General features: G+C 66.9%; 47 protein-coding genes, 1 tRNA gene and 2 riboswitches (2 of these 50 cut by a window edge). Of the genes, 30 read left to right on the top strand and 18 right to left on the bottom strand.

Annotation, left to right across the window (positions count from 1 at the left end; translation table 11 throughout):
* Together J2728_RS06550 and J2728_RS06555 are read left to right on the top strand one after the other, a co-directional pair.
* Positions 1–624 carry the 3' portion of an acetyl-CoA C-acyltransferase gene (locus J2728_RS06550; RefSeq protein WP_309997672.1) on the top strand. The gene continues 549 nt to the left of window position 1, outside the view, so the window shows 624 of its 1,173 coding nt (coding positions 550–1,173); the start codon falls outside the window, past its left edge; the stop codon is at positions 622–624.
* Between the two features lie 59 nt (positions 625–683).
* Positions 684–1,883, top strand: a complete 1,200-nt coding sequence (locus tag J2728_RS06555; protein WP_309997673.1) for a DUF3089 domain-containing protein — start codon at positions 684–686, stop codon at positions 1,881–1,883.
* Between the two features lie 143 nt (positions 1,884–2,026).
* Here J2728_RS06555 and J2728_RS06560 read toward each other — a convergent pair whose 3' ends face one another.
* From J2728_RS06560 to J2728_RS06575, 4 genes are read right to left on the bottom strand one after another with little or no spacing between them, the layout of a single operon-like run.
* The gene (locus J2728_RS06560) at positions 2,027–2,359 is read right to left on the bottom strand and encodes an ArsR/SmtB family transcription factor (protein WP_309997676.1); all 333 of its coding nucleotides are present in this window, start codon (positions 2,357–2,359) and stop codon (positions 2,027–2,029) included.
* 31 nt (positions 2,360–2,390) lie between these two features.
* On the bottom strand, positions 2,391–5,603 hold the full coding sequence (locus J2728_RS06565; RefSeq protein WP_309997678.1) for an efflux RND transporter permease subunit: 3,213 nt from the start codon (positions 5,601–5,603) through the stop codon (positions 2,391–2,393).
* Positions 5,600–6,634, bottom strand: a complete 1,035-nt coding sequence (locus tag J2728_RS06570; RefSeq protein ID WP_309997679.1) for an efflux RND transporter periplasmic adaptor subunit — start codon at positions 6,632–6,634, stop codon at positions 5,600–5,602. The genes J2728_RS06565 and J2728_RS06570 overlap by 4 nt, the downstream gene beginning before the upstream one ends.
* 30 nt (positions 6,635–6,664) lie before the next feature.
* Complete coding sequence (locus J2728_RS06575) at positions 6,665–7,024, bottom strand: rhodanese-like domain-containing protein (protein ID WP_309997681.1); 360 nt, start codon at positions 7,022–7,024, stop codon at positions 6,665–6,667.
* Positions 7,025–7,181: 157 nt separating this feature from the next.
* On the opposite strand from J2728_RS06575, the gene J2728_RS06580 reads away from it, so the two are divergent.
* The 5 genes from J2728_RS06580 to J2728_RS06600 all read left to right on the top strand — a co-directional run bounded on the left by J2728_RS06580 (position 7,182) and on the right by J2728_RS06600 (position 11,549).
* Positions 7,182–8,465 carry an NAD(P)/FAD-dependent oxidoreductase gene (locus J2728_RS06580; protein WP_309997683.1) on the top strand — a complete coding sequence of 428 codons (1,284 nt, stop codon included), beginning with the start codon at positions 7,182–7,184 and terminating at the stop codon, positions 8,463–8,465.
* Between the two features lie 2 nt (positions 8,466–8,467).
* Complete coding sequence (locus J2728_RS06585) at positions 8,468–8,911, top strand: thioredoxin domain-containing protein (protein ID WP_309997684.1); 444 nt, start codon at positions 8,468–8,470, stop codon at positions 8,909–8,911.
* Positions 8,912–8,930: 19 nt separating this feature from the next.
* Complete coding sequence (locus tag J2728_RS06590; RefSeq protein ID WP_309997685.1) at positions 8,931–9,134, top strand: YgaP family membrane protein; 204 nt, start codon at positions 8,931–8,933, stop codon at positions 9,132–9,134.
* Positions 9,134–10,402 carry a TolC family outer membrane protein gene (locus tag J2728_RS06595; protein ID WP_309997686.1) on the top strand — a complete coding sequence of 423 codons (1,269 nt, stop codon included), beginning with the start codon at positions 9,134–9,136 and terminating at the stop codon, positions 10,400–10,402. The genes J2728_RS06590 and J2728_RS06595 overlap by 1 nt, the downstream gene beginning before the upstream one ends.
* A 262-nt stretch (positions 10,403–10,664) precedes the next feature.
* Positions 10,665–11,549: a hypothetical protein gene (locus J2728_RS06600; RefSeq protein ID WP_309997687.1), complete on the top strand. Its 885-nt coding sequence runs from the start codon at positions 10,665–10,667 to the stop codon at positions 11,547–11,549.
* A gap of 103 nt (positions 11,550–11,652) precedes the next feature.
* Here the strand turns inward: J2728_RS06600 and J2728_RS06605 are convergent, their stop codons facing one another.
* Both J2728_RS06605 and J2728_RS06610 read right to left on the bottom strand, forming a co-directional pair.
* The gene (locus J2728_RS06605; protein WP_309997689.1) at positions 11,653–13,056 is read right to left on the bottom strand and encodes a sensor histidine kinase; all 1,404 of its coding nucleotides are present in this window, start codon (positions 13,054–13,056) and stop codon (positions 11,653–11,655) included.
* Positions 13,053–13,721: a response regulator transcription factor gene (locus tag J2728_RS06610; RefSeq protein ID WP_309997690.1), complete on the bottom strand. Its 669-nt coding sequence runs from the start codon at positions 13,719–13,721 to the stop codon at positions 13,053–13,055. Before J2728_RS06610 ends, J2728_RS06605 begins: the two co-directional genes overlap by 4 nt.
* A 51-nt stretch (positions 13,722–13,772) precedes the next feature.
* Between J2728_RS06610 and J2728_RS06615 the strand changes: the two genes are divergently transcribed.
* The 4 genes from J2728_RS06615 to J2728_RS06630 all read left to right on the top strand — a co-directional run bounded on the left by J2728_RS06615 (position 13,773) and on the right by J2728_RS06630 (position 21,948).
* Complete coding sequence (locus J2728_RS06615) at positions 13,773–14,846, top strand: ABC transporter substrate-binding protein (protein ID WP_309997692.1); 1,074 nt, start codon at positions 13,773–13,775, stop codon at positions 14,844–14,846.
* A gap of 263 nt (positions 14,847–15,109) precedes the next feature.
* Positions 15,110–15,200: riboswitch (glycine riboswitch) on the top strand.
* A gap of 3 nt (positions 15,201–15,203) precedes the next feature.
* Positions 15,204–15,294, top strand: a riboswitch (glycine riboswitch).
* 130 nt (positions 15,295–15,424) lie between these two features.
* The gene (locus tag J2728_RS06620; RefSeq protein WP_309997694.1) at positions 15,425–18,130 is read left to right on the top strand and encodes a TonB-dependent receptor domain-containing protein; all 2,706 of its coding nucleotides are present in this window, start codon (positions 15,425–15,427) and stop codon (positions 18,128–18,130) included.
* 86 nt (positions 18,131–18,216) lie between these two features.
* Positions 18,217–20,163 (top strand): S9 family peptidase, encoded by a 1,947-nt coding sequence (locus J2728_RS06625; RefSeq protein ID WP_309997697.1) that lies wholly within the window; start codon positions 18,217–18,219, stop codon positions 20,161–20,163.
* A gap of 237 nt (positions 20,164–20,400) precedes the next feature.
* On the top strand, positions 20,401–21,948 hold the full coding sequence (locus J2728_RS06630; RefSeq protein WP_309997698.1) for a N,N-dimethylformamidase beta subunit family domain-containing protein: 1,548 nt from the start codon (positions 20,401–20,403) through the stop codon (positions 21,946–21,948).
* 150 nt (positions 21,949–22,098) lie between these two features.
* Here the strand turns inward: J2728_RS06630 and J2728_RS06635 are convergent, their stop codons facing one another.
* Positions 22,099–23,373, bottom strand: coding sequence for an aminotransferase class III-fold pyridoxal phosphate-dependent enzyme (locus tag J2728_RS06635; protein WP_309997699.1), 1,275 nt, complete (start codon positions 23,371–23,373; stop codon positions 22,099–22,101).
* A gap of 79 nt (positions 23,374–23,452) precedes the next feature.
* On the opposite strand from J2728_RS06635, the gene J2728_RS06640 reads away from it, so the two are divergent.
* On the top strand, positions 23,453–24,397 hold the full coding sequence (locus J2728_RS06640) for a carbohydrate kinase family protein (protein ID WP_309997700.1): 945 nt from the start codon (positions 23,453–23,455) through the stop codon (positions 24,395–24,397).
* Positions 24,397–25,047, top strand: coding sequence for a class II aldolase/adducin family protein (locus J2728_RS06645; RefSeq protein WP_309997701.1), 651 nt, complete (start codon positions 24,397–24,399; stop codon positions 25,045–25,047). Before J2728_RS06640 ends, J2728_RS06645 begins: the two co-directional genes overlap by 1 nt.
* A 123-nt stretch (positions 25,048–25,170) precedes the next feature.
* Here the strand turns inward: J2728_RS06645 and J2728_RS06650 are convergent, their stop codons facing one another.
* Together J2728_RS06650 and J2728_RS06655 are read right to left on the bottom strand one after the other, a co-directional pair.
* Positions 25,171–27,414, bottom strand: coding sequence for a TonB-dependent receptor (locus J2728_RS06650; protein WP_309997702.1), 2,244 nt, complete (start codon positions 27,412–27,414; stop codon positions 25,171–25,173).
* A gap of 416 nt (positions 27,415–27,830) precedes the next feature.
* Positions 27,831–28,484 (bottom strand): TetR/AcrR family transcriptional regulator, encoded by a 654-nt coding sequence (locus J2728_RS06655; protein WP_309997703.1) that lies wholly within the window; start codon positions 28,482–28,484, stop codon positions 27,831–27,833.
* A 349-nt stretch (positions 28,485–28,833) separates the two neighbouring features.
* On the opposite strand from J2728_RS06655, the gene J2728_RS06660 reads away from it, so the two are divergent.
* Both J2728_RS06660 and J2728_RS06665 read left to right on the top strand, forming a co-directional pair.
* The gene (locus J2728_RS06660; RefSeq protein WP_309997704.1) at positions 28,834–30,066 is read left to right on the top strand and encodes an MFS transporter; all 1,233 of its coding nucleotides are present in this window, start codon (positions 28,834–28,836) and stop codon (positions 30,064–30,066) included.
* Between the two features lie 48 nt (positions 30,067–30,114).
* Positions 30,115–31,446 carry a cytochrome P450 gene (locus J2728_RS06665; protein ID WP_309997705.1) on the top strand — a complete coding sequence of 444 codons (1,332 nt, stop codon included), beginning with the start codon at positions 30,115–30,117 and terminating at the stop codon, positions 31,444–31,446.
* A 190-nt stretch (positions 31,447–31,636) separates the two neighbouring features.
* On the opposite strand, the gene J2728_RS06670 is transcribed toward J2728_RS06665, so the two are convergent.
* From J2728_RS06670 to J2728_RS06680, 3 genes are all read right to left on the bottom strand, one after another.
* Positions 31,637–34,075, bottom strand: a complete 2,439-nt coding sequence (locus J2728_RS06670) for a TonB-dependent receptor (RefSeq protein ID WP_309997706.1) — start codon at positions 34,073–34,075, stop codon at positions 31,637–31,639.
* Between the two features lie 2 nt (positions 34,076–34,077).
* The gene (locus J2728_RS06675) at positions 34,078–35,055 is read right to left on the bottom strand and encodes a FecR family protein (protein ID WP_309997707.1); all 978 of its coding nucleotides are present in this window, start codon (positions 35,053–35,055) and stop codon (positions 34,078–34,080) included.
* Positions 35,056–35,167: 112 nt separating this feature from the next.
* Entirely contained in the window at positions 35,168–35,734 is a 567-nt protein-coding gene (locus J2728_RS06680; RefSeq protein WP_309997708.1) for an RNA polymerase sigma factor, read from the bottom strand.
* A gap of 584 nt (positions 35,735–36,318) precedes the next feature.
* On the opposite strand from J2728_RS06680, the gene J2728_RS06685 reads away from it, so the two are divergent.
* Positions 36,319–36,816 (top strand): helix-turn-helix domain-containing protein, encoded by a 498-nt coding sequence (locus tag J2728_RS06685; RefSeq protein WP_309997709.1) that lies wholly within the window; start codon positions 36,319–36,321, stop codon positions 36,814–36,816.
* Between the two features lie 309 nt (positions 36,817–37,125).
* Here J2728_RS06685 and J2728_RS06690 read toward each other — a convergent pair whose 3' ends face one another.
* Complete coding sequence (locus tag J2728_RS06690) at positions 37,126–37,743, bottom strand: hypothetical protein (protein WP_309997711.1); 618 nt, start codon at positions 37,741–37,743, stop codon at positions 37,126–37,128.
* 517 nt (positions 37,744–38,260) lie between these two features.
* Positions 38,261–38,554 (bottom strand): hypothetical protein, encoded by a 294-nt coding sequence (locus J2728_RS06695; RefSeq protein ID WP_309997713.1) that lies wholly within the window; start codon positions 38,552–38,554, stop codon positions 38,261–38,263.
* A gap of 239 nt (positions 38,555–38,793) precedes the next feature.
* On the opposite strand from J2728_RS06695, the gene J2728_RS22255 reads away from it, so the two are divergent.
* Positions 38,794–39,132, top strand: coding sequence for a plasmid mobilization protein (locus J2728_RS22255; RefSeq protein ID WP_404979718.1), 339 nt, complete (start codon positions 38,794–38,796; stop codon positions 39,130–39,132).
* Here the strand turns inward: J2728_RS22255 and J2728_RS06700 are convergent.
* Complete coding sequence (locus tag J2728_RS06700; RefSeq protein ID WP_309997714.1) at positions 39,129–39,437, bottom strand: hypothetical protein; 309 nt, start codon at positions 39,435–39,437, stop codon at positions 39,129–39,131. The genes J2728_RS22255 and J2728_RS06700 overlap by 4 nt on opposite strands.
* A gap of 396 nt (positions 39,438–39,833) precedes the next feature.
* Between J2728_RS06700 and J2728_RS06705 the strand changes: the two genes are divergently transcribed.
* Positions 39,834–40,868 carry a tyrosine-type recombinase/integrase gene (locus J2728_RS06705; protein ID WP_309997716.1) on the top strand — a complete coding sequence of 345 codons (1,035 nt, stop codon included), beginning with the start codon at positions 39,834–39,836 and terminating at the stop codon, positions 40,866–40,868.
* A gap of 72 nt (positions 40,869–40,940) precedes the next feature.
* On the opposite strand, the gene J2728_RS06710 is transcribed toward J2728_RS06705, so the two are convergent.
* Together J2728_RS06710 and J2728_RS06715 are read right to left on the bottom strand one after the other, a co-directional pair.
* Positions 40,941–41,014: transfer RNA gene (locus J2728_RS06710), tRNA-Cys, on the bottom strand.
* A 250-nt stretch (positions 41,015–41,264) separates the two neighbouring features.
* Complete coding sequence (locus tag J2728_RS06715) at positions 41,265–42,599, bottom strand: MFS transporter (protein ID WP_309997718.1); 1,335 nt, start codon at positions 42,597–42,599, stop codon at positions 41,265–41,267.
* Positions 42,600–42,829: 230 nt separating this feature from the next.
* Between J2728_RS06715 and cyoA the strand changes: the two genes are divergently transcribed.
* From cyoA to J2728_RS06770, 11 genes are all read left to right on the top strand, one after another.
* A complete protein-coding gene (cyoA, locus tag J2728_RS06720) occupies positions 42,830–43,891 on the top strand; it encodes a ubiquinol oxidase subunit II (RefSeq protein ID WP_309997720.1) in 1,062 nt (353 codons plus the stop codon).
* An 18-nt stretch (positions 43,892–43,909) separates the two neighbouring features.
* Entirely contained in the window at positions 43,910–45,907 is a 1,998-nt protein-coding gene (gene cyoB / locus J2728_RS06725) for a cytochrome o ubiquinol oxidase subunit I (protein ID WP_309997721.1), read from the top strand.
* Positions 45,908–45,909: 2 nt separating this feature from the next.
* On the top strand, positions 45,910–46,536 hold the full coding sequence (cyoC, locus tag J2728_RS06730; protein ID WP_309997723.1) for a cytochrome o ubiquinol oxidase subunit III: 627 nt from the start codon (positions 45,910–45,912) through the stop codon (positions 46,534–46,536).
* Positions 46,533–46,916, top strand: coding sequence for a cytochrome o ubiquinol oxidase subunit IV (gene cyoD / locus J2728_RS06735; RefSeq protein WP_309997725.1), 384 nt, complete (start codon positions 46,533–46,535; stop codon positions 46,914–46,916). Before cyoC ends, cyoD begins: the two co-directional genes overlap by 4 nt.
* 50 nt (positions 46,917–46,966) lie before the next feature.
* Positions 46,967–47,647: an SURF1 family protein gene (locus J2728_RS06740; protein WP_404979740.1), complete on the top strand. Its 681-nt coding sequence runs from the start codon at positions 46,967–46,969 to the stop codon at positions 47,645–47,647.
* The gene (locus J2728_RS06745) at positions 47,644–48,993 is read left to right on the top strand and encodes an ATP-binding protein (protein ID WP_309997728.1); all 1,350 of its coding nucleotides are present in this window, start codon (positions 47,644–47,646) and stop codon (positions 48,991–48,993) included. Before J2728_RS06740 ends, J2728_RS06745 begins: the two co-directional genes overlap by 4 nt.
* On the top strand, positions 48,986–49,516 hold the full coding sequence (locus J2728_RS06750) for a response regulator transcription factor (RefSeq protein ID WP_309997730.1): 531 nt from the start codon (positions 48,986–48,988) through the stop codon (positions 49,514–49,516). The genes J2728_RS06745 and J2728_RS06750 overlap by 8 nt, the downstream gene beginning before the upstream one ends.
* A 129-nt stretch (positions 49,517–49,645) precedes the next feature.
* On the top strand, positions 49,646–50,227 hold the full coding sequence (locus J2728_RS06755; protein ID WP_309997732.1) for an RNA polymerase sigma factor: 582 nt from the start codon (positions 49,646–49,648) through the stop codon (positions 50,225–50,227).
* Positions 50,191–51,138: a FecR family protein gene (locus J2728_RS06760; RefSeq protein WP_309997733.1), complete on the top strand. Its 948-nt coding sequence runs from the start codon at positions 50,191–50,193 to the stop codon at positions 51,136–51,138. The genes J2728_RS06755 and J2728_RS06760 overlap by 37 nt, the downstream gene beginning before the upstream one ends.
* A 71-nt stretch (positions 51,139–51,209) precedes the next feature.
* Positions 51,210–54,029, top strand: a complete 2,820-nt coding sequence (locus tag J2728_RS06765; protein WP_309997734.1) for a TonB-dependent receptor — start codon at positions 51,210–51,212, stop codon at positions 54,027–54,029.
* 76 nt (positions 54,030–54,105) lie between these two features.
* The gene (locus J2728_RS06770) at positions 54,106–55,569 is read left to right on the top strand and encodes a CehA/McbA family metallohydrolase (protein WP_309997735.1); all 1,464 of its coding nucleotides are present in this window, start codon (positions 54,106–54,108) and stop codon (positions 55,567–55,569) included.
* A gap of 42 nt (positions 55,570–55,611) precedes the next feature.
* On the opposite strand, the gene J2728_RS06775 is transcribed toward J2728_RS06770, so the two are convergent.
* Positions 55,612–55,857: a hypothetical protein gene (locus J2728_RS06775; protein ID WP_309997736.1), complete on the bottom strand. Its 246-nt coding sequence runs from the start codon at positions 55,855–55,857 to the stop codon at positions 55,612–55,614.
* 189 nt (positions 55,858–56,046) lie between these two features.
* On the opposite strand from J2728_RS06775, the gene J2728_RS06780 reads away from it, so the two are divergent.
* Positions 56,047–57,671 carry the 5' portion of a TonB-dependent receptor gene (locus J2728_RS06780; RefSeq protein ID WP_309997737.1) on the top strand. Its footprint extends 544 nt past the window's final position, so only the first 1,625 of its 2,169 coding nucleotides appear in the window; the start codon lies at positions 56,047–56,049; the stop codon falls past the right edge of the window.

Raw genomic sequence — 57,671 nt, forward strand, 5'->3', positions numbered from 1 at the left:
TTCGACGCCGAGCTGGTCCCGCTGACCGCCACCATGAAGGTGGCCGACAAGACGACCGGAGAGGTCTCCACGCGGGAGGTCACGCTCGATCGCGACGAGGGCGTTCGCCCCGACACCACGTTCGAGGGCCTGTCGGCGCTGAAGGCGGTGCGGCCCGGCGGGGTGGTCACCGCCGGCAACGCCAGCCAGCTTTCGGACGGGGCGTCCGCCTGCGTGGTCATGGAGGCGGGCCTCGCCGAAAGGCGCGGCCTTGCGCCGCTGGGCCGCTATGTCGGCATGGCCGTCGCCGGGACCAAGCCGGACGAGATGGGGATAGGACCCGTCTTCGCGATCCCCAAGCTGCTGAAGCGCTTCGGTCTATCGATCGGCGACATTGGCCTTTGGGAGCTGAACGAGGCCTTCGCCTGCCAGGTGCTCTATTGCCGCGACGCCCTCGGGCTTCCAGACGAACTGCTGAACGTCAACGGCGGCGCCATCGCCATGGGGCATCCCTACGGCATGTCGGGCGCGCGCATGACCGGGCACGCCCTGATCGAGGGCAAGCGGCGCGGCGCGAAATACGTCGTGGTCACCATGTGTGTCGGCGGCGGCATGGGCGCGGCGGGACTGTTCGAGGTGTTGTGAGCGGGGCGGCGGCCTTGTCCGCTAGGCGAGGCGCGACGCTAGTCCGAGGGAGGCGTTCCATGAGGTGGCGTGCGGTTCTGGCGTGGTTCGCCTTAATGTCGGCAGGGTCCGGGACGGCGATGGCGGCGCCGGATCCCCCCGTCGCGCGCGCCGACTACGCCGACCCGGCGCTCTGGCTGTGTCGGCCTGACTTGGCGGATGACCGCTGCGAGGTCGATCTCGACGCCACGGTCGTGCCGGCCAGCGGCCAGCTCAGCGTCGAGCGGTTCGTCCCGGCCAAGACGCCGGACATGGACTGCTTCTATGTCTATCCGACCGTTTCCAACGACCCGGGCTGGATCTCCGACTTCGAGGCGAACAAGGACGAGTGGGACGCCGTCAGGCTTCAGTTCGCCCGCTTCGGCGCGGTCTGCCGACAGTTCGCCCCCCTCTATCGCCAGGGCACCCTGCGCCGGCTGCGCTATCCCGCCGGCGGTCCCAAGCCGATCGGCGAGCAGCCCCCATCCACCCTGGGCGGCTATGCCGACGTTCTGGATGCTTGGCGCTGGTACATGGCGAACGAGAACAAGGGCCGCGGCGTCGTCCTCGTCGGGCATAGCCAGGGCGCGGTCATGCTGACCAGGCTGCTGGCCGAGGAGATCGAGGGCCGGCCCGCGCGGAAGCAACTCGTCTCGGCCCTCCTGCTCGGCGGGCTCGTCATGGTCCCGCCTGGGAAGGATGTCGGCGGCTCGTTCCGCTCCGTCCCGCTGTGCGGGAGCGACCGGCGGTTTGGCTGCGTGATCAGCTATGTCACCTTCCGGGACCGCCTTCCGCCGCCACCGACCTCGCGGTTTGGCCGGGCGCGCGATGGTCTGCGGGCGGCGTGCGTCAACCCCGCCAACCTGTCCGGCGGCCCGGGCCAACCCGTCTCCTATTTCGCCGCCAAGGGCTTTCTGAACGGCTCCGGCGGCGACATCCCGCCAGAGTGGACCCGTCCCGCGAAGCCGATCACGACCTTTTTCGTCACGACGCCTGGTCTGATCACGACCGAATGCGTCCAGCGAGGCGAATACGACTATCTGGCGCTGCGCGTGAACGCGGTTCCGTCGGACCCGCGCACGGACGAGCTGGGCGGCCAGATCATCCGCCACACGGGCGTGGACCTTTCGTGGGGTCTTCATCTGATCGACGTCGACCATTCGATGGGCACGCTCATCCAGATAGTCCGGCGACAGGGCGAGGCCTACCGAACGGCGAGCGTCAAAAGAGCGGCGCGGTGAACGATCGCCCTTGAGAGGGCGGCGACGGACGAGGCCTGCGGGGAGGCTTCGTCGCCCCGCCCATCGCGCCGCTCCGCCTCCACGCTTCAGGGTGTCGGTAATGGTTGGACGAACGCCCCCCGCGATGGGTGGGCTCCGAAACCTCAGCCCGTGGTGCGATAGATGTCCGACAGCGTGCCCAGCACGCGCGCCGCGTTCGGGTCGCTGAGGCTGTAATAGATCGTCTGGGCTTCTCGACGCGTCGCCACGAGGCCCTCGGCGCGCATCTTGGCCAGGTGCTGGGAGGTCGCCGACTGGGCCAGGCCCGCGTGCTCCGAGAGATCGCCGACCGACGCCTCCCCATCCGCCAAGCGGCAGAGCAGAAGCAGGCGCTGCTCGCTGGCCAGCAGTTTCAGCAGGCGCGCGGCGTCGCTAGCGCAGGCGCGCAAGTCGGCGACGTCGGTCGGCGAATGGCAGGAAACGGCGGGAGCGGTCATTGGAGCCAATGTAGAAACATGGGTTTCAGGATCAAGCGGTCTTGGTCTTCACCGGGGCGTCGGGATCACGCAGGACGACATAGATCGCCGGAATGACCAGGACCGTCAGGACGGTGGAGGAGGCGAGGCCAAACAGCAGCGAGATGGCCAGGCCCTGGAAGATCGGGTCTGTCAGAATAACCGCCGCCCCGATCATCGCCGCCAGGGCGGTCAGCAGGATCGGCTTGAAGCGGATCGCGCCCGCCGTCAGCAGCACTTCGCGCAGCGGCTTTCCATCCTCGGCGCTGTGGCGGATGAAATCCACCAGCAGGATCGAGTTACGCACGATGATGCCGGCCAGGGCGATGAAGCCGATCATCGAGGTGGCGGTGAACGGCGCCCGGAACAGGATGTGACCCAACACGATGCCCACCAGCGTCAGCGGGATCGGGGTCAGGATCACGAGGGGCAGGCGGAAGCTTTTGAACTGCGCCACCACCAGGACATAGATGCCCAGGATGGCCACGCCGAACGCCGCGCCCATGTCTCGGAAGGTCACCCAGGTGATCTCCCATTCGCCGTCCCACAGCACGGTCGGACGGCTCTCGTCGGCGGGCTGGCCGTGCATGCGGATGTCGGGCTTGGGCGTCGCGCCCCAATCCATGTCGCGCAGGCGTCTGTCCACATCCATCATGCCGTAGATCGGCGCCTCGTACGCGCCGGCCAGCTCGGCCATGACCATGTCGACGTCGCGGCCGTCGCGACGGAAGACGTGGGTCGAGCCCGTCTCGCGTTTTGCCTCGACGACTTCCGACAGTTCGACGAGGCGGCCGCTGGCCGCTCGCGCCACCGGCGTCGAGCCCAGGGTCTCGCCCCAGGTGCGCGCGCTTTGCGGCAGGCGGACCGAGATCTCCAGCGGATCGCGCCCTTCGCCACGATGGGCGTAGCCGACCACCTGGCCCCCGAACGCCGCGCCGATGGAGTCGAGCACGTCGCGATCCGCCACGCCCAGCGCTTCTAGGCGCGAACGGTCGGGGACCAGCCGCAGGGTGGGGCGGGGCGCGCCCCAGCTGTCGTCGATATCGACGATATAGGGAACGGCGTGGAAGGTGGCCTTCACGCGTTCGGCGACCGCGCGGCGCGTGGCGGCGTCGGGACCGTAGATTTCCGCCAGCAGCGTCGCCATCACGGGTGGCCCAGGCGGGGCCTCGACCACCTTGATGGCCGCGCCGGCGGGCAGGGCGATCCGCGCCAGGCGCTCGCGCAGGTCCAGGGCGATGGCGTGGCTGGAGCGCTTGCGCTCGTCCTTCGGCGCCAGGGCGACGGACAGGTCGCCCTGCTCGGGGCGGCCGCGCAGATAGTAGTGACGGACCAGGCCGTTGAAGTTGAACGGCGAGGCGGTCCCGGCATAGGCGTCGATCGCGACCGTCTCGGGCAGGGTTCCAGCGATCTGGGCCGCCTGCGCCAAGGTGCGCTGGGTGATCTCCAGAGCCGTGCCTTCGGGCATGTCCAGCACCACCTGCAGCTCGGACTTGTTGTCGAACGGCAAGAGCTTCACCGTGACCGTTTTGGTCGCGAACATGGCGCAGGCCAGCAGGGTGGCGACGCCGACCCCGCTCAGGAACATCCAGGCCGTGCGGCGATCCTGAATCACGTGGCCGGCGACCCGGCGATAGAGCGCGCCCAGCTTGCCTTCGTCCTCGTGGCCATGGCCATGCGGCGCGGCCTCCAGCGTCTTGCGGGCGAAGCGGACCATCAGCCAGGGCGCGATGACCACGGCCACGAAGAACGAGAACACCATGGCGGCCGACGCATTGACCGGGATCGGCGCCATGTAGGGTCCCATCAGGCCCGAAACGAACAGCATAGGAAGCAGGGCCGAAACCACCGTCAGGGTGGCCACGACCGTGGGATTGCCGACCTCGGCCACCGCCTCGACGGCGGCTTCGATCCGGCTTCGGCCGTCATTCATCGCCCAGTGGCGGGCGATGTTCTCGATCATGACGATGGCGTCGTCGACCAGGATGCCGATCGAGAAGATTAGCGCGAACAGGCTGACGCGGTTGATCGTGTAGCCCATCAGGTTCGAGGCGAAGAGCGTCAGCAGGATGGTGGTCGGGATAACCACGGCGGTGACGCCAGCCTCGCGCCAACCGATGGCCAGGCCGATCAGCACGACGATCGACGCCGTCGCAAGGCCCAGATGGAACAGGAGCTCGTTGGCCTTTTCGTTGGCGGTCGCGCCGTAGTCGCGCGTGACGTCGACGTTCAGGGTGGCGGGCAGCAGAGAGCCCTTCAGCGCCTCCACGCGATCGAGCACGGCGGTCGAGACGACGACGGCGTTGGCGCCCTTGCGCTTGGCGATGGCGAGGCTCACGGCCGGGGCCTCGCGCCAGCCGCTTTCGACGCGGGCGTAGCGGCGCACCTGGGTCTGGTCCTCGCGCGGACCTTCCGAAACATCGGCGACGTCCCGGACATAGACCGCCTCGCCCTTCACCGACGGCAGGGCCAGCAGGCCGATCTCCGCGGCGCTCTTGAGGTCGCGTCCGGCGGTGACGGCGACCGTCTCGCCGCCGTTGCGCACGTCGCCGGCCGGGAAGGCGCGGGTCGCCTGCCGGATGGTGTCCATCAGCGCGCCCATCGACACGCCGCGCAGGGCCAGGCGCGCCGGATCGGGTGTGACGCGGATCTCGCGCGGCCGGCCGCCTACGATGAAGGTCAGGCCGACATCGTCGACCTTGGCGACCTCGGTCTTCAGCTTCCCCGCGACCTCGCGCAGGCTCTCGTCGGTCCAGCGGCCCTCGTAGCCGGGCTTGGCCGACAGGGTCAGCACCAGGCTCGGGACATCGTTGATGCCGCGGGTCTGGATCAAGGGTTCGGGGATGCCCGCCGGGATCCTGTCGTAGTTGGCGCGCACTTTCTCGTGGATGCGCACCGCCGCCGCGTCGGGATCGACGCCGACCTTGAAGCGCGCGGTGACCAGCACCTGGTGGTCGTCGGCGAAGGTGTAGACGTGCTCGACGTCGTTGACGCTCTTGACGATGGCTTCCAGCGGCTTGCCGACCAGCTCGACCGCGTCGGGCGCGGCCAGACCCGGCGCGGCGACCATGATGTCGACCATGGGCACGCTGATCTGCGGTTCCTCCTCGCGGGGGATGGAGAACAGCGCCAGCAGCCCGACGGCGATCGCGGCCATCAGGATCAGGGGCGTGAGCGGCGAGCGGATCGTCGCCTTGGTCAGGCGGCCGGACAGTCCGAGGTTCATCGGGGTGTCTCCGCGGGCGCCAGGACGTCTCCGATCCGCAGGCCCGACAGGACCTCGACCATGGTGGAGTCGGCGGCGGCGGTGGTCTGGACGGGACTGTCGGCGACCGAGCCATCCTTGCCGACCAGGCGGACATAGTCGACGCCGAAGCGGGTGATGACATAGCGACGGGGGATCACGACCGCCTGGCGCTGGCCGACGGCGACATAGGCTCGAACCTTTCGCCCGATCAGGGCCTGCGAAAGACCGGCGGCGGTGACGTCGGCGACGATCTGGCCGCTGGTGACCGACGGATAGACCTGGCTGATCTGGCCCGAGGCGACGGTCCCGCCCAGATCCTCGGCGGCCAGGCGAACGGTCGCGCCAACCTTGAGCGCGGCGGCCTCGCCTTCGGGCAGGGTGATGCGCACCACCGGCGGGCCGGCGGTGATGGTGGCGATGGACTGTCCGGGCATGACCACCGAGCCGACCGGCACGTCTGCGGCCAGCACGCGTCCAGCGGTGGGGGCCAGGACCGCGCCTTGCGCGCCCAGTTCAGCGCTGGCGCGTGCTTGGGCCTTCGCGGCGGCGAGACCGGCGCTGGCGGACTTGGCGGCGGCCTGCACCTGATCCAACCGCGCCTTGGCGTAAACGCCATGATCGTAGAGGTCCTGAGTCCGCGCGAGGTCGGCCTGGGCCTGAGCGGCCTGGGCGGCGGCGGCGGCCACCTGGGCGTCGTAGACGCCGGTCTGCAGGCCGATCCGCTCGTCGTGGACGATCGCGATCGTTTGCCCCTGGCGAACGACGTCGCCTTCCTGGACCAGCAGGCGCGTGATCGTCCCCGAAATCCGGGCGCGGGCCTCGGCCATGTCGCGGGTGGTCAGAGTCGCCGGGACAGGCTTGAGGTCGTCCACCACCGAGGCCCGCACCGTCAGGCGACCGGCGACCGGCGCCATGACCACGACGGACTTGGTCGAGGCTTCGTCCTTGCCGCATGCGCCTAGCAAGGCCGCCAGGCTCAGCGCGCCGATCAGGAAAGGCTTTGCGGTCATGCGTCGCTCCCCGAGAGTCTTCTTGTTGGCTCAGCCGCGATCGCGGATTTGGCCGCTTTCGCTATCCAGGCTGACGGTCGGCAGCCCGGCGGCTTTCCAGGCCATGATCCCGCCGCCCAGGTGGCTGTCGAGCTTGTGGCCGGCCGCGCGGCAGCGATCGATGGCGGTGGCCGAGCGCTTGCCCGAGCCGCACTGCATGACGATGCGCTTGTCGTCGGCCAGGGGCAGCGCGGTCGGATCGAAGGTCGACAGCGGGAAGTTCAGGGCGCCGTGGATGCGTTCAGCGGCGAACTCCGCCGGCTCGCGCACGTCGATCAGCAGAATCTGGCCGGCGTCCAGGGCGGCCTGGACCTCGGCCGGGGTGAGATCCTTCACCTTGGAACCGAACATGATCGTCTCCATCGCAGTGGCCTCGAGGGCTTAAAATTCGTAATTGCGAATATGCGAGAATAGGAATATTAAGTCAAGCGCGGCTGGTTGACGAACATCATGGCCGCTCCGGCCGGCCCGTGAGCTGATCGGGATCAAACCAGTAGGGAGAAGCCAGGTGGAAAAGCCTCGCATCGTCGTTCTGGGGGCCGGTCTGGGCGGCGCGATCGCCGCCTTCGAGATCAAGCTCGCCGTCGGCAAGAAAGCCGATGTCCATGTCGTGTCGCAGGGCGATACGTTTCATTTCGTGCCCTCGAACCCCTGGGTCGCCGTGCGCTGGCGCACGCGCGACGCCATCGAGGTCAAGCTGCCGCCGGTCTTCCAGAAAAAGGACATCGCCTTCACCGGCGTCGGCGCCAGCAGGGTCGATCCGGCCGCCAATGTGCTGCATCTCAACGACGGCCAGGTCCTGTCCTACGACTATCTGGTGATCGCCACGGGCCCCGAGCTAGCCTTCGACGAAATCCCCGGCTTGGGACCGCACGGCGGCCACACCCAGTCGGTCTGTCATGTGGGCCATGCCGAGGCGGCCGCCGACGCCTTCGATCGGTTCTGCCAGAACCCCGGTCCGATCGTGGTTGGCGCCGTGCAGGGGGCCTCGTGTTTCGGTCCCGCCTATGAGTTCGCCCTGATCCTCGACACCGAGCTGCGCCGTCGCAAGATCCGCGACAAGGTGCCGATGACCTTCGTCACCGCGGAACCCTACATCGGCCATCTCGGACTAGACGGCGTGGGCGACACCAAGGGGCTGCTCGAGAGCGAGCTGCGCCAGCGCCACATCAAGTGGGTGACGAACGCCAAGGTCGCGTCCGTCGACGAAGGGCTGATGCATGTCGAGGAGATCGCCGAGGATGGCTCGGTGCGCGCGCGTCACGATCTGCCATTCGGCTTCTCGATGATGCTGCCAGCCTTCCGGGGCGTCGAGGCCGTGCGCGGCGTCGAGGGGCTGGTGAATCCGCGCGGTTTCATCCTGATCGACAAGCACCAGCGCAATCCAACCTATCCGAACGTCATGGCGCTGGGCGTCTGTGTCGCCATCGCTCCGACCGGGAAGACGCCGGTGCCAGTGGGCGTGCCCAAGACCGGCTTCATGATCGAGAGCATGGTTACGGCTATCGCCCATAACCTCGTGGACATCCTGGATGGGCGGGAGCCGACCCACGAGGCGACCTGGAACGCCATCTGTCTGGCGGACTTCGGCGACGGCGGCGTGGCCTTCGTCGCCCAGCCGCAGATCCCGCCCCGCAACGTCAACTGGTCGGCCAGCGGCAAATGGGTTCACCTGGCCAAGGTCGGCTTCGAGAAATACTTCCTGGGCAAGGTCAAGCGCGGCGAGAGCGAGCCGTTCTATGAAAAGCTGGCCCTCGACATTCTCGGCGTCAACAAGATCAAGGGGGCCTAGCGATGCGCCAGTTCGCTTGCCCCTCCTGTGGGGCGTCCAACCGCGTTCCCGAGGATCGCGACCCCGCCGCCGCCCGATGCGGGCGCTGCAAGGCCGAGGTCTTTTCCGACGCGCCATTGGACGTGGACGCCCAGGACCTCGACCGCCATCTCTCCGGGACGAAGGGCGCGCCCGTCCTCGTCGATGTCTGGGCGCCCTGGTGCGGACCCTGCCGGGCCATGGCTCCTCGGTTCGCCGAGGCCGCCGCGCGTCTTGGCGCTCGGGCCCGACTTCTGAAGCTAAACGCCGACGCCAATCCCGGTCCCTGCGCGCGGTACGCGGTCCAAGGGATACCGGCGCTGCTGCTTTTTCAGGATGGGCGCCTGATCGCCCGCAAGGCGGGCCTGATGAGCGCCGATCAACTCGTCGATTGGGTGAGCTTGGCCACGGCCAAGGCCGCCGTCTGATAGCGAAAGGAATAGCCCCATGACCCTCGATCGCGCCGTTTTGGCCTTCGCCGGCTTCGTCGTTCTGCTCGGGTTGGCGCTCGCGCATTTCGTCCATCCCTATTGGATCGGCCTGTCGGCTTTCGCGGGCCTGAACATGATCCAGGCCGCGTTCACGGGCTTCTGCCCGGCGGCGATGATCTTCAAGAAGCTGGGCGTGAAGCCGGGGACGGCGTTCCGCTGATGCGCCGCGCCGCCCTGATCGCCGCCGGCGCCTTGCTGGCCTTGCCGCCGGTCGCTCTGGCGACCACGCTCGAGGACGCGATCGCGGCGGCGCGCGCCTACAATCCCGACCTCCGCGCGGCCAAGGCCCAGGCGGACGCGGCCACGGCGCGCCTCGACGCGGCCAAGGGCGCGCGCCTGCCGACCGTCGGCGTCGCGGGCGAATACATGAGCGGTCGTAACGATCTGGGCGGCTTTTTCGGCTTCGCCGCGGCGGACGTCGATCCCCGCTCGGTGAGGCTGGAGCTGTCGCAGCCGGTGTACGCGGGCGGCGCCATCACGGCTGGTGTCGATCAGGCCAGGGCCGGGCAGGCGGGCGCCGCGGCGCGCCTCGGCCAGGCCGACGACGCGCTGCAGGTGGCCGTCGCCCGCGCCTATGCCGGTGTCCGGGCCGCCGAAGCCTTCTTCGAGGCCAGCCAGGCCCAGACGAAGGCGTTCGATGAATGGACCCGACAGGCGCGGCTGCGGTTCGCGGCCGGTGAGATCCCGCGCAGCGACCTGGAACTGTCGCGCGCGCGCGGGGCCGAGGCGCGAGCGGGAGCGGCGAGGGCGCGAGGCGCGCTGGCGGTCGCGCGCGCCCAGTACGTGGCGTTGGTCGGAGCCGAGCCCGTGGCGCTGGAGGCGGTCGCCGACGATGGGGCCATGCCCGCGCTGGACGAGGTCCTGGCGCGCGCCGAGGCCGTCAATCCGGCCTTGCGGGCCGCCGAGGCCGGCGTTCGCGCGGCGCGAGCGGCCGCCAGGGCGGCCGCCGCCCAGGGGCTGCCTAGCTTCAGCGTCGCGGCCCGCGCCGAGCAGGTGCGAGATCAGTTCTTTCCGGGCTATCGATCGGACGCCGTCACCGTCGGCGTGCAAGGGCGGTGGACGCTATTCGCCGGCGGGCGCGTCCAGGCGGCCAAGGCCGAGGCCTCGGCGGGCGTCCGCGCCGCCGAGGCCCAGCGCGACGCGGCCCGCGCCGCGCTGAAGACGGCGGTTGTCGCGGCCTGGAGCGATCTTCAGGCCAACCGCTTGGCGGTGGCGGCCGCGCGCGATCAGGTGCAAGCCGCCAACCTGGCCGTCGATAGCTTGCGCCAAGAGGCGCGGGTTGGTCAGCGGCCGTTGCTGGACCTGCTTGACGCCGAACGCGATCAGCTAAGCGCGGTCGCGCGCGCCCTCGCCGCGGAGGGAGAGGTGACGGTGAGCGCTCGCCAGTTGGCGGTCTTGGCCGGCGCGGGACCTTCGCCGCGGCCTTGAGACAGAACGCGCCATGTCGGCGGCATCTTCGGCGCGCCGCGGGCGATGGGTTCGACGATCCATCCTGAAACCCCGTGTCGGCCCTTCCGCGCGGATGTCGGTATTCCGGAGTTGCGCCAGAGACGCCGATTGGCGCTAGTCAGCCATTGATCCACTGGCCTTGGTTTGCGCAAATGGAGCGAAGGAGCCAAGTCGCGCGGGGCGGGTGTCGCGCGGGGCCGCCTCGGGCGAAACCTCGGCGCGGGTTTAGGAGATGACGGCGATGGCCGAGAGCAAGGACAGGGTCGTGGAGCGACTTTGTCTGGTGTTTTCCGCCGAGCTGATCTCCAGCGGCTTTCTTAGGGGGACCTATCGCTCGGCGCTGGATACGCTCCTGGCGCTGGCCATAGGCCAAGCCAACCTGGCGTCCATGGCGCGCGACCTCGCGTTCCAGAAAGCCTATGCGGGCCTGAGCAGCTCGCCACCCGACCACCTGCGACGGCCCGTGCGGGTTCGGCCTATCGCCCTCTCGCTCGGCATTCCCCAGGAAACCGCGCGTCGCCGCGCGGCGATGATGGTCAAGGATGGAATCCTGGTCCAGACGGACGCGGGGGTGTTCATGCCCAAGAGCGTCACGGAGACACCCAGCTACATCGAAACCGCCAAGGCGACCTGGGGGGCTATCGGCGGCCTCTACAGGGCTCTTCGGCGAGAAGGCGCGCTCGGCCCGCCGGCCGATCAGGCGGGTGGGGAAGAGATACCCTATCGCTACATGATGCGGCTGTGGGGAGATCACTTCCTGCGGCTTATCGAGATGCTTTTGCCCATGCTGCAGGAGCCCTTCGACATCGTTCTGCTCTTCGCGATCTTGCGAGCGAGCCAGTCGGTGGACGCTGGGACGGACAACCCCGTCTCGGCCTCCTCCCTTTCACGCTCCCTGGGGCTGCCGTTCGAGACCGTGAGGCGCAACGCGCTGCGGCTCGCCGAAAAAGGGCTGTGCCAGAAGGCCCCCCGTGGCTACGTGATCACGTCCGAGCTGCTCGACACGCCCGTCTGGCGGCAATTCGCCGAGCGCCATCGCTTGGTCCTGATGCGCTTCTTCTCGATCATGGGGGAAAGAGGGCTGCTGGGCTGGTGGGAAGCCGACTACCAGGCCGCGAAAGCTTGACGACGCGGAGGGCGGCACGGGGCGAGGGCCGCGCTGGTAGGAGCATTTGTTCCAGGCCGCGATCGGCCGAGCGAGGGAGGGCGCATTCCCGTCGCCTTGACAGTCACGATCGAGTGCGTCGCGGCGGTCCGTGAGGCGCGGAGAAGCGGAGTTCGGCGACCAGCCCTGGTCCGCGGCGTCGAGGGCGCAGCGCGAGGTCGATGTCCAGGCGACGCGTGATCGAGCGGACGATAGCCAGGCCCAGGCCGGCCCCGGTCGACGCCTCGCTGGCGGCGCCTCGCCTGAAGGGGCTGAACAGGCTCCGCAGTTCGTCTTCGCTCATGCCTGGGCCATGATCCCAGATCACGACCCTTGATCCTTCGCCGTCGGTTTTGGCGAGGATGCGGACCTTGCCCGCGCCATAGGCGCAGGCGTTGAAGACGAGATTGCGCAACACCTCGCCGACCAGGACCGAGTTGCCGCGCGCGAGCCTTAGACCGGCGGGCAGACGCGCCAGGACCTCGACCTCCGGAAACGCGCGGGCGGCCTCGACCTGGATCGTCGTGAGCAGGGCCACCAGATCCGCCTCGCCCTCGGCCGCGGCGGCCTCGGAACGGGCCAGGGCCAGGAACTGCGACAGCACCTGACGCAGGTTGGCCGCGGCGGCGCGCGAGTCGCCGAGCAGCGCCTTGTCCCGGGGCGTCGTCGCCGAACGCTCCAGCAGGGCCAGGTTGGCGACGATGACGGACAGAGGCGTGCGCAGCTGGTGCGAGGCGTCGGCCGAAAAGCGCTCGAGGGCCTGAGTGAAGCGCTCCAGGCTGCGCATCATGTGGTTGAAGGCGCCGACCACGGGCATCAGTTCGGTGGACACGTCGGCCGCGTCGATGGGCGTCAGGTCTGGACGGGAAGCCTGGGCGCGGGTCGTCAGCTCCGCCGCGAGGCGGCTCAGCGGCGCCAGGCCCCAGCTGACCGCGGGCGTGACCAGAGCGGCGGCGACGGCCACCAGCAGCACCGGCAGGCCGATCAGGGTGAACAAAAGCTCGCGCACGCTGGCGCGGCGAGAGTCCAAGCTCTGAGCGACGGCGACCACGACGGGCTGCGCGACGCCAGGCATCATCACCGTCGATTGGACGATGCGCACGGGGTAGCCGCGCATCGAGGCGTAGGCGAAGTTGGTCTCGTTCGGCGCGGGGGCGGGGAGACGCGGCAGATCCTCGTAGCCCGTGACCAGGTGGGAGCCCTGGCGTACGGCATAGAACACCGCGTCGCGCTCGGGGCTGTCCAGCAGGCCCAAGGCCCAAGGCGGCAGCGCGACCTTGGCTTGGCCGTCCTGGACGCCGATGTGGGCGACGATCGAGGCGGCCGATCCCGCCAGCAGCCGGTCCGAGGATTTCTCGACCACGGCGTGGGCGGCCAGGGCGCCGGCCACCGCCAGGGCCGCGCCGAGCACGGCCAGGGGCGCGATCTGGGCCAGCAGCAGCCGACCCACCAGGCTGGGACGGCCTCGGTTAAGGGGGCGGCGGTTCACGGGTCGAGCCGATAACCCACGCCGCGCAGGGTGCTCAGGCGCGGGCCATCGGGCGCGAGTTTGCGCCTTAGCCGGCCGACGTGGATGTCGAGGGCGTTGGGCGAGGGGGATTCCTCGTCGGGAAAGACCTCGGCCGCCAGGCGATCACGCTCGACGACTCGGCCTGGCCGCGTCGCCAGGGCTTTCAGCGCCGCCCATTCACGGGGGCGCAGGTCCAGCCGGCGGTCGCCGATCCAAGCCGAGCCGGCTTCCCAGTCGCAGGCCAGGGCGCCGACATGGACGGTCCGCGCCGCGTAGCCGCCCTTCCGCCGCGCCACCGCCCGAACGCGGGCGACCAGCTCGAACGGATCGAAGGGTTTCAGCACATAGTCGTCGGCGCCCATGTCCAGGCCCGCGATGCGGTCGCGCACCGCGTCGCGCGCGGTTAGCATGACGATCGGCGTGGGCAGGCCCTCGCGCCGAAGGCGGCCCAGGATCTCGAAGCCGTCTATGTCGGGCAGGCCGATATCCAGCACCACCGCGTCGAAGTCGGCGCCGTGAGCCAAGGCCAAGGTCAGGGCGATCTCGCCCGTCTCGGCGCAGACGGCCTCGTGGCCTTCGCTCTCCAGGCTCGCGGTCAGGGAGCGACGCAGAGGCGGATCATCCTCGACAACGAGTATCTTCATCGGGGATGTAGGAGCCGAACACGTCAGGGAGAGGGCGCCATCCGACGCCGATTGCCAGATCAGGTCAAGAGACTGGGCGTCGCCGCCGGTCTAGGCGCGGCCGTTCTGATCGCGTTGGCGGGGTGCGCGCCCAGCGCGCCGGGGCAGGCGACGCGAGCCTCGGATGTCCGCGCGGCCGCCCGAGAAGGGGAGGTCGTCGTCTATATCAACAACGACGTCCATCCAGAGCTGGTCGAGGATTTTCAGCGCCGGTTTCCGAAGGTGAAGTTGCGGTTCGTCGTGCTGACGTCGCGCGACATTCAGGCCCGGGTGGTCGAGGAGGCCAGGCGCGGCGAACCGGTCGCCGACGTCGTCTGGACATCGGCCATGGACACTCAGGTCAAGCTGATCAACGATGGCTACGCCCAGACCTATGAGAGTCCCGAGGCCAAGAACCTTCCGGCTTGGGCGCGATGGCGCGACCAGGGGTTCGGCGTGACCAGCGAGCCCATCGTCTTCGTCTACAACAAGCGTCTCCTGCGGGGCGGGGACGCGCCGCGTAGCCACGCAGACCTGCTGGCGGCGCTGCGAGCCGATCCGGCGCGCTGGCGTGGCAAGGTGGCCATGTACGACCCCGAGCATAGCGGGATGGGGTTCTTCTATCTCTCGAGCAACACCCAGTTCTATCCCGACGCCTGGGCGCTATACGACGCCATGGCCAAGGCCGGAGCGCGGACCTACGTGCCGGCCAAGCCCATGCTGGACCGCGTGGCGTCTGGCGAGCACCTGTTGGCCTTCGACATGAACGGGTCCTACGCCGATTGGTACGTGCGCGGTCATGGCCCGGATGTCGGCTACATTGTCCCGCGGGACTATCACCTCTCGATCTCCAGGGTCGCCTTCATCACGCGCGCGGCGCGGCATCCGGGGGCGGCGCGGGTGTTTCTGGACTACTTGATGTCGGAAGGGGGGCAGCGGCGCCTCCTCGAGGTCCGCTTGACGCCGGTCCGTCCGGGGCTGGGCGCCGTCCCGCCGCCGGGCGCTCGGCCGGTTCGCGTGGGGCCGGCTCTCCTGGCGAACTTCGACCAGGGCCGACGCGCCGAGCTCTTGGACCGTTGGCGGCAAATGGCGTTTGAAAGCCAGTGATCGCCCATTATTTGGTCATCAATTGATCAAATTTTGATCTTCTAGCGGCGCTTTGACGTTCGCGTGCTCTTTTCGGGGAACCGCGCTCCGCGCGCCAAGCTGTCACCGACCTGTCATGCGCGGAAACGGGTCGAATGTCCGGCTCAAGAGCGTCGCGTCCATGGGCGGCGGCGGGGCAATGTCTATCCGGTCTGGGAAGTTCCCGGGTATTTCCTGCCACTCTTGGCCGTTTTGACGTCGTTGAGAGAACCATTCGTATTGGGGAGGCTCTCGCGGAAGAGATCGGGTTTCCACCCGACGCCGAAGGCGCAACCGCCCCGGAAACGCTCAGGCAACAGGGACCGCGGAGCATGAGGACGCTGGAAAGCAGGACCGCCCCGGGAGGGTGCGGCCTCGCCGAAGGAGCAAGGGCGCGACGCGCCTGAATCTCTCAGGCCAAGAGACAGCGGGGGCAGAGGAAGCGCCTGAGCGAAGTCGCCGGAAGCATGCCTTCCCGACGATGCGAGCTCGCGCGCCGTCAGCACTGGCGGCGTGGGGCGGGGCGACTGTCGACCGCTGTAACTATAGGGGATCTTGCTTTGACTCATTCACGCCAAAACCGCCGAGGCCTGCTGCTGGGATGCAGCCTGGTCCCCGCCATCCTGACCTTGCAAGGCGCCGCTTTCGCGCAGGAAGCCGCCAAGCCCGACGATAGCACCAGCGTGGGCGAGATCGTCGTCACCGCGTCGCGCATCGACCGCGCCGGCTTCGAAGCGCCGACCCCCACCGTCCGAGTCACGGCTCAGGATCTTTCCGTCGGCGCGCGCCCGAACATCGCCGCGGCCCTGAACGACCTGCCGCAGTTCCGCGCCACCACCTCGGCCCAGACCACGGGCACGAACACCGGCGCCGGCAACGCGCCGGTCGACCTGCGCGGTCTGGGCATCAGCCGCACCCTGGTTCTGCTGGATGGCCGCCGCTTCTCGGGCGACAATGACCTGAACCTCGTCCCCAGCATCCTGACCAAGGGCGTGGACGTGGTGACCGGCGGCGCTTCGGCCGCCTGGGGTTCGGGCGCCGTGGCCGGCGTCGTCAACATCAGCATCGACCGTAACTTCACCGGCCTGAAGCTGGGCGTCGAGCGGGGCGAGTCCTCGTACGACGACGCCAAGCAAATCCGCGTCGAGGGCGCGGCCGGCAAGAGCTTCGCGGATGGGCGCGGCCACTTCGTGATCGGCGGCGAATATCTCGACAACGATGGCGTGATCCCCAAGACCAGCCGTCCGAACATCGGCCGTTGGGCGACGGTGTCGAACGGCGCGGGCCGCTTCGTGCTGGCCCCCGACGTCGGCTTCTCGAACGCGGCTTACGGCGGCCTGATCATGTCGGGCGTCCTGAAGGGCAAGGCCTTCAATCCCGACGGCAGCCTGCGCGACTTCAACTACGGCACGGTGATCGGCACGAACTCGGTCGGCGGCGAAGGGCCTTCGAACGACGACCTCTCGCCCCTGGTCACGCCCCAGAAGCGTTACGCCGCCCTGGCCAGCGTCACCTACGATCTGACCGATAAGGTCAAGGTGACGGCCGAGCTGCGCCGCTCGCGGATGTGGAACAACTACATCTGGTTCGGCGACCACAATCGCGGCAACCTGACGATCAAGAGCGACAACGCCTTCCTGCCGACGGCGGTGAAGTCGGCGATGGCGGCCGCTGGCCAGACGACCTTCACGATGGGGCGCTTCAACAGCGAAACCTATCCGACGATCGACTTCGAACGCGTTTCGACCCAAGGCACGCTGGCCCTGGACGGTTCGTTCGGCGACAGCTGGCGCTGGAGCGCCTACTACAGCCACGGCGAGAACGAGAACAACATCGACACGCCTGGGTTCCTGCTGACCCAGAACTACGCCAACGCGGTGGACTCCGTGATCAGCCCGACCACCGGTCAGGCCGTCTGCCGGATCGCCTTGAGCAACCCGAGCACCAACTGCGTGCCGATCAATCTGTTCGGCGAGGGCGCGCCCTCGGCGGCGGCCAAGGCCTATGTCACCGGCACGCCCAGCATGCGGGAAACCAGCAAGCTGGATGTCGGCGGCTTCAGCCTGCGCGGCGAGCCCTTCTCGCTGCCGGCGGGCCCTGTCTCGGTCGCCGTCGGCGCCGAGGCGCGCAAGGAGTCCGTCGACCGTTCGGTCGGCGCGCTGGACGCGGCCAAGGCTTTCACCAACTTCAGCTTCTCGGCCATGGCCGGCAGCTACAGCGTCAAGGAAGCCTTCGCCGAAGTGCTGGTCCCCGTCGTTCGCGACGTCCCGGTGCTGAACAAGCTGGAGGTCAACGCCGCCGCTCGTGTGTCCGACTATGACACCACCGGCTCGATCTGGTCCTGGAAGCTGGGCGCCACCAACGAGTTCTTCCCGGGCTTCCGAGGCCGGATCACCAAGTCGCGCGACATCCGCTCGGCCAACCTGACCGAGCTCTTCACCACCAGCACGACCGGCTACAACACGATCGTCGATCCGAAGACCAATTCCAGCGTCTACGTGCTGACCAACGGCGGCGGCAATCCGAACCTGACGCCCGAGACCGCCAAGACCTTCACGACCGGCTTCGTCTATTCGCCGCCGGCCCTGCCGGGCTTCAACATCTCGGTCGACTATTTCGATATCGACATCGACAACGTGATCACCACGGTCGCCGCGCAGGACATCGTCACGCGCTGCGCCAACGGCAACACCGAGCTCTGCTCGCGCGTCACCCGCGACGCCAGCGGCACGATCACGCGGATCGTCTCCACCTACGTCAACCTGGCCAACTACAAGACCGATGGCGTCGACGCCGAGATCTCGTACGCGACCAACCTGGACCGGCTGATCCCCAACGCCCCCGGCCGCATCCGCGCCCGCTGGCTGATGACCTGGGTCAACAGCCTGACCACCGACGACAAGGTCAGCAAGATCGAGTACGTCAAGTCGCAGGGCTACTCGTTCGGTCTGGGCGCGCCGAAGACCCGGATGAACGCCAGCCTCGACTGGGCGGGCGACGTCTTCAGCGCCAACATCCGGGCGCGCTACATCTCGGCGGGCAACTACAACAACACCGTCGATCTCGTGAACGGCCACATCAAGGCCTACACCTATGTCGACCTGGGTGTTCAGGCGCGCCTGCCGGAAATCCGCGGCCACGAGATCCAGCTGTACGCCAACGCAACCAACCTGTTCGACAAGAAGCCGCCGGTCAGCTCGCTGTACTCGCCGTACTACGATGTGATCGGCCGCTACGTGACCGTCGGCGCGCGGATGCGTTTCTAGTCCGCGCCTGACAACGCGCCGCCGGCGGCTTCCCCCCAAGCTCCCCTCGCCGGCGGCGCTCCCTCCTTTTTCAAGGTGCTGCTTCCATGATCTCTCGCCTGACTTTGGCGCTGGCGCTGATGGCCAGCGCGTCGGCCGTGGCGACGCCGCTCGCCGCCCAGACCGTTGCTCCTCCGGCCGCGATTGTCGTCGATGGCGCTCCGGCCATTCCGCAAGACCTCGTCGCCGCCACGGCGCCCTACCTGCAGGCGCGCCACGCCAACTTCCTGGGCTGGAACCCGGTCGATCGCTCCATGCTGATCAAGACCCGCTTCGGCGGTTCGGATCAGGTGCACGTCGTGGCCAAGCCCGACGCCGACCGCCGCCAGATCAGCTTCGAGAACGAGCCGGTCCTGGCCGCGGCGCTTTCGCCCAAGGGCGACACCCTGGTCATCCAGAAGGACAAGGGCGGGGACGAGTTCTATCAGCTCTACGTCCTGGAGGCTGGGCGTCCGCGCCTGCTGACCGACGGCAAGAGCCGCAACTGGTTCGGCGCGTGGTCGCCGGACGGCAAGCGGATCGGCTACGCCTCGTCGCGCCGCAATGGCGCGGACATGGACCTCTATGTCGTCGATCCCAAGGACCCGAAGACCGACCGCCTGGTCGCCCAGGTCAGCGGCGGCGGCTGGAACATCGCCGACTTCTCCAAGGACGGCGCCAAGGCCTTGGTGCTGAACCGGATGTCGGTCAACGCGGCCATGGTCTACGAACTGGACCTGGCCAGCGGCAAGATGGCCCCGCTGACCGATCCAAAGGTCCAGGCCTCGTACGTCGATCCGAAGTACGCCAAGGACGGCTCGGTCTGGCTGACCTCGAACCGAGGTTCGGACTTCCAGCGCCTGGGCAAGCTGGATGGCAAGGGCGGCTTCGTCGCGGTCTCCAAGGAGCCGCGCTGGGACGTCAGCGACTTCGCGATTGCGCCGGACGGTTCGTTCGCGGTCTATGCGATCAACGAGGCTGGCGTTTCGCGCGTGCGGGTCCTGGACCTCGCCACGGGCGCGGTTCGTCCGGTGACGGGTTTGCCCGCGGGCGTGATCCCCTACAGCATCGGCGCGGCGATCGACATCGCGCCGTGGGGCGAGATCGGGCTCAGCATGGCCTCGGCGAAGGTGCCGGGCGACGCCTTCTCGATCGACGCCAAGACCCTGGCCGTCACCCAATGGACCCACAGCGAGACCGGCGGCCTGGATCCCAGCCTCAACGTCGAGCCCAAGCTGGTCGAGGTGGCCAGTTTCGACGGCGAGAAGGTGTCCGGCTTCCTCTATCAGCCCGACCCGGCGAAGTTTCCGGGCAAGCGCCCCTTAATCGTCGACATCCACGGCGGACCGGAAGGCCAGACCCGTCCCGACTTCCTGGGCCCCAACAACTACCTGCTCAATGAGCTGGGCGTGGCGCTGTTCTTCCCGAACGTGCGCGGCTCGTCGGGTTATGGCGCGCGGTTCGTCAATCTCGACAATGGCCCGTTCAAGCGCGAGGACTCGGTGAAGGACATCGGCGCCTTCCTCGACACGCTGGAGAAGGATCCGGCCCTGGACGCCAGCCGCTTCGCGGTCAACGGCGTCTCGTATGGCGGTTACATGTGCTACGCCTCGGCCACGCACTACAGCGCCCGCCTGAAGGGGGCCAACTGCTACGTCGCCATCTCCAATTTCGTCACCTTCCTGGAGAATACGCAGTCCTATCGTCGCGACCTGCGACGGGTGGAATATGGCGATGAACGCGATCCCAAGCAGCGCGCGCAACTGATGAAGATTTCGCCGCTGACCAGCGTGGACAAGATCACCATCCCGCTGCTGGTGGCCACGGGCGGGACCGATCCGCGCGTCCCGGCGTCCGAGGCCGACCAGATGATCAAGGCCGTCCGCGCCAAGGGGGGCGAGGCCTGGCACATCCTGGCCAAGAACGACGGTCACGTTTTCCGGAAGAAGGAGAACGAGGACTACTACTTCTGGGCCAGCATCATGTTCTGGCGAAAGACGCTGCTCGGCCAATAGGTGTTTGGCCTCCGCGGCGAGGCAAGACGAGGGCGCGGACCACGGGTTCGCGCCCTTTTCCTTGGAGAGGCGCGCCGTGGCTTCCTTCCGTCGAGGACCCGAGTTGTGGCTTGCGATCGGCGCAATTTGAATAGTAAAAACTACCTAATGGTCCGACGCTGAACGGGCCGCGACAATCCCGTGGGCCAGACGCGATCCCGTGATCGCGCGGCTTGGCCGGAGTCTAGGGGGAACCGAATGCCCGCTTGCTATACCGACCGCCTGAGCGTGCGCCCGGGCGAGCGCTTCGCCCTTCATGCCAGCGCCGAGAACGGCCCGTGCCGCCTGTCGATCGCCCGGATCGGCGTCGAGCGCGTGACGGTTCTGGAGCGCGACGACGTCCGCGTCGACCACCATCCTGTTCCGGCCAACGCCGATCGCGACGGCTGCGGCTGGCCCGTCGCCCTTGAGGTCGAGGTCGGCGAGGCCTGGGCCTCGGGCTACTACGATATCGTCCTCACCGACGCGAGCGGCGGGCAGGCCCATCACTTCGTGGTCGTCAAGCCGCCGGTCGGCGTGCGTCGCTCGAGCGCCTTGATGGTCCTGTCGACCAACACCTACCAAGCCTACAACTACTGGGGCGGCGCCAACGCCTATTCGAACGTCTCGGGCCTGATGAGCGGGCAGGTTCCGTTCGCCCAGGCCATGGACGAGGCGATCGGCGTGCTGTCGACCCAGCGGCCGTTTCCGCCGCTGATCGTGGCGCCGCCGCCCAACCCGCCGCGTCTGATCAACCTGCGCAAGCGCGGGTTCGAGGAAGCCCCTTGGGCCTCGGACATGGCCTGGATGGTCGAGCATCGGGCCTCGCCCTACGACGGCTCGGCCGGCTTCCTGCACAAGTGGGAGCACGCCTTCGTGGCCTGGGCGGAGTCGAACGGCTACGCGCTGGACTTCGCCACCGACTACGACCTGGACGCCGAACAGGATCTCCTCGAAGGCTACGCGGCGGCGCTGTTCGTGGGCCACAGCGAATACTGGTCGGGCGGTCAGCGCGATCAGGTCGAGCGTTTCGTCGACGCGGGCGGCAATGCCGCGATCCTGTCGGGCAACAGCTGTTTCTGGAAGGTGCGCTGGGAGAACGACGGCAAGACCTATGTCTGTCACAAGTGGAAGGGTTTCGAGGCCGAGGACGTCCCGCCCGAGAAGGCCACGCACCTGTGGTCGCACCCGGCCTTCCAGCGGCCCGAGGCCGCGCTGACCGGACTGAGCTTCGTCTTCGCAGGCTATCATCGCCTGGGCATGTGCGTGTCGCGCGGCCAGGCCGGCTTCACGGTCTATGACGATCGCCACTGGGCCCTGGAGGGCTCGGACCTGTTCTACGGCGACGTCATCGGCGGCGAGCTGCCGCTGATTGGCTACGAGAGCGACGGCTGCCGCTTCCAGTTCGGCGACGACGGCCTGCCCAAGGCCGTGCCGATGCTGGGCGTGCCCGAGACCCTGGAGATCATCGGCGTCGCGCCCTGCGCCTTCGGCGAGGAAGCCGGCCGCGGATACAATCCCATCATCCCGCCCGAGAAGCTGGATGTGATCGCCCAGGTCACCTACGGCGACGCTGGCCCCGAGGCCCAGGCCAAGGTGCTGCGTGGCCATGCGGTGCTGGCCAGCTTCAAGCGCGGGAAGGGCGAGGTGTTCAACAGCGGCACCACCGAATGGGCTCACGGCCTGGCCGCGCGCGACCCGTTCATCGAGGTCATCACTCACAATGTCCTGCGGCGCTTCGGCGTCACCCGCGCCACCTCGGCCTGAACCGCGCCGTCGGGCGTTCCGTCGAAAAAGAAGGGCCCCTCGCCATGAGGGGCCCTTTGTCATGGCGAACGCGCGAACGAGGCCTGAACGCATCGCGGATAGCGCCGCCAAGGCAAGTCTGGCGGCGCCGCGTCCAGGCGGGAAAGTCCGTCAGTCGACCATGGAATGCAGGAAGGCCAGCTTCTCGACCGGCGGCAGGGGACCGGCGGCCTTCAGCAGCTTGAAGGCTTCGTCGCCCGCCTCGATCGTGTGATCGATGTCGGCGTCGGTCATGGCCGTGGTCATGAACATGTTGTGCCAAGGGTGGAAGTAGACGCCGCGCTTGAGCAGGGCGTTGTTCCAGAAGTAGGCCTTGGCCCCGGTCGGGTCCTCGTCGAACATGATCAGCGGCAACTGAGCCGGACCCGTCTGGCGCAGCGAGAAGCCGTGGCGGTCGGCCGCTTCGTCCAGGCCGGCGCGCAGGCGCTCGCCCAGGGCGATGGTGCGCTCGAGATAGTCGGTCTCTCGGATCAGCTTCAGCGTCGCCAGCGAGGCGGCCATCGGCGCGGCCGAGAACCAGAACGAGCCGGTGGCGTAGATGGTGGCCGCCGCGAAGCGGGCCTTGTCGGCGCCCAGCAGGGCCGAGATCGGATGACCGTTGGCGATGGCCTTGCCCCAGGCCGACAGGTCCGGCTTGACCCCGACCAGCGACCAGCTGCAGTCGCGGGCCAGGCGGAAGCCGGCGCGCACGTCGTCGACGATCAGCAGCGCTTCGTGCTCGTCGCACAGCGCCCGGGCCCGGCGGGCGTATTCGGGATCGGGCAGCTCCTGGTCGACGAAGGTGTCGTGCTTGATGGGCGAGGCGAAGATCGCCGCCAGGTCGGAGCCGGCCGCCTTGACCGCCGCTTCCAGGCTCTCGACGTTGTTGTACTCGTAGAACACCTGGTTGGCGCGGTCGGCCTCGGTGACGCCGTTCTTCAGCGGCGTGCACCAGGGCGCGGCGCCGTGATAGGCGCCCTTGGCCAGGACGATGGTCTTCTTCTGGGTGAAGTTGCGGGCGATCATCATCGCCATGGTCGTGGCGTCGGTGCCGTTCTTGCAGAACATCGCCCAGTCGGCGTGGCTGACCTGAGCGGTCATGGCCTCGGCCAGCTCGACCATGGCCTGGCCGGGGCCGGTCATGGTGTCGCCCCGCTTCATGCGCTCGACATAGGCCTGGTCGATGGCGGCGTGGCCGTAGCCGAACAGGTTGGGGCCGTAGCCGCACAGGAAGTCGACATACCGGTTGCCGTCGACGTCCCACAAATAAGCGCCCTCGGCGCGATCGAAGAACTGCGGGTAGTCGTCGGGCAGCAGCATGACCGACTGGTGGCCGTACATGCCGTTAGGGATCACGGCCATGGCGCGCTCGCGCAGCGCCGCATCCTTGCTGTTCGTCCAGGTCAAGCTCAGCCCCTTATAAGATAGTTTTGACTATTATAATGACTGAGCCATATTGGCTGTCAATGCGTAGGGAGGACGTCGCATGAAGACCGGATTGGCCTGTATCGGGCTGACGACCCTGGACGTGGTGGCGCGCGCCATCGACGTGCTGCCGAAGGAGGAGGTGACGGGGCTGATCGAGGGGATCGCCTGCGCTCCGGCCGGCACGGCGGGCGCTCCGGCCCTGCTGGCGGCCCGTCTCGGCGTGCCCAGCCGGCTGATCTCGGCGGTGGGTGATGACCTGATCGGTCGCTTCATTCGCACGGCCCTGGCCGACGCTGGCGTCGATATCACCGACTTGGAAGTTCTGCCGGGCCTGCCCAGTTCGACGACCCTGCTAGCGGTCTCGTCCAGCGGCGTTCGGCCGGGCTTCCACGCGCTGGGCGCGGGCATGCTGGCCCGAGTCACCCCGCGCGCGCTGGAGACGGCCACCGCGGTGGGCTTTCTGCATTACGGCGGCGTCGGCGGTCCCAAGCTCGACGGCGGGGAGGGGGAGGCGATCGTCCGCGCCGCCTCGCGGGCCGGGGCGATCGTGACCTGCGACCTGATCGCGCCCCAGACCTCGGCGATCGACGAGGTCAAGCGTCTGCTGCCGCATGTCGACTACTTCCTGCCCAGCGCCGCCGAGGCGGTGTTCCTGACCGGCCAGCAGGACCTGTTCGCCGCCGCCGAGACCTTCCGGTCATGGGGCGCCAAGGGCTGCGTCATCAAGGATGGGGGCCGGGGCTCGGTGGTGGTCCTTGACGGCGTCAGCACGACCCTGCCGGCGCATGTGATCACGCCGGTCGACACCACCAGCTGCGGCGATTCCTATTGCGCGGGGTTCATCGCCGCCCTGTCGCGAGGCTGGACGCCGCTGGATGCCGCGCGCTTCGGCACGGCCACTGCGGCATTGGTCGCCCAGGGGTTGGCCACGCTGGGCAAGGTCGAGAGCTTCGAGGCCACCGAGGCCGCGATGCGCCAGATGGCTCTGAGGGAGGCGGCGTGATGGGCGTGGCGAAACAAGAAGCCGACCTGCGCGCGCGCATGGTCGAGGTAATGCGGGCCATGGATGCGCGCGGCCTCAATCGCGGCACCTCGGGCAATGTCTCGGTCCGCTGCGGAGAGGACATGCTCGTCACGCCCAGCGGCGTTCCGGCGACGCGCCTGACGCCCGACCAGATGGTCCTGATCCATCCCGACGGCGCTTCGCCCCAGGGCGCGCTCAAGCCGTCGAGCGAATGGCGGATGCACCAGGGCATCCTGGATCGCCGACCGGACGTCGGCGCTGTGGTGCATTGCCATTCGCGCCACGCCACCATCCTGGCCTGCGCGGGCCGGCCGATCCCGGCCATGCACTACATGGTCGCCGTCAGCGGCGGGAACAGCGTGCCGGTCGCGCCCTACGCCACCTTTGGCTCGACCGAGTTGGCCCAGGCGGTGGTCGAAACCCTGGACGGCCGCTACGCCGCCCTGATGGCCAATCATGGTCAGATCGTCGCCGCCCCCAATCTCGACTTCGCCCTGGCCATCGCCGAGGAGATCGAGGAACAGGCGGCCGTCTACTGGGGAACTCTGGCGATCGGCGGGCCTAGCCTGCTGGCCGAAGAGGAGATGAACCGCATCCTGCTTAGGTTCAGATCCTACGGACAGCGCTGATCGCTGGAGGCGCGCGCCGCGTTTCATTTCCCGAGGCGGGCTCGGGGCGGCGCGCGCGACTTGAATCCCGAAGAACAGAGGTGTCGGCGGCCCAGAGAGAGCCGGGCCGAACGGGCTCCGATCCTAGTAGTGGTAGCGCAGGAAGACGCCGAGGCTCTGCGGCCGGTTGTAGCTGAGGAGATCCACGCCGAGGCTGTCGATATTGGAGATCGACACGGCGTAGGTCTTGTCGAACAGGTTGCGGGCAAAGGCGCCGGCCTCGATCTTCTGGTCGGGCGAGCGCCAGCTGACCTGAGCGCCGGCCAGCCACACCGCGTCCTGCGACAGGCGCGCGGCGTTGGAGTTGTCGAAATAGATCCTGGACGAATAGTTGGCGTCGACATTGGCCACGATCGACGCGCCGTTCGCCAGCGGCGCGACCCAGGTGGCCGCGACGTTGAACGTCACTTTCGGCGACTGCGGCAGCCAGTTGCCGGTGAAGTCCTTGCCCTCGGTGAAATAGTCTCCGTACTTGGCGTGCAGCAGTGACACGCCCGCGCTCAGGGTCAGTGGCTGGATCGGTCGGGCGGTGACCTCGGCCTCGCCGCCGTAGACCTTGGAGTTGGCGGCGTTGTCGAGCACCAGCACGGTCAGGCCATTGCGCGTGGTCTGGGCGAACACCTGTTGGTTCTTGTAGTCGTAGTAGAAGCCCGACACGTTCAGGCGCACCCGGCGGTCGAAGAACTCCGACTTCAAACCCAGTTCGTAGGCGTCGAGGGTCTCGTTGTCGTAAGGCTCCATCTCCTGGGGCGTCGTGGCCATGCCGCCGAAGAAGCCGCCGCTTTTATAGCCGCGGTTATAGGTGGCGTAGATGTTGGCGTCGTCGCTCAGCGCATAGCGCAGGCCAAGCCGGCCCGAGACCGCCGAGAAGGTCTTGCTCTGCTTCGAGGTCAGGATGACGATCAGGCCGTCTTCGGCCTGGCTTTGGTAGTCCATGGACTTGTCGTCGGCCGACCAGCGCAGGCCCACCGTACCCGTCAGCCTGTCGGTCAGCTTGTAGTCCGCTTGACCGAAGACGGCGTAGCCCTTGGTGGTCTGGGTGTAGGGATAGCCGAAGGTCGCGACGCTGTTTTCGAGGCTGAGACCCGTGGGGTTCTCGGGCGTGGTGAACAACGGCCGCAGGTCGCGCAGCACGTCCTGGCGCGTGTTGTCCCGCACTTGCTCGTCCATGTAGTAGACGCCGAGGACCCAGTTGAGCCGGGCCGAAGGATCGTTCGACTGCAGGCGCAGTTCCTGGGTGAATTGGTGTTGGCGGGAACGATAGTTGATCTCGATCATCCGCAGGGGGCTGGCGTCGGTGTTCTCCACGTCGTTGCGGTGGGCCCACTGCCATGCCGTCACCGAGATCAGGGACATGCCGCCCAGCGTCCAGGTCGCCTGGCTGGAGGCGCCGAACAGGTCGACCTTGTCCTTGCCCTCCTGGTTGGCGTCCACGGCGCGCGGATTGTTGTCGGTGTCGGCATAGCCCAGCAGGTCGGCGCACTGGCCGCTCGCGTAGGCGCTGGTCGCGCAGAAGCCATCCGGACCGGCGGCCCCCGGCGTCGCGGGGAACAGGGCGCGGTGTCCGGGCGCGGTGGCGTCGCCGCGATTGACGTAGCGATTGACCTGGGTCAGCAGCTCGAAATCTTCGCTCGGCGTGTAGAGCAGCGACAGCCGCCCCGCCCAGTGTTTGGCCGCGTTGAGATCATGGCCGGTGACCCGGTTATAGGTATAGCCGTCGTCCTTGACGTACTGGGCGGCCGCCCGGAAGGCCAGCTTGTCGGCCACGATCGGCCCACCCACGCCCAGATCGGCGGTCACGGCGTTGAAGCTGCCGTACTCTAGCGAGGCGTCGGCCCCGAAGCTTTGGCTAGGCCGCTTGGTGGTGATGTTGATCGCGCCGCCGTTGGTGTTGCGGCCATAGAGGGTGCCCTGTGGCCCGCGCAACACCTCGACCTGGGCCAGGTCGAAGAACCCCGCCATCTGGGCCAGGGGCGAGCCGACATAAACGCCGTCGGCATAGACTCCGACGCCGCTGGAGGCGTTGGGGTTGAAGTCGCTGAGGCCCACGCCGCGAATGTAGATCTTGGGATTGGCGGCCGCGTCGCCGGCGCTGATACGCATGCCCGGGGCCAGGTTGTTGAGCGCCAGGACGTTGTTGACGCCGCGCGCGGCCAGGGCGTCGCTGGTCAGGGCGGTGACCGACACCGGCACGTCCTGAAGGTTTTCCGACCGCTTCTGGGCGGTCACCACGATCTCCTCGATCGCCGTGCTGTCGTGCGTTTGGGCCGCCGCGACACCGGTGGACAGCGCCAGCGCGGCGCAGCTCAGAAACATACCCGTTTTCATATTCTACTCCCCGTCTATCCAGTACTCCGACCGGTTCAGGCCATTACGATAATAAAAACTATCAGGAAGCAAGAGGGCTTGGCGCAAGCGATCGGACGCCCTTGCGCGACGCGGTGGCCTGGGCGCCCGGTTTGCGGGCGAAACCTCGCCAAATCGCTCGAAGGACGACCGGGAACCGGGGAAGGGGGCATGGCCCAGGGGGGGCGGAGGTGACTTTCGGTCACGGCGGCGACGCCCCCGCGGCCGCGAGCGGACCGACATTCAAGGCCGGCGACGAGCCCCGTCCTCCTGGGCGTGGGCTCCAGGGCTCATGGTCGAGGGCCGTGGTCTTTGAGCTTGGGTCCGAGCCTGACCGCTTCAGGCGCGGGCTGGCGATCAAGCCTCGCTGGAAGTCGAGGCGCGATCAGCCTGGGTGGTCAGTCCTTGGATAGCTGTGACCGGCGGGGGAGGTCGAAATGGTAGCGGCCGATCATCCAGGCGACTTCCTCGATAACCATGTCCTCGTCGAGTTCGGGATCCTCCACCAACATCTCCATGGCCGCGTAGCTCATCAGTTCGGAGACGCGCATGGACAGCTTCAGGCGTTCCTCGTCGACCGGGGGGCCGTCCTTGACGCGAAACGCGAAGATTCGGTCCAGCACGGCGGTGCGCGACTGGACACGCACGTCCTGCAGCGGCGGCATGGCGCGGATGGCCCGCAGGATCCAGAGCCCGCCTGGAAAGGCGCGGGTGACGGTGATGATCTCCTTTTGCAGCCGGATATGACTTTCGACGGCCGCGGAGAGGGTGGTCCAGTGGGCGCCGCCAGACTCCACCCAGGCGAAGACGACCTCGTCCTGGGCGTCCATCAGTCGCCGGGTCAGCTCGGTCAGCAGGGCGTACTTGTTCGGAAAGTAGCGATAGAGCGCCGGCGGCGTCAGTCCCGCTCTTTCGCAGACGAGATTGGTCGTCAGGCGCTCGAAACCTACCTCGGCCAACAGCTCCCCGGTCGTCGCCAGAATCGCTTCGAAGGTGTTGATGCCGTTACGCCGGGAGGGCCGTGACTTGGCTTCGAGTTCTGGAGTGCTCACCACGGGTCCTTGAAGAGAGCCGCGGATTGGCGGCGTGCTGTCGAATAGCAACTGGGCCGGGTCAAGAGAACCTACCGCCGTCGCGGCGCGTGTCGCGTGCGCGTCGCCCAACGCCCGCGTGCGTCTATTGTAGCTCAAACTATCCTACTAGCGAGGGCGTTCGCGTTGAACCAGCTGTGGCCGCGGCGCGCGCAAGCTCGGCCGGCCGCGCCCAGCAAAGCGGCATCGCGGTCAAAACCCATCGAGTGTGAGACCGGTTGACGATACTCTTGAGATAACAAAAACTACCTTAGGGCTGTCGGGCGAAGACCCGTCGACGAATTGATCCAAAGCCCGTTGGAGGAAATGCATGTCGCTCGAGGACACCCAGGCGCGCGCCTCGCGAGCCGACGACGGCTGGATCGGTCGCCCACCGACGGCCGCGCAGATCGTGGCTTTCCTGACGATTGGATCGGTCGCCCTGATCATGGCCGGCGTTCAGCCGGTCGTGCTGGGGGGGCTGGTCAACGCGGGCCGGCTCGACATCAGCCAGCTCGGCTGGAGCGTGACGATCGAGTTTCTCGCCATCGCGCTGGGCGTTGGGCTGGCCGACGCGTTTCTACCGCCGCGCCGGCTCAAGCTGATCGGCTTCGTGGCCGCGCTCGTCCTGGCCGGCGTCAATCTCGCTGGGCTGGAGGTGTCCGGACTGGGAGTCCTGGTGATCCGGGCGCTGGCGGGCCTGGCCGAGGGTGGGCTCGTCTGGCTGACCACGCTGATGATCGTGCGCTCGCCGACGCCGGGACGTTGGAGCGGCATCTTCCTGATCAGCCAGGCCGTGCTGCAGGTGGCGTGCGCGGCCGGCATACCGATCTTGGTCTCGCCTTCGCTCGGCGCCAACGCGGGCTTCGTCACCTTGGGGGCCAGCGCCGTTCTGGCGGCGGCCGTCGCGTTCGTTCTGCCGGCCAGTCTCGCGCCGCTGGCGGGAAACAAGAGCGATGAGGCGGTGCTCGCCGAGCCGATCCCGAAAGCGGCCTATGTCAGCCTGGCGGCCATCTTTCTCCTGTTTTCGTTCTTCATCGGGTTTCTGGCCTATGTCGAGCAGTTGGCCGGCCAGGCGGGTTTGACTCCCGTCCAAGGCGGTCTGGCCGTCGCCGTGGCCCTGGGGTGCTCCATCGCCGGCTCGGGCCTCGGGGCCGTGCTGGCCGAACGGATCCCCTATCACCGCGCCTTTCTGGTTTGCCTCCCGGTGTTCCTTTTCGTGCTGATCGGCCTGTGGGTCCTGCCGAGCCCCGGCGCGTTCATCGCCTTCGCTGGCCTGCACGGCTTGGCGTGGGGCTTCCTGCAGACCCTGCAGGCGCCATTCATCATAGAATCGGATCCTTCGCGGCGCGCGGTTCTGCTGGCGCCCAGCGTGCAGGCCGTCGGCGCGGCCGCCGGGCCGATGCTGTGCTCGTTCTTCGTCAGCGCCCACGAGGTTCGCGGCGCCTTGGTCGCCGCGGGTGCGTGCCTGGCGGCCTCGTTCGTCCTGGCGATGATGCTGTGGCTTTCGCGTGTCCGGCGCCAGGTCAAGTCCGCGCTCGCCGCCTCCCTAGGGCCGGCGTGACGCGCGGCCTGACAAACCACGCCCGCGCGTGTCGCGAAGGAAAAGATCATGTCCGCTGACATCGTAGCCGATCATTCGCCCGTTCTGGACATCGACGCGCTGCCGACGCTCGAGGATTATGGCTATGACGGCGGCCGCATGGCGTTCCGGCGGTTCTGCGCCAGGGCGTTCAAGCCCGATGGACCGCGCTTCCTGCGCGGCGACGGCGGGGCGCTCGTGGTCTTCCGACATGCCGATCTTCGGGCGCTGGCGGCGCGGCCGGAGCTCTCGGCCCTGGCGCCCAACCAGCTCTTCCCGGGCTTGCTCCTCGCCGAGGCGCTTGAGGAAAAGCCGGTTGGCTTCGCCATCGCCAACCTGATCAAGAACCAGCTCTTCGGCGCCAACGGCGTTCTCAACGCCACCCTGCGCAAGGTGCTTCTCAACCAGATCGGACCCAAGCCGACGGCCGCGCGGGCCGACGCCGCCCGCCAGATCGCCGGGCGGATCCTCGAAGATCTGCCGCTGGGCGAGACCGTCGATCTCGTCGAGCGGATCGCCGAGCCGCTGATCGGCCTTTATTGGGGCGGGCTGATCGGGATGACCGATGAGGAGGCTCTGAGCGCGGCCGTGCAGGCGCGCAAGATGACGCCCATGCTGTTTCTGCGGCCGGACGGGGAGGGCATAGGCGAGGCCGACGCCGCCGCGACCGCCTATCGCGGCCTCGTCGAGGGCGCGAGCCAACGCGCCTTGGACGCGGGCGGTTGTCCGTTCGTCTCGGACATGGCCCGGGACCTCGCCATGGTCGATATCGCCGATGATCTCGACCACGGCGGCTATGTTCCCAAGACGGTGGGAGCCTTCCTCGCGGGAAACCTGTTCGACGGATTCCATACGGCCGCTCTGGCCATCGCCAATACGATCCGTACGCTGATTGACAATGCCGAGGTGATGGACAGGTTGCGCGCGGAGCCTGAGAAGGCCGCCGCGGCGGTATCCGAGTGCCTGCGCTTGGAGCCCCCTGTCATTCATCTGAACCGCGTTGTCAGCGCCGACCTGGAATACGATGGACGGATCATCCCCGCGGGAACCCGGGTGATGATGATGTGGGGCGCCGCCAATCGCGATCCCGAGGCTTTCACAGACCCCGAATCCTTCGACCTGGACCGTCCCCAGCAGGGTTTGACCACGTTCGGCGGCGGCGCTCACATCTGTCCAGGGCGCTTCGTGGCCGGGCTGGTCGCCAGGAGCCTGGTGGAGGCCTTGATCGAACGCCGGATCGAGCTTCGCGCGGCGGGCGACATCGACGACTGGATCGGCAACCATGCCATGTGCCAGCTCAGGCGTCTGCCGTTGACCCTGGAGCGCTGGCCCGGACAAGGGCGAACGGTGCTTCCATCATGACGCGACGCGGCGAGGCCCCCATGGCCGCGGCGTCCCGCCGACCCGCTGGCGCAACGGGTGCATCCTAGGCGGCTGGACGACGGGGGAGATCGCGCGCGGGCCATTCGTCGCGCGATCGGGCCTCGCTGGACAGCCATGCGGACCGCGGCGCGATCGGCGAGGCGAGCGCCCAAACGCCTTTGAGCGTTGTCTAGAACTGTTTGCTGAAGCGAAGGCTCAAGGTGCGGGGTCGGGGCGGGGTAATGATCTGCTCTCGGCCAATGAGATAAGGATTGCCGAACGAGAAGCTGTTGGCGTGGCTGTTCAGCGGATTGTCTAGGGTGGCGCTGAGTGTCCAGCCGGGCGTCGTGAGGCTGGCCACGCCGCGCAGAGTCACCAAGTCCCCCATCTCGTGGAGGTGATCGGCGTCGAAGGTCAAATAGGACGTCCCGACATAGGAGGCTTGGCCTTGGAGGCGTAGGGTCGGCCCCGAGGCCAGGTCGCGGTGATAGTCGACGCCCAGGCTGGCGGAAACCCGCGATACGCCCGGAAGGGCCGCGCCAGCGCGCGGACTGAAAGCGGCGTTGAATCGCGTGACTTCAGGATCATTGAGCAAGGCCGCGGCGCGCAGGTCGAGCCGCTCGCTGGCGCGGAAGGCCGCTTCGACCTCGAAGCCCCGGTTGGCCCCATCGCCGATGTTGACGGTGTAAGCCGTGCCATCGGCCAGATACTGATCGCTCTGGATAGACTCCCAGGTCGCGTAGAACGCCGCCGCCCTGCCTTGAAGGCGATCGTCAAAGGCCCGAAACTTGGCGCCCAGCTCATAGTTCCACAGCTCGTCCGCGACGTAGCGGCGTGGCGGGGCGTTGGGCGCGTCGAACATCTGGCCGATCCGTCCGGCCGTGTTGAACCCGCCGGGGCGATAGCCCTCGGCCGCCTGGGCGTAGAAAAGAACGCCTGGGCGGACGTCATAGGCGAGGAGCAACTTGGGCGAGAAGCCGGTGGCCTCGGCCGATCGACTGATTTGACGCTCGCCGGCCGTCTGGGTCACGGTCGAGTCGGTGTCGAAGCTGTAGTTGAACCAGCGCAGGCCGGCCGTGGCCGACAGTCTCGCGGTGGCGTCGAAAGTCACTTCGCCATAGATCGCCTCCTCGTTGATCCCGTCGCGCCGGCGCTCGGCGTAGACCGCCGGCGAGCGAGCGGGCAGGGCGTGCAGGCTGGAGTCGAGCCCGATCGATCCGTCCGAGGCGAACGCCCCGACCAGGCCATGCAGGCGGTATTCGCTGGGCGTGGCGTATGTGATTTCCACCACTGTCAGGTTGATGGCCTTGTCCTCGTCGAAAGCCGCTGGAGCCCCCGCCAGATCATAGCGAAGCGAGGCCGCCGTGGCGTCGTAGCGGCTGCCAAACCTGTGCGATAGTCGCGAGATCGCGCCCGTCACCCGGCCCCAACCTCCGTTGCCGGCCAGGGTCAGCGAGGCGTGATCGAAGTCGCTATCGTGTGGTTCGCGCACCAACGAGTCGCGGATTTTCGGCCCCAGTCGCCGCAGCCCGTACTGTGTGTCCTGATTGTCATTCGACTGATGGGTCACCCCTAGCGTCGCGGTCCAGTTCGGCGTCACCATCGCGCGCAAGCTCGCTCGCATCCCGACTTGATCCGAGCTGTTGACACGGCTCAGGCCGAGACTGGAATTGGCGATATAGCCGTCCTGGGCTTCGCGATAGACCAAGGCTCTCAGCGCCGCCCGGCCGCGAATGAGCGGGAGGTTCGCCACCACCTCGAGTTCGCTGCTGCTTCCGCCGCCCTGAGTGAAGCTCGCCCCGGTGAGCACGCTGGCTGAATAGCGGTCGAGGTCTGGCTTGCGGGTGGCGATCCGCATCACTCCGCCCAACGCGCCGCCGCCATAGAGCGTGCCCTGGGGGCCGCGCATGATCTCCACGCGCTCGATGTCGGTCAGCCGCAGGTTTGGATCGGGAGCGCTGTAGGTGATCGGCACTTCATCGAGATAGAGCGACACCATCGACTGGGCCTGGCCCGTAAAGGCGCCGTCGGACAGACCACGAAGCAGCACCTTGTCGCGGCCCGGCCCAAGGTTAGTCACCGTCATGCCCGCGACTTGGCCGGCCAGGTCGTGGAGGCTGGTCAGCGCCTGGCGCTCGAGCCGATCGGCCGAAATCACCGAGATGGCGTAGGGCGTGCGGCCCGGAAGGTTTGGGTACCGCTGGGCGGTGATAACCACCTCGCCAAGGCCGGTTGGCGCCTGAGCCGGGGCTTGTCGCACGGGACGCGCGGGCGCTGCATTCGCGCGACGGATGATCACCGTGCGCGGATCGGGCTGGCGGTAGTCGCAACCACTGCCGGCCAGGATCCTGTCGAGCGCGGCCGCCACGGTGAGGCGGCCCGTCAGGGCGGGGGCTTGGCCGCCGCACATTTCGAGATCACCGCCCAGCGAGAGCTCGGCCTGCAGCGCGAACTCGATCAGCGCCGCGCGGACAGGCTTGGCGGCGATCTGCAACCGGACGACAGGGGAGGCGCCGCTGGCGAACAGACGCGGCGCGGCGTCGGCGGGAGCGCCTACAAGGCTCGCGAGGGTCGCGCCCAGGGCCGCTGCGCGGAATCGGGCGCTGACGCGATCGACCTGTTCCGTCACGATCAGCGGCGCGCGTTCTTGGCTTTGAGAACCACCTCGCCCGCCATCGTCTCGGCGACGATCGGGGCGAACAGCTCCAGGCGTCGGACCATGGCGGCCTCCTCGTCGATCAGCAGGACGCCCGAAACCGTCACGGACGCGGCGCTCGGATCAACGCGGATCGGCGTGGCGACATATCGATTGAGGTCCACCACCACCTCGGCCAGCGGCGTGCGGTCATAGATCAGCTTGCCGGACTTCCAGGCGAAGGCCTGGTCCGGGGCAACTTCGCGTGTTCGCGCGCTCTCGCCGGGAAGTTGGACCAACTGTTGACCGCGCGTCAGCTTGACCGTCCCTTCCTGCCCCCCCGAAACGGCGACCAGTCCGCGGCGCACCGAGACGGCAAGGCGCCCGGCGTGGCTGAGGATATTGAACTCGGTGCCCAGCACGCGCACTTCCCGCGCTCCAACGGTCACGACAAACGGGCGGTTCTCGAGATGAGCGATGTCGAAGCTGGCCTCGCCATCAACCAGGGTCACATCGCGCTGCTCGCGGCTCAGGCGCACACGCAGGGCCGTCGCGCTCCCTAGGGTCAGGCGCGAGCCGTCGGCCAGCGCGATCTCGCGCGTTTCGCCGCGCTGGGTCGCGTAGTCGGTGTAGGACGGAGTCGCCAGTCGCGGTGTCAGCGCCAGAGCGACGATGGCCGCCGCCGCGGCCAAGCCCAGACCCATCAGCAGGCCGCGTCTCGCCGGCTTGGAGGAGCGTGGACGCAGGGGAACGATATCGGCGGCCAGGGGCGCGGTCTTCGGCTCATTGGCGGGCAGGTCGTCGAGATCGAGCCAGAGGATCTCGACCGCTTCGTAAGCCGCGGCGTGCTCGGGATCGGCCTCTAGCCAGGTTTGAAACGCCGTCCAGTCCTCCAGGGTGGGCTCGCCCTGCAATCTGGCGAACCAGTCGGCGGCGACCTCCTGGATCGAAGCTTGAGAAACAGGCTGGGTCATTGGCGGTTTGCGCTTTCTTCGCGCCCGGCCTTGGACGGGCGTCGCCACAATGACGCCACTCCGCCCCAAGGTCCTCCCCACATCCCGGTGAGGCGATACATCCGCGCCACAGTCATCGCCCCACCTTGGTGACGAGATGGCCGAGGGCTAGGCTGATGTGCTTCTCGACGGCGCTACGCGAAATGCCCAGGCGTTGGGCGGTTTCGGCGTGCGTCAAACCCTCGAACTTGTGCAGGCGGAAAACCCTCTGGGTCAGCGGCGCCAGCGCCTCCAGCGCTAAAGACAGCTTCTCCAGTCGTTGACGGGCGATGATCGCGCTCTCGGCGTCGGGGGTGTCGACCACGTCGAGGGCGCCGACGCTGGCATGATGGGTCCGCCGCCACTCCGATTCGCGGGCGCCCGAGCGCTTGGCCTGCCGCAGCCGGTCCAGCATCAGGTTGGACGCCAGGCGGTAGAGATAGGCGGACGGGTTCTCGATCGGCGCCTCCGTGGCCGCCTGGACCTTCAGATAGAGGTCCTGAACCAAGTCCTCCACATCGCCACGTCCGCCCAGACGCGCCAGGAAAAAACGCCGCATGTCGTCGCGGCGCTCCAGATAGGCGCGGGCCAGGGGCGAGAGGTCGGGGGCGGCGTCCTTCATCTTCAGCTCTGGCGCGTTGGCGGATCTGACGGTCGGCATCGTTGGTCATCGCCAGGACGCGGAGGCCGCTGAAAAAGTCGGTGAGAGGTTGCGAGACATGAGGCGCCGAAGCGGCGAAGGCAAGCGCCCACGCCTTCCGACGGCGGCCGCGGCCGCAAGAACCCCTTGACCCGGCGCCAGGCGAGCATCGCGCCCCAATCCCGGCGGAAACAGGGCCGCCACGGACCAATCCGGGCGCGGCTCGGCGGTCGGCTTGGGAGGTGCGCTCGTCAGTGCGCTGGCATCAAAGGTGTCACATTCCACGATCTGCACACGATCTACCGGCCTCTGTGACCTCCAAGCTCTCGGAAGGTGGACGCCGACAGAGGTGGCCATGCGCACGGGGCATACGCTGCGGGATCTGGCTTCGCTCGACGTCTATGCTGATCGGGGGGGCGACGAACAGCTGAGCGGCTGGCGGTGCGGCAGACGTCGGTCTAGGCCTGCGCTAACGGATTTGCAGGCCCGTGCGAACATAGTGAATTCAAGGACTTGGCTGCAAAGCGGCCGGTTTTCGGCCCTAATGAAATCAAAGACTTAGTCGGCCGCCGCAAACCAAAATCGGGCCTCCCGGGAGGCGCGAAATGAGCCTCGAAGCCCGCAACTGGGCCCGCCGCATCGGCGGCCTGTCGATCGCCGCCAAGGCCGTGCTGATGGCCCTGGCCGACCACGCCGACTCCGAGGGCAAGGCCTGGCCCAAGCTCAAGACGCTCGCCGAAATCACCAGCATGACCGAGCGCCACGTGCGCCGTCAGATCGGCGTGCTCGAGGAGACCCGCGTCCGCCGAAAGGCTCTTGCACTCCACCTCAGCAGCGAACGAGCTTCGCCCGAACAGGAGATCAAAGCGCGCGCTGCCCTCCATATCAGCAAACTCGACATCGTAGCCGGCGTCCATCAAGCGCTGTGCCAAGTCGAGTTCCAAGTACAGGGCGGCGAAGCCTGTCTCAGCTTTGAGCGAGTCTCGAAGCCGGCCCTCCAGCACCTTTTGTCCTCCCGGCGAGATTTGTGCGTGCACTGCCGCCGTTGTGGCTGCGAAATTCAGCGCTGTAAGGATGAGCCCGTCGGCAAGTTCCGGCAGTAGGCGTCCCTCCTTTGCGAGAACGTCGGCTTGAAAGCCGATTGCCATTTCCAGCCAGTGATAGTCGGAGACTATTTTCCACCGAAGCGGAGACTTACGCTGGTCTGCATCTAGCTGGTCGCAGCGTTTGAACCATCGCCCCCGACCTGCCAGGTCGAGAAATGCCTCAAGATGTGGCGCTAGGGCCTGGATATCGGAGGGGATCGAAAGGCGCATTAGGCAGAGAAGCCTAGGGCAAGCCGCGTGCGCAGCAAGATGGTAGGCTGGGCGGGCGAGGAGGATTCCGGAGTTTTGGGGTCAATCGGCGTTGTATCAGCGTTCGTCTATAGGAACCTCTGTCGCGAGCTCAGTCACGAGATCATCGAGCTTGTGGATCACTCGAACGCCATGAGAGCAATCGATTATTGCTGAAGAGGAGCCGAGCCATAGGATGTCAGATCCCAGGCACTGATTGTCAAGTTTACTTTCTTGGGCAACGCGCAGGCCGCTTAGGTATACTTTCGGTTGGTGTACGCGATGTGACAGGAGGCGCCAGCCAGATTTATTCCAATCGGAAAGCCCATATAGGCTGTAAGAAAATGAAATAAAAAGTGTCATCAAGAGAGCACTATAGAGCATGATTAGGCGCTCTTCTGCTGCCTCGGCGCGGATTTCCTCTAATGTTCTGATGCGCGAGTCGCGTAGGTTTAGACGGTCTGCGAAATGTTCTACAGCCCATCTACAAAGCCACATTACGAGATAGGCGGGGATAAAGATCCAGGCCACGTGCCTTAAGATCGTGAAGCCGCCCATCACTACATCGGCCGGATTGGCGACCATAAAATAGTTCACACGCCAAGCTGCCCAGAAGAAGATCCCATTGGTCACGGCGCTCAGGGCGAATAGGCCTGCGGTCGCGACACTGCAGAATTTCAGGAACTCGACAATCAAGGATGGGCGTTCGGACACGGTGAATTAATGCCTGGAAGTCTGCGCAAGCTCGTTTCTCGCTACTCGCCCTAGGATTGTCGAGTCCTGAGTTGCGCCAGCGGCCTCGTGTTGCGATGGCGACAAGATTTGGAGATTTTCGCTCCAGCGCATGGTTGGCGCGCATAAAAGGTTGGGTGTCCAGCACGCAAGCGCTCGGATATCTGAGTTCTGGAGAGGTCGGGGTGTCGGCGTGCGCCTTCCGGCCTCGCTTCCGAGCGCTCTGAGTGCCGAAATTGGCAAATCTCATACAAAACTTGGCAATTCTTTTGCAAAGGTTGGCAACTTCAGTCGCTTTAGGTGCCAGTTGCCAAGGTTTACCTAAGATTGCGCCTGGAGCTGTGGGCAAGATGTGCATTGTGGGCCCACATTGCTGCGCAACGTCGGGCCACAATTCGGCTTACTCGCCTAAAGGCTCGACGCGATAGCTCTGCGAGGCTTGGTGAGGCTTCCGCCTATAGGGGGGCGATCGCCCTGCGGGCTATTCGTCTCGCCGCAGTGGCACCCCTGCTCTTAGCTTATCCAGCACGTCCGGAGGGATCGTGTCCGTCTCCCAGAGCGGCGGTTGATCCGGTGCATTGTTCAGGAAATCGATAAGGCGGCGCGCAGAATTTTCAGCACGCCCGGTGAGGGCCTCTATCTCAGCTCGCGCCAACTTCTCAGCGATGGCGAGGTTGATGAATTGACTGAGCGTTATGCCCTGAGACCTGGCGAGGTTTGATGCCTTGCTCTTGAGCTCGGGGTCGAGCTGAAGCGGAAATCGCTGCTGGCTCATGCGCATTGCCCCTTCCGATCGTTCGCCAAGATACAAGGCGTGGGGTGTATGTCCACGGCCGGAAGCGCCGGTCGCGAGGGCCGGACACCCGTGTCCGGGGGGGATTGTCATCTAATCCAGAAGACTACAGCCTTTCGCTCTAGGCGGTCCCCGCTCAAGGGAATGCGTCGCCGATGAACCCGTAACTCCGGCGGGGCTAGGCCGCCGCTGGACGTGATCGTGAGCGAAGGCGCAACAGCATGGCAAAGCGAGAGGTTCGTGACCGGGGCAGGCCTCTGAAGGTCTATGTCTCGGAGGCCGACCGGGCTTTCATTACGAGTGGCGCCAGCCAGGCCGGAATGTCGGTCTCGGATTATCTTAGAGTGCTGGGCCTTCACCATGAGCCGAAAAGCATCTTCGACCAGGATGCAGTGCTCGCGCTAGCCAAGGTCTCTGGAGATGTTGGGCGCCTCGGGGGCCTGTTGAGGTGGCTGCTTTCCGAGGCGCCGCCGAAGGATGTCGCGGATCGCGCGCGAGAGCTGGTCTCGGAGATCGCGCCGATGATCAGTCTTTTGCGTGAGAAAGCCGCGCGGGTTTAGCCGATCGGTCGGAGGCTTCGCGAAGGAAAATCGTCCTCGAAATCGTGCGGCGGATTGGTCCGGATGGAATGCAGCAAGTGGATAAGCGCGGTTTCAAGCGATTGGAGATGATCACCCTCCACATAGCCAACCGAAGCCGTGCGGCGGAGGTCGGATATGACGAGCACTAGGCCGGCGACCTCACCGCGTTTGGCGCGGTCTAAGGCCTCTTCAAGCATCGCGACTACGTTGTTGCTCATTCGCGTGTCCACCGGATCTCTGCCTTTCCGCGCGGCTTTGGCGCTCTCTTTGGTCTCAAGTCTCATGAAATTTCTTTGAGACTTGAGACCATGTGGGTCTTAAGTCATTAAATAAGCGGCATTCTATTTCAAGTTGATCGCTCTATATGAGGTTGTTTATTTCGTTAACCATCATGGATTCTTGCGAAGTGTCTAGAGGTTGTGGGAGGATTCGAATCGGAACTTGAGCCGTACCGACCAGTGAGAGCACTATGAATGGATCTCGAAACCGCGTTGGGTCTTGTGCAACTAATATCGCGCGTGTGCTGAAAGTCCTTCGATCGGCAGGTTTGCACCCTGCGGAAATCCATCTGCCGCCCGATGGAGGCGCGCGCATTCTCCTGCCTGCATCGCGTCAGGTGGACGTCGCGGCGAATTCGTCTGCTCGCGAAATCCAGGACGAATTAGCCAAGCACTTCGCCAATGGCCGTTTCTAAGCGCGGCCTGCCGAAAGGCGTCTGGTTCCAGAAGAAGCGCCTCAGCGGTGGCGAGGTCGTTCGCTACGGCTACTTGGGGCGAGGGCCGGGCACGATCCCGCTGGGGCGGGAGGGGAGTGTCGAGTTCCATACCGCTTTGGCGGACGCCATGTGCAAGGAGCCGCCCACCCACACCGTCCATAACCTGATCTGGCGCTATAAGCAGTCGCCGGAGTATCGCGACCTCGCGGATCGCACGCGCGCCGATTACGCCAAGCAGCTCGACAAGATCCAGACCGTGTTCGGCGGGCTGTCGCTGCGCGCCATGGCGGCGCGGGAGGTGGCGACGCACATCTACGCCTGGCGCGACAGCATGGGCGGGAGCCCGCGCCGCGCCGACTACGCGATCACTGTATTGAAGCTCGTCCTCGAATGGGGCGTTCGGCGCGGCCATTTGGAGTTCAATCGCGCTGCAGGCATCGAGAAGCTGTCCAACACCGATCGGCGGGACAAGACCTGGAGCGTGGAGCAAGTCGCCGCCTTCATGAACGTCGCCACCGAGCCGATGCGGCGAGCGATGATACTCGCGCTTGAGACCGGCCAGCGCCAGGGCGACCTGCTTACGGTGGGGTGGGGCGCCATTGATGGAGGCGTCCTCCGCTTGCGGCAGGCCAAGACCGGCGTCCGTGTGGCGGTGCCGATCTCGAAGGCTCTGCGCGATTGCCTGGACGCCATTCCGCGCGGCGACGCGACGACAATCCTCACGAGGCCCGATGGCCGCCCTTGGGAAACGAAGGGCAACGGCTTCCGGTCGGCCTGGCGGCTGACCTGTAGGGCGGCCGGGATCAAGGGCGTCACCTTCCACGATCTGCGCGGCACCTTCGTCACGCGCCGCCTGGCCGAGGGCTGGACGACGCAGGAAGTGGCCATGTGCACCGGGCATTCGCTGCGCGATTTAGCCTCGCTGGACACCTATGCGGACCGCGGTGCCATCGCCGAGGCGACCGCCAAGCGGATCAGCGCCCGACTCGCGCGGGGCTGAAACGGGAACGAATTCTGCAAACCGACCTGCAAACTGGTCGATATCCAAAGGAGCTAAGTGCTTGAAAAGTGGTGGAGGCCCGGGCCGGAATCGAACCGGCGTGCACGGATTTGCAGTCCGCTGCGTCACCACTCCGCCACCGGGCCATCCGGGTGTCGACGCGTGCGTCGGCGGGGGAGGGCGTTCGATACAGGAGCCACGGCAGGGCCGCAACTTCGAATTTACGCGATCGTGATCGCCTGGCCGAGGGGAGGCTCTCCCCGAGAGTCCGTATATTTTGCCACGCGATCTCACGACCACCGGCATGCGATTTGTCAGCCGTCGTCATCATGGCCAACGTGCGTTTGGCCGACTTCTGGACTCTTGGGAGACTTGAGCCGAAGTCAGGGGCTGGCGCTATTGGCGCGAGGCTTGACGGCGATTGCGATCGAGGGTCAGCGCGACGAGTGTCGCGATGGCGCCCGACGCCAGGTATAGGCCGATCGCGGGCAGGCCCCAGAGCGACGCCAGTCCAAGCGCGGCCAAGGGCGCGAAGCCGGCGCCGATCAGCCAGGAGAGGTCCGAGGTCAGGGCCGCGCCGGTGTAGCGATAGCGCTTGGAAAAGCCCGAGCTCACCGCTCCGGCCGCCTGGCCGAAAGACAGGCCCAGAATGATGAAGCCGACGATCACATAGGCCATCTGTCCCGCCGAGCCCCCGTCCAGAAGGCGCGGCGCCAGAAGGCTGAACGCGCCGATCAGCAGAGCCGAGAGGGCCAACTGGTTCTGGCGCGTGATGCGGTCGGCGATCCAGCCGGAGGCTAGGATGCCGGCGACGCCGAACAGCGCGCCGATGATCTCGATACGAAGGAAGGTCAACGCCTGGTGATCGTCTTGCAGGGCGACCCAGGACAGCGGGAAGACGGTCACGAGGTGGAACATCGCGAAGGTCGCGAGGGGGGCGAAGGCGCCGATCAGCACGTTGCCGCCTTCGGCCCGCATCAGACTGGCGATGCGGGTCGGGCGTAGCTCGCGCTTCTCGAATAGGGAGCCGAACTCTTCCGTCGCCACGATGCGCAGGCGGGCGAAGAGGGCCACGACATTGATCGCGAAGGCGGCGAAGAACGGATAGCGCCAGCCCCAGTCCAGGAAGTCGGCGGGGCTCAGGCTGGCCAGGAAATAGGCGAAGAGGCCGCTGGCCAGGATGAAGCCGAAGGGCGCGCCAAGCTGCGGGATCATCGCGTACCAGCCGCGCTTGTTCTCCGGCGCGTTCAGCGCGAGCAACGACGCCATGCCGTCCCAGGCGCCCGCCAGCGCCAGGCCCTGGCCGACGCGGCAGATCGCCAGGGCCCAGATGGCCAGCGCGCCCACGGCGGCGTAGCTGGGCAGCACGCTGATCGCGGCGGTCGATCCGCCTAGCAGGAAGAGCGCGATCGTCAGCTTCACGCCGCGTCCATGGCGGCGGTCGATAGCGCCGAAGATCGCCGACCCGAACGGTCGCGCGATGAACGCCAGCGCGAACAGGGCGAAGGCCAGCATCACGCCCGTCAGGCGATCCACGAACGGGAACACCAGTTGGGGAAACACCAGCACCGAGGCGATGGCGTAGACGAAGAAGTCGAAGAATTCCGAGGTACGGCCGATCACCACGCCCAGCGCGATCTCACCGGGGTGGACCGCCTTGTCGTCGGCGTGCAGCCGCCGCGCGTCGCGCTCTAGTCCCGAGGAGGTTGGGATCGCGAATTCGTGGGCCATGTCGTAACGCGCCTTTATCCTTGGTTTCCGTCCCAGCACCGCGCCGCCTTTCCAGCGGTCTGGATGCGAGCATGCAGCGGACGGGGCTGGTCTGGCAAACGCCTTTGACGTGTTTCCGGCTCCAACTTGTCGAATTGGCGTTGGATGATTGATCAAAGACAAGCTGGTTCTTGACCTAGGACAAACGGTCCAATGTCGCGGCGCGGGGCCCTGGCGTAACAGCCGCGCTCATGCGACCGAATTTCAGGCTCCCGCCGCGCTTCAACCCTTTTAAGTTCCTGGCCCTGGCCCCGGCCGTGTTGGCCTTGGGCGGCTGTGACTGGGTGGTGATGAACCCGTCCGGCGACATCGCCGCCCAGCAACGCGACCTGATCATCGTCGCGACCGTGCTGATGCTGCTGATCATCGTGCCGGTGATCGCTTTGACCTTGTTCTTCGCCTGGAAGTACCGGCGCTCGAACGAGAGCGCGAAGTACGAGCCGGAATGGCATCACTCCACCCGCCTGGAGATCATCATCTGGGCCGCGCCGCTGGTGATCATCACCATCCTGGGCGCCATCACCTGGAGCAGCACCCACCTGCTGGACCCCTATCGCCCGCTGGACCGCATCGCGCCGGGCCGCTCGGCCGAGAACATCAAGCCGCTCAAGGTTCAGGTCGTCGCCCTGGATTGGAAGTGGCTATTCATCTACCCGGAACTGGGCATCGCCACGGTCAACGAGATGGCCGCGCCGGTTGATCGGCCGCTGAATTTCGAGCTGACCAGCTCGTCGGTCATGAACTCGTTCTACGTGCCGGCCCTGGCCGGGCAGATCTACGCCATGCCCGGCATGACCACCAAGCTGCACGCGGTCATCAACAAGCCCGGCCAGTTCGAAGGCTTCTCGGCCAACTACAGCGGCGAGGGCTTCTCGCACATGCGCTTCAAGTTCCGCAGCATGAGCGAGGCCGAGTTCGCGCGCTGGGCCGCCGAGGTCCACGAGGGCGGCGATCGCCTGGACGGTTCGCGCTACCTCGTCCTGGAAAAGCCCAGCGAGAAGGTTCCGGCCCAGCGCTTCGCCTCGGTGGACGCCGACCTGTTCCAAAAGGCCGTCAACCGCTGCGTCGAGCCGGGCAAGATGTGCCAGCGCGAGATGATGGCCATCGACGCCAAGGGCGGCCTGGGCATGGCCGGCGTCTACAACGTCACCACCCTCGAATACGACAAGCGCACTCGGCGTGGGGAGGGCGGTTCGTTCCGCTCGTTCGTCGCCGCGCTGTGCGCTCCCTTCGCCGGCTCCCCGGCGCGCTGATTTCCTTAGAGACGTATAATGTCCCCGGACCTCGTCAAATTCATCTTCGGCCGTCTCACCTGGGACGCCATTCCGCTGCACGAGCCCATCCTGCTCGTCACCTTCGCCATGGTCGCCCTCGGCGGCCTGACGGTGCTCGCGCTGCTGACCCGCTACAAGCTGTGGGGCTATCTTTGGCGTGAGTGGCTGACCAGCGTCGACCACAAGAAGATCGGGGTGATGTACATCATCCTGGCGATCGTCATGCTGCTGCGCGGCTTCGCCGACGCGCTAATGATGCGCGCGCAACAGGCGATGGCGTTCGGCGAGGTCGCCGGCTATCTGCCGCCGCACCACTACGACCAGATCTTCACCGCCCACGGCGTGATCATGATCTTCTTCGTGGCCATGCCGCTGGTCACGGGCCTGATGAACCTGGTGGTGCCGATGCAGATCGGCGCGCGCGACGTGGCCTTCCCGTTCCTGAACAACTTCAGCTTCTGGATGACCGTCGGCGGCGCCGTGCTGGTCATGGCCTCGCTGTTCGTGGGCGAGTTCGCGCGGACCGGCTGGCTGGCCTATCCACCGTTGTCGAACCTCGCCTACAGTCCTGACGTCGGGGTCGACTATTACATCTGGGCGCTGCAAGTCGCGGGCGTCGGGACGACGCTCTCGGGCATCAACTTGGTCGTGACCATCTTCAAGATGCGCGCCCCGGGCATGGGCCTGATGAAGATGCCGGTCTTCACCTGGACCTCGCTGTGCACCAACATCCTGATCGTGGCGTCCTTCCCGATCCTGACCGCCACCCTGGCCTTGCTGACCGCCGACCGGTACCTGCTGACCAACTTCTTCACGAACGACTTCGGGGGCAACCCGATGATGTACGTGAACCTGATCTGGATCTGGGGTCACCCCGAGGTCTACATCCTTATCCTGCCGGCCTTCGGCGTGTTCTCGGAAGTCGTGTCGACCTTCTGCGGCAAGCGCCTGTTCGGCTATAGCTCGATGGTCTACGCCACCGCGGTCATCACCATCCTGTCCTACATCGTCTGGCTGCACCACTTCTTCACGATGGGCTCGGGCGCGAGCGTGAACTCGTTCTTCGGGATCACGACGATGATCATCTCGATCCCGACAGGCGCGAAGATCTTCAACTGGCTGTTCACGATGTACCGCGGCCGCATCCGGTTCGAGGTCCCGATGTTGTGGACCGTCGGCTTCATGGTCACCTTCGTGATTGGCGGCATGACCGGCGTGCTGCTGGCCGTTCCGCCCGCCGACTTCGTGCTGCACAACAGCCTGTTCCTGATCGCCCACTTCCATAACGTGATCATCGGCGGCGTGGTGTTCGGCATGTTCGCCGGCATCAACTACTGGTTCCCCAAGGCCTTCGGCTTCAAGCTGGATCCGTTCTGGGGCAAGGTCTCGTTCTGGTGCTGGCTGATCGGTTTCTGGGTCGCCTTCGCTCCGCTCTATGTGCTGGGCCTGATGGGCGTGACCCGTCGCGTCAGCCACTTCGAGGACCCGTCCCTGCAGATCTGGTTCGTGATCGCGGCCATCGGCGCGGTGATCGTCCTGTTCGGCATCCTTGCCTTCCTGGTCCAGATCTTCGTCAGCATCCGCAACCGCGAGGCCCTGCGCGACACGACCGGCGACCCCTGGGGTGGCCGGACGCTGGAATGGTCCACCTCGTCGCCGCCGCCGGCCTACAACTTCGCGTTCACGCCCGTCGTCCACCAACTGGACGCCTGGTGGGACATGAAGCAGCGGGGCTATGAACGGCCGACCACCGGCTTCATCCCGATCCACATGCCCGCCAACACCGGCGCTGGCGTGGTCCTGGCCGGGATCAGCACGGTGCTGGGTTTCGCCCTGATCTGGCACATCTGGTGGCTCGCGGCCGTCGCTTTCATCGCCCTGATCGGCGGCGCGATCGCCCACACCTTCAACTTCAAGCGTGACTACTACATCCCGGCCGAGGAGGTCGTCCGCGTCGAGGACGCGCGCACCGAAGCCCTGCGGAGCCTGACCTGACCATGGCCTCTCAAGCCCATGCCCTGAAGGCGGCCCGAAAGGACCGCTTCTACATGACCAAGGAGCACCATCCGGAGAACGGGACCCTGCTGGGGTTCTGGATCTACCTGATGAGCGACTGCCTGATATTCGCGGTTCTGTTCGCCTGCTACGCCGTGCTCGGCCGTAGCTACGCGGCGGGCCCGTCCGGCGCGGACCTGTTCGACCTGCCGCTGGTGGCCGTGAACACGGGTCTGCTGCTGTTCTCGTCGATCACCTACGGCTTCGCCATGATCTCGGCCCAGGCCAAGAAGGTGAAGCCGGTCCTGGCATGGCTGGCCGTCACCGGCCTGCTGGGCCTCGGCTTCCTGTCGCTGGAGCTCTACGAGTTCCACCACCTGATCAGCGAAGGCGCCGGTCCGCATCGCAGCGCGTTCCTGTCGTCGTTCTTCGTGCTGGTCGGGACCCACGGCCTGCACGTGACCTTCGGCATCATCTGGCTGGTCACGCTGATGGTCCAGGTCGCCCAGCGCGGTCTCGGCGTTGAGATGAAGCGCCGCCTGATGTGCCTGTCGATGTTCTGGCACTTCCTGGACGTCATCTGGATCGGCGTCTTCTCGTTCGTCTATCTGCTCGGAGTCCTGAAATGAGCGCCGACGCGCACCACGCGCACGATGAGCACCACGACGATCACGATGGCGCCCACGGCTCGCTGAAGGACTACGTCATCGGCTTCGTCCTGGCGGTGATCCTGACGGCCATCCCGTTCTGGCTGGTCATGGGGAACGTGTTGCCGACCGCCCAGATGACCGCCGTGGCGGTGATGGGGCTGGCGATGATCCAGGTGCTGGTCCACATGATCTACTTCCTGCACATGAACTCGCGTTCGGAGGGCGGATGGACCCTGCTGGCCCTGATGTTCACCCTGATCCTGGTGGTGATCACCCTGAGCGGCTCGCTGTGGGTGATGCACAATCTGAACACCCACATGATGCCGGACATGCCTCACGACATGCGCGAAGTCCCGTGAGCCGCTCCGGCGCGGGGACCGCCGCCCTGGTCGGCCTCTGCGCCGGCTTCATGGTGGTGTTCGCCGCGCTGGGGTGCTGGCAGGTCAAGCGTCTGGCCTGGAAGCGGGATCTGATCGCGCGAGTCGAGCAACGTCTCGCGGCCGCGCCGGCGCCCGCGCCTGGACCAGCCGCTTGGCCAGGGCTTTCCGCCGACGAGGACGCCTATCGGCGCGTCCGCCTCGGCGGCGTCTTTGACCATCGTCGCGAAACCCTGGTGCAGGCCGTGACGGACTTGGGCCCGGGTTTCTGGGTGATGACGCCGCTTCGTGTCGACCAAGGCTTTACCGTCCTGGTCAACCGAGGCTTCGTGCCCGCCGATCGCGTCGCCCAGAGCAGCCGGACGGCTGGGCTGGTCCAGGGGGAGACGCGGATCGTGGGCCTATTGCGGCTGACCGAGCCGAGAGGCGGCTTCTTGCGGCGCAACCAGCCGGAGGCCGGCCGCTGGTATTCCAGGGACGTCGCCGCGATCGCCCGGACGCGCGGCTTGGCCAACGTCGCGCCCTATTTCGTGGACGCGGACGCGACGGCCAACCGCGGCGGCTTGCCGCGCGGCGGATTGACGGTCGTGCGTTTCGCCAATAGCCACCTTATCTATGCGCTGACCTGGTTCGCGCTGGCCCTGTTCTGCGGCGGCGCGGCCGTCTACGTGCTGACTCAGGGGCGCGGGGACCGCCGGAAAGCAACCGCATGACGCCGACCGCCAACATGGTCATTTCCGGCCTATCGGGATGGCTTTCGGGCGCTCGGGCCGCGGAGAACGCCAACGGCCCCGCGGACGCGATCGCGCGGCAGAACATGCTGCAGCTGATCCACCTGCGATGGATCGCCGTGCTCGGTCAGGTGGTCACCATCCTGGTCGTCCATTTCAGTTTCGGTTTCAAGCTGCCGTTGCCCGCGATGATGCTGGTGCTGGCCGCCCTGGTGGCTCTCAATCTCTTCAGCCTCGTCCGGCTCAAGCGAGTCGAGCCGCTGGGCCGGTACGAGCTCTTCCTGGCGCTGGCTCTCGACGCCATGGCGCTGACGGTCCAGCTCTATTTCAGCGGCGGCGCCACCAACCCGTTCACGACCCTCTACCTGCTGCACGTGATCCTCGCGACGGTTCTGCTGGAGGCGCGGGCCACCTGGGCGATCGTGGCTCTGATCAGCTTCTGCTTCGTGGCCCTGGTGGCCTTCAACCGGCCGATCATCACCTCGGGCCTGAGCGATCGAGCGTTCTTCGAGCTGTTCATCATGGGCATGCTGATCGGCGTGGTGCTGGATGCCCTTCTGCTCGTCACCTTCGTCGGTCGCATCACCGCGAACCTGCGCCGCCACGACGCCCGCCTGGCGGAGCTGCGTCAACGCCAGGCCGAGGAGACCCACATCGTGCGCATGGGCCTGCTGGCCTCCGGCGCCGCCCACGAACTGGGAACGCCGCTGGCCACGCTGGATGTCATCCTTGGCGACTGGCGGCGGATGCCCCTGTTCACCTCGAACCCCGAATTGGCGCAGGAGTTGGAGGACATGCGGGGCGAGGTGCTCCGATGCAAATCCATTGTCACGGGCGTGTTGCTGTCAGCGGGCGAGGCGCGCAGCGGCGAGGTGCGGGTCAGCACCCTGCGAGGCTTCATGGACGAGGTCGTGGCCGAGTGGCGGGCCAGTCGCGCGGACCACGATCTGATCTATGACACCGACCTTCTGGACGCCACGCCGATCGTCGCTGAGTCGACCCTGAAGCAGGTGATCCACAACGTGCTCGACAATTCGCTCGAGGCTTCGGCCAAGACGACGTGGCTCCGCGCGGTGATGCGGGAGGGCTGGATCCGGATCGAGGTCCAGGACGACGGAGCGGGGTTCACGCCCCAGGCGGTCGCCGATTTCGGCAAGCCATACAATTCGACCAAGGGCCGCGCGGGGGGAGGGCTGGGCCTTTTCCTGGTCGTCAACGTGCTGCGCAAGCTTGGCGGGGCGGCCGAGGCCGAAAACCTCCCGGCGGGAGGAGCCAGGGTCACCATGATATTGCCGATGGCCGCGCTAGAGGTTACCCGTCATGGTTGAGCGAAAGCTGATCATCGTCGAGGACGACGACAAGTTCGCCGTCACCTTGAAGCGTTCCTTCGAGCGCCGCGGCTACGAGGTCGCGCATGTCGGTGGGCTGGAGGCGGCCCTGGAGGTGTTGGAGGACTTCTCGCCGCGCTACGCGGTCGTCGACCTCAAGCTGGTCGGCGAGTCGGGCCTGGCCTGCGTGCGCGCCCTGGCCGAACGCGATCCGGACATGGTGATCGTGGTGCTGACGGGCTTCGCCAGCATCGCCACCGCGGTCGAGGCGATCAAGCTCGGCGCCTGTCACTATCTCGCCAAGCCGTCCAACACCGACGACATCGAAGCCGCGTTCCACAAGCGCGAAGGGGATATCGACGCGGCGATCGCGGGCAAGGCGACGTCGATCAAGAACCTGGAATGGGAGCGGATCCATCAAACCCTGGTGGAGACGGACTTCAATATCTCCGAAACGGCGCGCCGCTTGGGAATGCATCGCCGAACCCTGGCCCGAAAGCTCGAGAAGCGCCGCGTCGTCTAAGCCGCTGGCCTGGTCTAACGCGCCGCGAGCGTTCGACGTACGCCCGGGGACCTTGTCGCCAAACTGACATGGCTGGCCGCTAGTTCAGCGATCAAGAGTCGGCGGCGGGCGTCGACGGGGCGCGGTGCGATGGCCTGGCTACGCGACGTCGACAAATGGTTCGCCGAAGCGGTGTTGCCGTTCGCGCCGACCTACCGCGCCTATGCCCGCAAGCTGACGCGCGACGCGACCGAGGCCGAGGACCTCGTTCAGGAGGCCTACGCCAAGGTTCTGGGTCTCGCCGATTGGCGCCGCCTCGAGCGTCCCGACCGCTTCGTCCTGACCATTATTCGAAACCTGGCTTTCGAGCGAATGCGGCGGGCCAAGGTCGTTGGCATTCGCCAGATCGGGGGACTGGAGATGGAGGCTCTGCCGGATCCGGCGCCCGACGCCTACGCCGTCGCCAGCGCTCGCGAGGAACTGCTGCGGGTGATCGAGGCGGTGGATCGATTGCCAGAGCAATGCCGACGGGTGGTCACGCTGCGAAAAATGGAGGGGCTTTCGCCGGGCCAGATAGCGGTTCGGTTGAACTTGTCCATCTCTACGGTTGAGAAGCATCTAGCCAAGGGCTTGGCCCTGCTCACCAAGGCGTTGGCGGCGGACGAAGGCCGAAGGATCGGAGTTAAGGCGAGTACATGGCGCAAGCGGGCGATCAAGACAGAGACGCGCTGATCGCCCAGGCTTCGGAGTGGCTGGCGCGTCTGGACGCCGGGCGCGCGGATTCCGCGGAATTCGAAGCCTGGCGCGACGCCGACCCCCGCCGCGCCGCCGCCTTCGCCGAGGTCGCCGCCGCCTGGAGCCGCCTGGACGCGCTGCGGGACGCGCCGCCGCTCGCCCGACCCGCCGTGACCCGTCGCGCTTGGCTCGGCGGCGGCCTGGCCCTGGCGGCTGGGTTTTCGGGGGCCGCCTATCTGGGCCGCGATCAACTGCTGAGGGCGCGCACGGTCACCGGCGTGGGGGAGCGCCGCACGATGTCGCTGCCCGACGGCAGCTCGGTCGAGTTGAACACCGACACCGAGGTTCTCTGGCGTTTTGGGCGCGACCGACGCCGGCTGTGGCTTCGGCGCGGAGAGATCGCCCTGACCATCGCCCACGACGCGCTGCGGCCGTTCGAGCTCTTCACGCCATCGGGATTGGCGAGCCTGGCGCCGGGCCAATTCAACGCGCGCCTGCGTTCGGCGGGGCTGGACCTGATCGTCCTGGCGGGGCGCGCCGCGATCCGGACCGCGGCGGGCGAGACCAAGGCGGCGGTCGTCAACGCCGCTGATCCTCGCCAGGCGCTCGCCGTGACGGCGGCCGGCGTCGCCATCGCCGCCGCGCCCGAGGTCGAGGTTCAGAACGTCCAAGCCTGGCGTCGAGGTGAAATCGTTTTTGAAGGGCAGCGTCTGTCCGAGGCCGTCGAAGAGTACAATCGATATCTCGTGCGCAAGATGGTCATAGATGACCCCAAGGTCGGCGCCATGCGGCTGGGCGGCCGTTTCCTGACGGGAAATCCCGAAAGCTTCCTGGAGGCTTTGCGGACAACGTTCGGCCTACGGATCATCGACGACGGATCGTCACGAATTCTTCTCAAATCTCGATAGAGGTTTCTCGCCTCCGCTTCATCTAGCTCGGTGAGGCGCCGGTTTTCGGCGACTAGATGGGGCGAAATACGATGATCAAGTCTTGGACGCGCCACGGAGCGCCGGGCGTTTGCGTCTACCTGCTTTTGGCCACGTCGGCGCTCGTCGCCGTCGCGCCGGCCGCCGCCCAGGCGCAGGCGGCCGCGCGGGTCGAATTCAAGATTCCGGCGGGCGACACGGCCCAGGCGCTGAACGCCTTCTCGCGTCAGGCCGGCGTGCAGATTCTGTTCCCGTACGACGTGGCCGCCAAGCATCGCACCGCCGGTCTGCGGGGCGTCTATGGCCGCGAGGAGGCGGTGCGCCGTCTGATCGAGGGCAGCGAGCTGGAGATCGCCTCGGCCACGGCCGAGGTCATCACCTTGCGTCAGCGGGGCGCTGGCCCTTTGGCCGCCGGCTCGGCCGATCCCGAAGTCTCGATGGTCGAGGAATTGATCGTCACGTCGCGCGCCGGCTCGGACGCCCGCACGCGTCTTTCGACCAGCTACGCCGTCACGACCATGAATGAAGAGACCCTGCGCCTGCGCTCGCCGATGGGCGTGGCCGACGCGCTGAAGTCGGTGCCGGGCTTCTGGGTCGAGGCGTCGGGCGGCGAGGCCAGCGCCAACATTCGCGCCCGCGGCATCCCGCAGGAAGGCTTTTCGGCCATCGCCCTGCAGGAGGATGGCGCGCCGGTGCAGCATGACGGCGGCCTGGGCTATCTGAACGCCGACCAGTCGTTCCGCCTGGACGAGACGATCGAGCGTATCGAGGTGGTGCGCGGCGGTCCGTCGTCGATCTTCGCCTCCTACGCGCCGGGCGGCACGGTCAACTTCATCACCCGCAAGGGCGAGACCCGCGAGGGGATCGTCAAGGTTCAGGGCAGCGACTACGGCCTCAAGCGCGTGGACGCCTATGTCGGCGGGCCGATCGGTGATTGGCGCGCCAGCCTCGGCGGCTTCTGGCGCGATGACGACGGCATCCGCGATCCGGGCTTCGCCGCCAACAAGGGCTATCAGGTCCGCGCCTCGATCGGCCGCGACTTCCAGCGCGGTAGTTTCGACTTCAACATCAAGCACCTGGACGACAACGTCATCCTGTTCGCCGGCGTGCCGCTGAAGTTCAACGCCGCGGGCGAGCCCAGCGCCACCCCGGGCTTCGACCCTCTGACCGGCACCTTGGCGGGGCCAGAGACCGAGAAGCTGACCCTGCGCGGACCCAAGGGGCCCTTCAACTGGGACCTCTCGCGCGGCACCGAGGTGAAGCTGACCCAGGCCACCGCCGTCCTGAAGTACGAGATCGCCGACGGCTGGCGTCTGCAGGAGACGCTGCGCTATCGGACGTCGGAGTCCAAGCGTATTGGCCTGTTCCCGAACACGCCGGTGCTGGGCTCGGCGCGCATCGCCCAATATCGCGCGGCCCTACTGGCGGCGACGCCGGGCGCGACCGACGTGCAGCTACGCTACGCGACCAATCCTAGCGAGGTGTTCAGCACCACGGGCGCGGGCCAAAACGGCAATGGTCTCGTGCTGGACGGCTCGCTTCGCTATGTCTCCGTGCCGCTGGATGAACTGATCAGCGACACGCGCCTGCTGCATAAGTTCGAGATCGGCGGCCAGACCCATGACGTGGCGGCCGGCTTCTATCACGCCCATGTCGAGGAGGCCTTCAACCGCTACTCGGCCAACGCCTTGTTGGACGTGCGCGACAACGCCCGACGCCTAGACCTGGTGGCCGTCGACGCGACCGGCAAGGTCCTGTCCAGCCTGACCGAGAACGGTATCAGTCGCTATGGCGCCGAGTTCGCCAACGGCGACGGCAAGTCCAACACCACGGCGCTCTATCTGACCGATGAGTGGCAGGTGACGCCGGCCCTGCGCATCGACGCGGGCGTGCGCTGGGAGAAGGTCGAATTCACCGGCCGCAGCGAGCGGACCGCGACGATCAACCTGGGTCTGTCGCCGACGCCGGCCGATGACACCGTGCTGGCCGGTTCGGGCGTCTATGACCGCTTCACCCGCAAGTTCGATCACACCGGCTGGACCGTGGGCGCGGACTATCGTCTGACCCCGCGCATGGGCCTGTTCGCCCGCTACACCTCGGCGTTCCGCCTGCCGTCGCTGGGCGACTACATCACCAACGCGGCCAACACCGCGCCGATCGTCCAAACGATGGACCTGATGGAGGCGGGCTATAAGCTGACGACCGGCAAGCTCGACCTCTACGCGACGGTGTTCCACACCGCCTATGACGCGCTCACCTTCGGCAGCCTGGTCTTCAACCCGACCACCGGCGCCTATGTGAACCAGACCACCATCACCGACACCAAGACGCTGGGCCTGGAGCTGGAAGGCGTGGTCCGTCCGGTCGAATGGTTCGATCTGGGCTTCAGCGCGACCGTCCAGAACCCCGAGTTCGGCGACTACAAGTTCGAGGAAAGCTGCACGGTCTCGGCGTCGGACCCGACTTGCCAGGTCAAGCCGCCGGCGGCCACCGCCAGCCGCACGCGAGACTTCACCGGCAACCGCCTGGTGCGCGTGCCCAAGACCGCGTTCCGCCTCACGCCGGGCGTCAACCTGATGGACCGCCGCCTGCGGATCGAGAGCAGCATCGAGCGCTACGGCGACCGCTTCTCGGACGCGGCCAACACCTCGCGCCTGCCGGCCTATACGCTGGTGAACGCCACGGTGCGGTTCAATGTCAGCGACGCCCTGTCGATCTACGCCTACGGCACGAACCTGACCAACGAGCTGGGCCTGACCGAGGGCAATCCGCGCGCCGGCCAGATCATCAGCGGCGAGGCCGGAGCCCTCTACGGCATCGGTCGGCCGGAGTTCGGACGGGCCTTCAAGGCGGCTCTGCTCTACCGCTTCTGATGCGCTCAGCCTGAGTTTTCTTCCCCTGACCTGGGGCGGCCGCGGCCTCGGCCGCCCCTCTTTTTTGGACAAGTCCATGCGCCGCTGGTTCGCCCTCATCGCCCTACTGATCGCTTCGCCCAGTTGGGCGCGGGAGGCGGCCAAGCCGGATCTTATCCTGACCGGCGAAATCACGGGCGCGGACCACCAGACCTACAAGCCCGTGACATTCGAGGTTCCGCCTGGCGTGGCGCGGCTGTTGGTGGCGTTCGACTATACCGGCCGGGAAAACAAGACGGTCGTGGATCTGGGGCTTGTGGACCCGGTTCGCTTCCGGGGCTGGAGCGGCGGCAATAAGAATAGCTTCTTCGTCTCGACCGAAGCGGCGACGGCCGGTTACCTGCCAGGACCCTTGCCCGCTGGTCGCTGGACTCTTCTGCTGGGCGTGCCCAACGCCCGACCAGACTCCAAGGCGACCTACGAGGCCAAGATCTGGTTCCAGAGGCCCTCCACGGCCCTCCCGATCGCGCTGGCCAAGGCGACGACGCCCGGCTGGTATCGCGGCGACCTGCACATGCACACCGCCCACAGCGACGGCGGCTGCGTGACCGGAGACGCGCCACGCGCGCCCTGTCCGGTCTATCGGACGGTTCAGGCCGCTCAGGCCGCCGGCCTCGACTTCATCGCCGTCACCGACCACAACACCACCAGCCAGGCCGAAGCCCTGACGGAGCTACAGCCGTCGTTCCCCAAGATCCTGCTCATGACGGGCCGCGAGGTCACGACCTTCCATGGACACGCGAACGTCTTCGGACCAACGGCCTTCATCGATTTCCGCCTGGGCTCCCAAGACGTACCGACCATCCGCGACCTCCAGGCGGCGGTCGCCGGGGCGGGCGGCGTCTTTTCAATCAATCATCCGGCCGCGCCATCGGGCGAGCAGTGCATGGGTTGCGGCTGGACCGCGAGGGACACCGACTTTGGCGCGGTCCAGGCGATCGAAGTCGCCAACGGCGGCAGCGAGAAGGCGCTAGGCGGCTTCGAGGGCGTCCTGTCTGGGGTGCCGTTCTGGGAGGCCCAGCTCAATCAGGGACGCCGGATCACCGCGATCGGCGGCAGCGACAATCACGACGCGGGAATTCCACACGACCAGCCCTCCGCGGTGGGGCGCCCCACGACGGTGATCCACGCCCGGGGCCTGTCGTCCGAGGCGTTGCTCGAAGGATTGCGGGCGGGGCGGGTTTTCATCGACCTGGACGGGACCCGCGATCGGATGCTCGACCTGTCGGCCAGCGTCAATGGCGCGTCGGCCGTCATGGGGGGGACGCTCAAGGCAAGCTCAAGCCAGGTCGTGACCTTCGTCGTTACCGTGAAGGGCGCGGATTTGGCGGGCGTGGAGATCGTTCAGGATGGCGTCCGCGTCTCACCCGCTGTTTCGGCGATGGGCCGGTTCGAAGTGCGGGTGGGCCAACGTCCCAGTTGGGTGCGCGCCAATGTCCGCGACTCTCGGGGGCGGCTGCTGCTGATCGGCAATCCTATCTACCTGTCGCCCGCGCCCTAGGGCCATTCCCGATCGGCCGAGGCCGTGGCCCGGCTTGCCTGGTCAGGCCGCCAGGCCGGAGGTGGACTGTAGGACTTCGTAGCGCTCGCCCCGCCAGCGACCGATGGCGCCACCGTCGCCGCTAAAGAGCAGGATCTCGCTATCGTTGCCCTTGACGGCGGCGCGCAGGGCGAGACACCGGGCCCTGCGTTCGGCCGACACGAAATCGTCGAACCGCGCCGATCTTTCTTCGTCTTCCAATCGCACCCACCAGCCATCGAGCGCGGGGAAGACCAGGTATCTGAACATCAGGAACATGCTCCAGCGCGTATTCGCGCTACGGGCGTGCAACGGCGCGGCGCCGACGTCGGTTCCGCCCGAGGGGGAACTTGTCTGGCCGGGGCCGTCTGGGCGCTGACCTCGCCCTTTTTTGTTATTGAAAGTTACTCGCAATAGCGACTATACGCCGGTCGCGTTGATTGTTTGGGTGGGTTTACAGTGCGATTTCAAACCGAGGGCGCGGCTCGTCGCGCCATTCTCGTCTCTGGGCTGAGCCTGGTGGCTCTGTCGGCCGGCGGCGCCGCTCAAGCGCGGCCGGAAGACTCCTCCACCAGCGTCGACCAGGTGGTGATCACCGCCGCCCGCACGATCCTCCCGGCCAGCGCCTTGCCACTGACCGTCGATGTCGTCGACAACGAGACCCTGAACCAGCAGGTCGCCATCAGCGGCTCGATCATCGACGCCGTCTCCAACCTGTCGCCTTCGTTCTCGCCCACGCGCCAAAAGCTGTCCGGGGCCGGGGAGACGCTGCGGGGGCGCTCGCCCCTTTACGCGATCAACGGCATCCCGCAGTCGACGCCGATCCGTGACGGCTCGCGCGACGGCTACACGATCGATCCCTTCTTCGTGGACCGGGTCGAGCTGATCTACGGTTCCAACGCCCTGCAGGGGATCGGCGCCACCGGCGGCGTGGTGAACCAGGTGACGGTTGGCGCGCCCAAGCAGGACGGGGTCTCTGGTCGCGTCCTGGCCCAGACCACCTTTGGTCACGACCTGGGCGACGCCGCCGGCGGCAAGCTCGCGGGCCTGGTCGGTTGGCGCGAGGGCGCGTTCGACGCGACGGCGGGCGTGGCCTATGAGGCGCGCGGCGCCTTCTATGACGCCCAAGGCCGCCGCATCGGCATGGACAACACCCAGGGCGACGTCCAGGATTCGAAGACCCTGTCGCTGTTTGGCCGCTTCGGCTGGCGGATCGATCCCAGCACGCGCCTGGACATCGTCGCCAGCCGCTTCGAGCTGAAGGGCGACGGCGACTACGTGACCGTCACCGGGACCGCCGCGGCGCCGACGGATGGTTCGCGCCTGACCCGCCTGCCGACCACGGCGTATCGCGGCGCCGTGCCGGGCAAGCCCGCCCAGGGCCGCGTCGAAACCCTGTCGGCCTCGCTGACCGACGATGACCTCCACGGCGGCGCCCTGACCGCGCAGCTCTTTTTCAACCGCTCGCGCGACACGTTCGGCGGCGACAAGAACGCCACCTTCCAGGACGCCAGCATCGCCCCGTCGGGGACGCTGTTCGACCAGTCCTCGAACCGATCGCGCAAGCTGGGGGCCCGGGTCAGCTACGAGCGCGCCGTGCCGGGCGTCGAAGGGCTGACGGCGACCGTCGGCCTCGACGCCCTGAACGACCGCACCGAACAACTGCTGATCGCCACCGGCCGCGCCTGGGTGCCGCCGACCAAGTTCCAAAGCGTGGCGCCTTTCGTCCAGGGCAACTACGCCCTGCTGGATGGCAAGCTGCGCTTGGCCGGCGGCGTCCGCTTCGAGAACGTCAAGCTGAAGGTCGACGATTTCACGACCCTGGCCTTCTATGGCTCGCGCAAGGTCGCCGGCGGTGATCCCGAGTTCAAGGCGACCCTGGCCAATGGCGGCGTCGTGTTCGAGCCGGTGAAGGGGCTCCGCGTCTACGGCAGCTACGCCGAGGGCTACACCGTGCCGGACGTGGGCCGCATCCTGCGCGCCATCAATGTCTCCAACGTGGATGTCGACACCTACCTGGCGATCGAACCGATCGTGTCGAACAATCGAGAGCTGGGCGCGGAGATGAAGCGCGGTCCGTTCGA

Source organism: Caulobacter segnis (genome assembly GCF_031454995.1).
Classification (GTDB): Bacteria; Pseudomonadota; Alphaproteobacteria; order Caulobacterales; family Caulobacteraceae; genus Caulobacter; species Caulobacter segnis_E.

Bases quoted from the DNA above. Each gene is read 5' to 3' on its own strand.
- J2728_RS06555 (WP_309997673.1), top strand. From the start codon at position 684: ATGAGGTGGCGTGCGGTTCTGGCGTGGTTCGCCTTAATGTCGGCAGGG.
- J2728_RS06560 (WP_309997676.1), bottom strand. From the start codon at position 2,359: ATGACCGCTCCCGCCGTTTCCTGCCATTCGCCGACCGACGTCGCCGAC.
- J2728_RS06565 (WP_309997678.1), bottom strand. From the start codon at position 5,603: ATGAACCTCGGACTGTCCGGCCGCCTGACCAAGGCGACGATCCGCTCG.
- J2728_RS06570 (WP_309997679.1), bottom strand. From the start codon at position 6,634: ATGACCGCAAAGCCTTTCCTGATCGGCGCGCTGAGCCTGGCGGCCTTG.
- J2728_RS06575 (WP_309997681.1), bottom strand. From the start codon at position 7,024: ATGTTCGGTTCCAAGGTGAAGGATCTCACCCCGGCCGAGGTCCAGGCC.
- J2728_RS06585 (WP_309997684.1), top strand. From the start codon at position 8,468: ATGCGCCAGTTCGCTTGCCCCTCCTGTGGGGCGTCCAACCGCGTTCCC.
- J2728_RS06590 (WP_309997685.1), top strand. From the start codon at position 8,931: ATGACCCTCGATCGCGCCGTTTTGGCCTTCGCCGGCTTCGTCGTTCTG.
- J2728_RS06595 (WP_309997686.1), top strand. From the start codon at position 9,134: ATGCGCCGCGCCGCCCTGATCGCCGCCGGCGCCTTGCTGGCCTTGCCG.
- J2728_RS06600 (WP_309997687.1), top strand. From the start codon at position 10,665: ATGGCCGAGAGCAAGGACAGGGTCGTGGAGCGACTTTGTCTGGTGTTT.
- J2728_RS06610 (WP_309997690.1), bottom strand. From the start codon at position 13,721: ATGAAGATACTCGTTGTCGAGGATGATCCGCCTCTGCGTCGCTCCCTG.
- J2728_RS06625 (WP_309997697.1), top strand. From the start codon at position 18,217: ATGATCTCTCGCCTGACTTTGGCGCTGGCGCTGATGGCCAGCGCGTCG.
- J2728_RS06630 (WP_309997698.1), top strand. From the start codon at position 20,401: ATGCCCGCTTGCTATACCGACCGCCTGAGCGTGCGCCCGGGCGAGCGC.
- J2728_RS06640 (WP_309997700.1), top strand. From the start codon at position 23,453: ATGAAGACCGGATTGGCCTGTATCGGGCTGACGACCCTGGACGTGGTG.
- J2728_RS06645 (WP_309997701.1), top strand. From the start codon at position 24,397: ATGGGCGTGGCGAAACAAGAAGCCGACCTGCGCGCGCGCATGGTCGAG.
- J2728_RS06650 (WP_309997702.1), bottom strand. From the start codon at position 27,414: ATGAAAACGGGTATGTTTCTGAGCTGCGCCGCGCTGGCGCTGTCCACC.
- J2728_RS06660 (WP_309997704.1), top strand. From the start codon at position 28,834: ATGTCGCTCGAGGACACCCAGGCGCGCGCCTCGCGAGCCGACGACGGC.
- J2728_RS06665 (WP_309997705.1), top strand. From the start codon at position 30,115: ATGTCCGCTGACATCGTAGCCGATCATTCGCCCGTTCTGGACATCGAC.
- J2728_RS06675 (WP_309997707.1), bottom strand. From the start codon at position 35,055: ATGACCCAGCCTGTTTCTCAAGCTTCGATCCAGGAGGTCGCCGCCGAC.
- J2728_RS06680 (WP_309997708.1), bottom strand. From the start codon at position 35,734: ATGCCGACCGTCAGATCCGCCAACGCGCCAGAGCTGAAGATGAAGGAC.
- J2728_RS06685 (WP_309997709.1), top strand. From the start codon at position 36,319: ATGAGCCTCGAAGCCCGCAACTGGGCCCGCCGCATCGGCGGCCTGTCG.
- J2728_RS06695 (WP_309997713.1), bottom strand. From the start codon at position 38,554: ATGAGCCAGCAGCGATTTCCGCTTCAGCTCGACCCCGAGCTCAAGAGC.
- J2728_RS22255 (WP_404979718.1), top strand. From the start codon at position 38,794: ATGGCAAAGCGAGAGGTTCGTGACCGGGGCAGGCCTCTGAAGGTCTAT.
- J2728_RS06700 (WP_309997714.1), bottom strand. From the start codon at position 39,437: ATGAGACTTGAGACCAAAGAGAGCGCCAAAGCCGCGCGGAAAGGCAGA.
- J2728_RS06705 (WP_309997716.1), top strand. From the start codon at position 39,834: ATGGCCGTTTCTAAGCGCGGCCTGCCGAAAGGCGTCTGGTTCCAGAAG.
- J2728_RS06715 (WP_309997718.1), bottom strand. From the start codon at position 42,599: ATGGCCCACGAATTCGCGATCCCAACCTCCTCGGGACTAGAGCGCGAC.
- cyoA (WP_309997720.1), top strand. From the start codon at position 42,830: ATGCGACCGAATTTCAGGCTCCCGCCGCGCTTCAACCCTTTTAAGTTC.
- cyoB (WP_309997721.1), top strand. From the start codon at position 43,910: ATGTCCCCGGACCTCGTCAAATTCATCTTCGGCCGTCTCACCTGGGAC.
- cyoC (WP_309997723.1), top strand. From the start codon at position 45,910: ATGGCCTCTCAAGCCCATGCCCTGAAGGCGGCCCGAAAGGACCGCTTC.
- cyoD (WP_309997725.1), top strand. From the start codon at position 46,533: ATGAGCGCCGACGCGCACCACGCGCACGATGAGCACCACGACGATCAC.
- J2728_RS06740 (WP_404979740.1), top strand. From the start codon at position 46,967: ATGGTGGTGTTCGCCGCGCTGGGGTGCTGGCAGGTCAAGCGTCTGGCC.
- J2728_RS06745 (WP_309997728.1), top strand. From the start codon at position 47,644: ATGACGCCGACCGCCAACATGGTCATTTCCGGCCTATCGGGATGGCTT.
- J2728_RS06750 (WP_309997730.1), top strand. From the start codon at position 48,986: ATGGTTGAGCGAAAGCTGATCATCGTCGAGGACGACGACAAGTTCGCC.
- J2728_RS06755 (WP_309997732.1), top strand. From the start codon at position 49,646: ATGGCCTGGCTACGCGACGTCGACAAATGGTTCGCCGAAGCGGTGTTG.
- J2728_RS06760 (WP_309997733.1), top strand. From the start codon at position 50,191: ATGGCGCAAGCGGGCGATCAAGACAGAGACGCGCTGATCGCCCAGGCT.
- J2728_RS06765 (WP_309997734.1), top strand. From the start codon at position 51,210: ATGATCAAGTCTTGGACGCGCCACGGAGCGCCGGGCGTTTGCGTCTAC.
- J2728_RS06770 (WP_309997735.1), top strand. From the start codon at position 54,106: ATGCGCCGCTGGTTCGCCCTCATCGCCCTACTGATCGCTTCGCCCAGT.
- J2728_RS06775 (WP_309997736.1), bottom strand. From the start codon at position 55,857: ATGTTCAGATACCTGGTCTTCCCCGCGCTCGATGGCTGGTGGGTGCGA.